This window comes from Micromonospora sp. WMMD1219 (assembly GCF_049315215.1).
GTDB classification, from domain to species: domain Bacteria; phylum Actinomycetota; class Actinomycetes; order Mycobacteriales; family Micromonosporaceae; genus Micromonospora; species Micromonospora tulbaghiae.
In genome coordinates this window covers 4,381,243-4,438,913 of sequence record NZ_CP186057.1, presented here as the reverse complement: position 1 = coordinate 4,438,913, position 57,671 = coordinate 4,381,243, and the positions used below count along the sequence as shown (strand labels likewise).

31 protein-coding genes (2 of these 31 only partly in view) are annotated in these 57,671 nt (G+C 74.6%); 14 read left to right on the top strand and 17 right to left on the bottom strand.

The window, feature by feature from the left end; genetic code table 11:
* Nucleotides 1-1,309, bottom strand: the 5' portion of a protein-coding gene (bioA, locus tag ACN27C_RS20890; protein WP_120569405.1) for an adenosylmethionine--8-amino-7-oxononanoate transaminase. Its footprint begins 53 nt before the window's first position; the window shows 1,309 of its 1,362 coding nt (coding positions 1-1,309); it begins with the start codon at nucleotides 1,307-1,309; the stop codon falls past the left edge of the window.
* Between the two features lie 195 nt (nucleotides 1,310-1,504).
* On the opposite strand from bioA, the gene ACN27C_RS20885 reads away from it, so the two are divergent.
* The 3 genes from ACN27C_RS20885 (at nucleotide 1,505) to ACN27C_RS20875 (ending at nucleotide 4,608) form a co-directional block, all read left to right on the top strand.
* Nucleotides 1,505-2,743, top strand: coding sequence for a cytochrome P450 family protein (locus ACN27C_RS20885; protein WP_013476305.1), 1,239 nt, complete (start codon nucleotides 1,505-1,507; stop codon nucleotides 2,741-2,743).
* An 84-nt stretch (nucleotides 2,744-2,827) separates the two neighbouring features.
* A complete protein-coding gene (locus ACN27C_RS20880; RefSeq protein ID WP_121684466.1) occupies nucleotides 2,828-3,811 on the top strand; it encodes an ATP-binding cassette domain-containing protein in 984 nt (327 codons plus the stop codon).
* Nucleotides 3,808-4,608, top strand: a complete 801-nt coding sequence (locus ACN27C_RS20875; protein WP_013476303.1) for an ABC transporter permease — start codon at nucleotides 3,808-3,810, stop codon at nucleotides 4,606-4,608. The genes ACN27C_RS20880 and ACN27C_RS20875 overlap by 4 nt, the downstream gene beginning before the upstream one ends.
* A 68-nt stretch (nucleotides 4,609-4,676) precedes the next feature.
* Here the strand turns inward: ACN27C_RS20875 and ACN27C_RS20870 are convergent, their stop codons facing one another.
* The 7 genes from ACN27C_RS20870 to ACN27C_RS20840 form a co-directional block, all read right to left on the bottom strand.
* Nucleotides 4,677-5,933 (bottom strand): hypothetical protein, encoded by a 1,257-nt coding sequence (locus ACN27C_RS20870; protein ID WP_422747529.1) that lies wholly within the window; start codon nucleotides 5,931-5,933, stop codon nucleotides 4,677-4,679.
* Between the two features lie 179 nt (nucleotides 5,934-6,112).
* On the bottom strand, nucleotides 6,113-7,306 hold the full coding sequence (locus tag ACN27C_RS20865) for an alpha/beta fold hydrolase (protein WP_422747527.1): 1,194 nt from the start codon (nucleotides 7,304-7,306) through the stop codon (nucleotides 6,113-6,115).
* Nucleotides 7,303-8,538, bottom strand: a complete 1,236-nt coding sequence (locus tag ACN27C_RS20860) for a hydroxymethylglutaryl-CoA synthase family protein (RefSeq protein ID WP_358171500.1) — start codon at nucleotides 8,536-8,538, stop codon at nucleotides 7,303-7,305. The genes ACN27C_RS20865 and ACN27C_RS20860 overlap by 4 nt, the downstream gene beginning before the upstream one ends.
* Nucleotides 8,535-8,783 (bottom strand): acyl carrier protein, encoded by a 249-nt coding sequence (locus ACN27C_RS20855; protein WP_013476299.1) that lies wholly within the window; start codon nucleotides 8,781-8,783, stop codon nucleotides 8,535-8,537. Before ACN27C_RS20855 ends, ACN27C_RS20860 begins: the two co-directional genes overlap by 4 nt.
* Nucleotides 8,780-9,715 (bottom strand): LnmK family bifunctional acyltransferase/decarboxylase, encoded by a 936-nt coding sequence (locus ACN27C_RS20850; RefSeq protein ID WP_422747523.1) that lies wholly within the window; start codon nucleotides 9,713-9,715, stop codon nucleotides 8,780-8,782. The genes ACN27C_RS20855 and ACN27C_RS20850 overlap by 4 nt, the downstream gene beginning before the upstream one ends.
* Nucleotides 9,712-30,057: an SDR family NAD(P)-dependent oxidoreductase gene (locus ACN27C_RS20845; RefSeq protein ID WP_422747521.1), complete on the bottom strand. Its 20,346-nt coding sequence runs from the start codon at nucleotides 30,055-30,057 to the stop codon at nucleotides 9,712-9,714. Before ACN27C_RS20845 ends, ACN27C_RS20850 begins: the two co-directional genes overlap by 4 nt.
* 25 nt (nucleotides 30,058-30,082) lie before the next feature.
* Nucleotides 30,083-36,235 (bottom strand): SDR family NAD(P)-dependent oxidoreductase, encoded by a 6,153-nt coding sequence (locus tag ACN27C_RS20840; protein ID WP_422747519.1) that lies wholly within the window; start codon nucleotides 36,233-36,235, stop codon nucleotides 30,083-30,085.
* 198 nt (nucleotides 36,236-36,433) lie between these two features.
* Here ACN27C_RS20840 and ACN27C_RS20835 point away from each other — a divergent pair, with 198 nt between their 5' ends.
* From ACN27C_RS20835 to ACN27C_RS20815, 5 genes are all read left to right on the top strand, one after another.
* Nucleotides 36,434-37,312, top strand: coding sequence for a DUF6039 family protein (locus ACN27C_RS20835; protein WP_120569398.1), 879 nt, complete (start codon nucleotides 36,434-36,436; stop codon nucleotides 37,310-37,312).
* Between the two features lie 6 nt (nucleotides 37,313-37,318).
* Complete coding sequence (locus ACN27C_RS20830; protein WP_422747516.1) at nucleotides 37,319-38,077, top strand: enoyl-CoA hydratase-related protein; 759 nt, start codon at nucleotides 37,319-37,321, stop codon at nucleotides 38,075-38,077.
* A gap of 5 nt (nucleotides 38,078-38,082) precedes the next feature.
* The gene (locus ACN27C_RS20825; RefSeq protein ID WP_422747514.1) at nucleotides 38,083-40,305 is read left to right on the top strand and encodes an acyltransferase domain-containing protein; all 2,223 of its coding nucleotides are present in this window, start codon (nucleotides 38,083-38,085) and stop codon (nucleotides 40,303-40,305) included.
* 500 nt (nucleotides 40,306-40,805) lie between these two features.
* Nucleotides 40,806-41,624 carry a Crp/Fnr family transcriptional regulator gene (locus ACN27C_RS20820; RefSeq protein ID WP_255499003.1) on the top strand — a complete coding sequence of 273 codons (819 nt, stop codon included), beginning with the start codon at nucleotides 40,806-40,808 and terminating at the stop codon, nucleotides 41,622-41,624.
* Nucleotides 41,621-42,901 carry a cation:proton antiporter gene (locus ACN27C_RS20815; RefSeq protein WP_422747512.1) on the top strand — a complete coding sequence of 427 codons (1,281 nt, stop codon included), beginning with the start codon at nucleotides 41,621-41,623 and terminating at the stop codon, nucleotides 42,899-42,901. The genes ACN27C_RS20820 and ACN27C_RS20815 overlap by 4 nt, the downstream gene beginning before the upstream one ends.
* A gap of 11 nt (nucleotides 42,902-42,912) precedes the next feature.
* Here the strand turns inward: ACN27C_RS20815 and ACN27C_RS20810 are convergent, their stop codons facing one another.
* Nucleotides 42,913-43,452: a DUF1697 domain-containing protein gene (locus ACN27C_RS20810; protein ID WP_120569394.1), complete on the bottom strand. Its 540-nt coding sequence runs from the start codon at nucleotides 43,450-43,452 to the stop codon at nucleotides 42,913-42,915.
* A 126-nt stretch (nucleotides 43,453-43,578) separates the two neighbouring features.
* Between ACN27C_RS20810 and ACN27C_RS20805 the strand changes: the two genes are divergently transcribed.
* The 3 genes from ACN27C_RS20805 (at nucleotide 43,579) to ACN27C_RS20795 (ending at nucleotide 46,886) form a co-directional block, all read left to right on the top strand.
* Nucleotides 43,579-44,820 (top strand): hydroxymethylglutaryl-CoA synthase family protein, encoded by a 1,242-nt coding sequence (locus ACN27C_RS20805; protein WP_422747509.1) that lies wholly within the window; start codon nucleotides 43,579-43,581, stop codon nucleotides 44,818-44,820.
* Between the two features lie 23 nt (nucleotides 44,821-44,843).
* Nucleotides 44,844-46,328 carry a class I adenylate-forming enzyme family protein gene (locus tag ACN27C_RS20800; RefSeq protein WP_350814796.1) on the top strand — a complete coding sequence of 495 codons (1,485 nt, stop codon included), beginning with the start codon at nucleotides 44,844-44,846 and terminating at the stop codon, nucleotides 46,326-46,328.
* Between the two features lie 144 nt (nucleotides 46,329-46,472).
* Entirely contained in the window at nucleotides 46,473-46,886 is a 414-nt protein-coding gene (locus ACN27C_RS20795; protein WP_422747507.1) for a DUF4260 domain-containing protein, read from the top strand.
* 9 nt (nucleotides 46,887-46,895) lie between these two features.
* Here the strand turns inward: ACN27C_RS20795 and ACN27C_RS20790 are convergent, their stop codons facing one another.
* The 3 genes from ACN27C_RS20790 to ACN27C_RS20780 all read right to left on the bottom strand — a co-directional run bounded on the left by ACN27C_RS20790 (nucleotide 46,896) and on the right by ACN27C_RS20780 (nucleotide 49,500).
* On the bottom strand, nucleotides 46,896-47,537 hold the full coding sequence (locus tag ACN27C_RS20790) for a M23 family metallopeptidase (RefSeq protein ID WP_358171493.1): 642 nt from the start codon (nucleotides 47,535-47,537) through the stop codon (nucleotides 46,896-46,898).
* 69 nt (nucleotides 47,538-47,606) lie between these two features.
* Nucleotides 47,607-48,554, bottom strand: coding sequence for a hypothetical protein (locus tag ACN27C_RS20785; RefSeq protein ID WP_422747504.1), 948 nt, complete (start codon nucleotides 48,552-48,554; stop codon nucleotides 47,607-47,609).
* A gap of 88 nt (nucleotides 48,555-48,642) precedes the next feature.
* Nucleotides 48,643-49,500 (bottom strand): SDR family NAD(P)-dependent oxidoreductase, encoded by an 858-nt coding sequence (locus tag ACN27C_RS20780; RefSeq protein ID WP_422747502.1) that lies wholly within the window; start codon nucleotides 49,498-49,500, stop codon nucleotides 48,643-48,645.
* Nucleotides 49,501-49,666: 166 nt separating this feature from the next.
* Between ACN27C_RS20780 and ACN27C_RS20775 the strand changes: the two genes are divergently transcribed.
* Nucleotides 49,667-50,575, top strand: a complete 909-nt coding sequence (locus tag ACN27C_RS20775) for a helix-turn-helix transcriptional regulator (RefSeq protein ID WP_422747500.1) — start codon at nucleotides 49,667-49,669, stop codon at nucleotides 50,573-50,575.
* A 306-nt stretch (nucleotides 50,576-50,881) separates the two neighbouring features.
* Here ACN27C_RS20775 and ACN27C_RS20770 read toward each other — a convergent pair whose 3' ends face one another.
* Nucleotides 50,882-51,076 carry a nuclear transport factor 2 family protein gene (locus ACN27C_RS20770; RefSeq protein WP_358171486.1) on the bottom strand — a complete coding sequence of 65 codons (195 nt, stop codon included), beginning with the start codon at nucleotides 51,074-51,076 and terminating at the stop codon, nucleotides 50,882-50,884.
* Between the two features lie 650 nt (nucleotides 51,077-51,726).
* Nucleotides 51,727-52,767 carry a DUF4034 domain-containing protein gene (locus tag ACN27C_RS20765; RefSeq protein ID WP_422747498.1) on the bottom strand — a complete coding sequence of 347 codons (1,041 nt, stop codon included), beginning with the start codon at nucleotides 52,765-52,767 and terminating at the stop codon, nucleotides 51,727-51,729.
* On the opposite strand from ACN27C_RS20765, the gene ACN27C_RS20760 reads away from it, so the two are divergent.
* Complete coding sequence (locus ACN27C_RS20760; RefSeq protein WP_422747496.1) at nucleotides 52,754-53,230, top strand: nuclear transport factor 2 family protein; 477 nt, start codon at nucleotides 52,754-52,756, stop codon at nucleotides 53,228-53,230. The genes ACN27C_RS20765 and ACN27C_RS20760 overlap by 14 nt on opposite strands.
* A gap of 27 nt (nucleotides 53,231-53,257) precedes the next feature.
* Here the strand turns inward: ACN27C_RS20760 and ACN27C_RS20755 are convergent, their stop codons facing one another.
* Nucleotides 53,258-53,629, bottom strand: coding sequence for a nuclear transport factor 2 family protein (locus tag ACN27C_RS20755; protein ID WP_364806732.1), 372 nt, complete (start codon nucleotides 53,627-53,629; stop codon nucleotides 53,258-53,260).
* Between the two features lie 202 nt (nucleotides 53,630-53,831).
* Nucleotides 53,832-55,424 (bottom strand): glycoside hydrolase family 64 protein, encoded by a 1,593-nt coding sequence (locus ACN27C_RS20750; protein WP_350814807.1) that lies wholly within the window; start codon nucleotides 55,422-55,424, stop codon nucleotides 53,832-53,834.
* Between the two features lie 172 nt (nucleotides 55,425-55,596).
* On the opposite strand from ACN27C_RS20750, the gene ACN27C_RS20745 reads away from it, so the two are divergent.
* Nucleotides 55,597-56,037: a hypothetical protein gene (locus tag ACN27C_RS20745; protein WP_120569386.1), complete on the top strand. Its 441-nt coding sequence runs from the start codon at nucleotides 55,597-55,599 to the stop codon at nucleotides 56,035-56,037.
* A 34-nt stretch (nucleotides 56,038-56,071) separates the two neighbouring features.
* On the opposite strand, the gene ACN27C_RS20740 is transcribed toward ACN27C_RS20745, so the two are convergent.
* Nucleotides 56,072-57,671, bottom strand: partial view of a tetratricopeptide repeat protein gene (locus ACN27C_RS20740; protein ID WP_422747493.1) — the 3' portion only. 104 nt of this gene lie beyond the right edge of the window; only the last 1,600 of its 1,704 coding nucleotides appear in the window; the start codon falls outside the window, past its right edge; its stop codon occupies nucleotides 56,072-56,074.

The window sequence follows — 57,671 nt, the reverse complement described above, 5'->3', positions numbered from 1 at the left end:
ACATCGTGCGCAGCTCCTCCTCGGTCATCACCAGCGGCGGCACGATGACGATGGTGTCGCTCGGCGCCGAGTGGATGATCATGCCGAGCTCGCGGCACCGCTCGGTGATGCGGGTCGCGACGCCCAGCTCCATCGGGAACGGCTCGCGCGTCTCCACGTCGGCCACCAGCTCGACGGCGGCCAGCAGGCCGCACTGCCGGACGTCGCCGACGTGCGGGACGCTGCGGAACTTGTCCAGCTCCTCGGCCAGGACCACGGCCTGCGCCTGGCCGTGCCGGATCAGGTCGTCCTTCTCGAACAGGTCCAGGCTCGCCAGCGCCACGGCGACGGCGAGCGGGTTGCCGGAGAACGTGTGCCCGGACAGCAGCATCTTGCCGTCACCGCGGAACGCGTCGAACACCTCCGCCGACGCCATGGTCGCCGTCAACGGCATGTACCCGCCGGTCAGGCCCTTGCCGACACAGAGGATGTCGGGCGACACGCCGTCGGCCTGGCAGGCGAACATCGGGCCGGTACGGCCGAAGCCCACACCCAGCTCGTCGGCGATGAGCAGGACGCCGTAGCGGCGGGCGATCTCGGCGACCCGGGCCAGGTGACCGTCGCGCGCCACGATCATGCCGCTGACGTTCTGCACGCGCGGCTCCACGAGCACGGCGGCGACCTCGTCGCCCTCGCGCTCCAGCACCTCCTCCAGCGTATCCGCGCAGGCCAGGTTGCAGTTGTTGTTGCACAACCCGCAGCGGTACGCGTACGGCTGGGCGAACGAGCTGGTCTCGCGCAGCAGCGGCTGGTAGAAGTTCTTCAGGATCGTCATCTGGCCCACCGACAGCGCGCCGATGGTGTCACCGTGGAAGGCCCCGCCCATGGACACGAACTTGTTGCGCTGCGGCGATCCCTTGAAGACCCAGTAGGAGTACGCCATCTTCATCGCCGTCTCCACGGCGCTGGAGCCGGACTCCAGGAACAGCACCTTGTCGATGCCCTCCGGGGCGAGCCGGACCAGCCGGTCGGCGAGTTCCGCGGCGCCCGGGTGGGTCATGCCGTAGAGCGTGGTGTGCGCGATCTTCGCCGCCTGCGCGGCCAGCGCCTCGTTCAGTTCCCGACGTTGGTGGCCGTGGATGTTCACGCCCAGCGAGGAGCCCGCGTCGAGATAGCGGTTGCCGTCGCTGTCCACCAGGTAGACACCCTCGCCGTGGGTGATCACCAGGGGCTTGGCGTTGAGGTAGGCGTCGGTGGGGGTGTACGGGTGCCACACGCGCTGCTGGTCCAGCGTGCGCAGGCGTTCGGTCTCCGTGGTTTCGAGGTCCATGCGTCGGCGCTCCGTCATCGAAGGGAACCAGGACAACAGCACGCAGTCCATCGGAAGAGGGCCGGTGACGTCTGCGCAGTAGTGCGCAGGGTGGCCGGTGCTCAACTCTGAGCAGAGGTGTCGCCAAGGCCCGGAAATGCTCATCCGGAGCCGGCGCCGACCGGTGCGGCCGAACGCTGGAGAGGGGACGCCGACGTGACGACCTCCGAACAACCGGACCTGATGTCGCCCGCCGCACGGGAGACGGCCTACGACACCTACGCCGCCCTCCGCGACGCCAACCCGGTCTCCCGGGTCCGGATGCCCACCGGCCAGGACGTCTGGCTGGTCACCGGCTACGACGAGTGCACCAGCTTCCTCACCGACTACCACCGGTTCAAGACCAGCCCGACAGTGATGCCCGAGGGCATGGAGGCGCCGGCGCTGCCCGAGGCGGTGGTACGGCTGCTCGGCGGCAGCATGGGCAGCGTCGACCCGCCCGAGCACACCCGCCAGCGCCGGCTGGTGCAGCAGGCGTTCACGCCGCAGTACGTCGAACGGCTGCGCCCCGGCGTCCAGCAGATCACCGACCAGCTCGTCGACGGGCTGCTCGAACGCGAGGGGCGGACCTTCGACCTGGTCGAGGACTTCGCGGTGCCGCTGCCGCTCACCGTCATGTCCGACATGCTGGGCATCCCCCGCGCCGACCGGGACCGGTTCCGGCTCTGGTCCGAGCTGCTGCTGTCGCTGGACCCGACCTCCGCGCAGTCCGCGCCGCAGGGCATGGACCCGGCCCAGGTGATGGCGGAGATCGAGGAGTTCGTGCGCTACCTGGACGCGCTGATCCAGCGCAAGCGCGCCGAGCCCGGCGACGACCTGATCTCCGGGATGGCCCTGGCCGAGGCCGACGGCGAGCGGATGAGCGACGACGAGTTGCTGAAGATGGTGGCGCTGCTCGTGGTCGGCGGCCTCGGCACCACGCAGCACCTGATCGGCAACATGGTCCTGGCGCTGTTCCGCAACCCCGACCAGTTGCGGCTGCTGCGCGACAAGCCCGAGCTGGCGCCGGGCGCCGTCGAGGAGATGCTGCGCTACCACGGCCCGATCGAGATCAGCTTCCCGCGGTTCGCCGCCGAGGACACCGAGATCGGCGGCGTGCCGATCAGCCGCGGCGAGATGGTGATCGGCGTCCTCGCGGCCGCCGACCGCGATCCGGGCCGCTACTCGGAGCCGGACCGGCTCGACATCGAGCGGACCGCGAACCGGCACCTCGCCTTCGGCCGGGGCGCCCACATGTGCCTGGGCGCGCCGCTGGCCCGCGTCGAGGGGCAGGTCGCCATCACCACGCTGCTCGCCCGGATGCCCGACCTGCGCCCGGCGGAGCGCCTCGACGAGACGCCCTGGCGGCCCGGGCTCACGCTGCGCGGGCTGACCGCGCTCACGGTCGAGTTCTGACCGGGCCGGCGCGACCGGCTCCCACTGCGGTTCGGCCGGCCGGCCGGTGAGCATCCCGACCGAACCGCAGAGGGAGGAGACGACGTGGCGAACGCCATCGTCGCTGACGGGCTACGCAGACAGTTCGACAAGGTGACCGCGCTGGACGGCCTGGACCTGGTGGTGCCGGAGGGCACCATCACCGGGATCCTCGGGCCGAACGGCGCGGGCAAGAGCACCGCCGTCCGGCTGCTCACCACACTGCTCGCCCCGACCGGCGGCCGGGCCGAGGTGGCCGGGTTCGACGTGGTCACCCAGGCCGCCGAGGTACGCCGGGTGATCAGCCTGTCCGGGCAGCACGCCGCCGTCGACGAGAACCTCTCCGGGTTCGAGAACCTGGAGATGCTGGGCCGGCTGCTGCACCTGGGCTCCCGGCAGAGCCGGCAGCGTGCCGACGAGCTGCTGCAACGCTTCGACCTCGTGGACGCCGCGGGCCGCCGGGCGAAGGAGTACTCCGGCGGCATGCGGCGGCGCCTCGACCTGGCCGCCGCGCTGATCCGTACGCCGCGGGTGCTGTTCCTGGACGAGCCGACCACCGGCCTGGACACCCGGAGCCGGACGGCGCTCTGGGACACCATCGGTGAGCTGGTCTCCGGCGGCATGACGCTGCTGCTGACCACCCAGTACCTCGAGGAGGCCGACCGGCTGGCCGACCAGATCGTGGTGATCGACCACGGCCGGGTGGTCGCCGGCGGCACGCCGGACGAGCTGAAGCGGCGGGTCTCCGGCACCAGCCTGGAGATCACCCTCGGGCCGGACGCCGACCTGACCGCCGCACAGGCGGTGCTCACCTCGCTCGGCACCGGACCGGCCAGCGTGGACGAGGCCGCCGGCCGGATCTCCGTGCCGGCCGGCGACGGCGTGGACACGCTCCTGGCCGGCGCGCGGCTGCTGCGCCAGGCCGGCATCCCGGTCCGGGACGCCGCGCTGCGCACGGCGACGCTGGACGACGTCTTCCTCGCCCTCACCGGCCCCGGCCGGCGGACCGGCGACGAGCCCGCCAAGGAGACCGTGGAGGAGAAGCAGTGAACGCCGTCGTACTGGCCTTCGGTGAGGGCGTCGTCGTCGCGAAGCGCAACCTGCGGATGATCCTGCGCGTACCGGAGATGCTGCTCAACGCGGCCATCGCGCCGGCGATGATGACGTTGCTGTTCGGCTTCATCGTCGGCGGCGCGATCGACGCGCAGGGGGTGCCGTACCGCGAGTACCTGCTCGGCGGCATCTTCGTGCAGGCGGTCCTCTTCGGCGCCGTCAACACCGGCACCGCGATCGCCGCCGACCTGCGCAACGGCATCGTCGACCGGCTGATGTCGATGCCCATCTCCCGGTCCGCGGTGCTCGTCGGCCGCACCACGAGCGACCTGGTGAACAGCGGTGTGGTCATCACCGTCACCGCGCTGCTCGGCCTGGTCGTCGGGTGGCGCAGCCGCACGTCGGTGCCCGAGGCGGCGCTGGGGTTCCTGATCCTGCTGGCGTTCGCGTACGCGCTGTCGTGGCTGATGGCCGTGGTGGGGCTGGCGTCCCGGGCGCCGGAGGCGGTCAGCAGCACCGGCTTCACCATCGCCATCCCGCTGGGCTTCCTCTCCAACGCCTACGTGCCGATCGACTCCATGCCGGGCGTCCTGCAACCGGTCGCCGAGTGGAACCCGGTCTCGGCGATCGTCCAGGCGGTCCGGGTCCAGTTCGGCAACGTCGACCCGTCCACCGCGCCGGACGTCTGGCCACTGCAGCACCCGGTCGCCGCCTCCGCGCTGTGGATCGGTGCTCTGCTGGCCCTGTCGATCCCCCTGGCGATCGCCCAGTTCCGCAGGTCCGCCGGGCGCTGAGACGCCCGCTTCCCGCCGGACGACGACTCCGCCCGTGCAACCGGGCGGAGTCGTCGTCCGTGGGGGGCCTACTCCACCAGGACGCGGTCCGGCGCGCGGCGGCGCAGCCGGCTGGAGCGTCGCAGCGACCGCAGCCACATCAGGGTGCCGCCGCCGTCGAGCAGGAACGACAGCATCGCCAGCGCGAGCACGTCGGCCCAGGTGAACTGGCCGGTCATCTCGTCGCCGCGGAAGAAGGCGACGACCCGGACCAGGTAGAACCACAGCAGCGGGATGGTCGCGGTGAACAGGACGGCCAGGGCCACGACGCGGCCCAGGACCCAGACGACCGCGTAGATCCGGATGGTGCGCATCTCGCCGCGCCCGACCCCGGACTGGTCGATGAGCCGGCGGCGCAGCACCCGCCGGACGAGGTTGCGCAGGTAGGCGCCGGTGTCGGCCATCAGGCTCCGGGTGTCCAGCGCGGTCGTGATCAGGTAGTAGAAGTCGGTACGCAGGAACAGGAACGTCTGCCAGAGCAGCCGGATGAACGACGTGAACAGCACGCCGGCCACCACCAGCCGCACCGGCTCCGGCAGCCCGAGGACGCCGACGTCGTTCAGCCACAGCGTGATGAACAGCAGCGCCGCGCCGATCACGTCGACGAGCGGCCCGACCAGCACCGCGACGAAGCGCTCCCGCTTGGACGCCATCCACATGCCGGACAGGTCGGTCTGCGCGACGATGGCGTACATCTGGTTGCCGACAGTCATGCGGGCCGACGTGCCGGCGGCGCGCGCCCCCACGACGTGGGCCAGCTCGTGCAGCCACACGCCGATCACCGCGATGCCGAGGACGACCAGCAGGTAGGCCCAGAAGTGGGAGTGGAACATGAGGCTGGACGGCCCGGGCACCAGCCCCGGCCGGTCGACGGCCATCGCGACCGCGACTCCGACGACCACGCCGCAGACGGCGAGCACGGGCCGGCTCAGCAGGCGCCGTGCGGCGTGCGGGGACAGCCACTCCAGATGCCCGGCGCGTCGCGCCCGGGCCGGTTCGGCGTCCGGCGGCGGGTCGTGCGCGCCGGCCGGGGCGAGGAACCCCTCGTCGGCCAGCGCCTGGAGGAACGCGTCGGCGTCCGGTGACGCCGCGTGCGTCGCCTCGAAGCGGCGTACGGCCTCACCGACTGTGGCGCCGTCGCGCAGCCACTCCAGCAGGTCGAGGCCCTCGGCCGGGATGGACAGGTAGACCTGACGACTGTCGTCACCGATCACGGCGAAGTCACCGTCTCTGCGGGCGGTGTACGGCCGGACCAGGACCGGTGCGTCGAGGGCGAACTCGGTCACTGTGGGACCTCTCCTCTGACGGTGCGGGACTGGGCGCAGGGGCGGGGGTCCGGCAGCCGGACCCCCGCCCCCGTGTCACCGGGTTCAGTTCAGCGCGGGCGCGCACGGGGCGACGGTGCTGGCCTTGATGGACTCCAGCTTGCGCACCGGGAGCGACTTCTTGGGCGCGGTCTCCTTGGTCATGGGAACACCTCCTCTCCACCTCTCGTCGGGACGGGGGGCACCCGCCGGCCGGCTTCGGCGGGAGATCGTGTGCCGAGGGCGTCGTCGCCGGCGACGAACCGCGCGGCGAGGTCGACGAGGCTGTCCTCGGCGTGGAACAGCGACAGGTGGTCGCCGTGCGGGGCGACGTGCAGGACGGACCCGGCGATCCGGGCGGCCACGGCCCGCGAACCGGCGGGATGTGCCGTGTGGTCGTCCTCGCTCGTGACGACGAGCGTGCGCGTGGTCAGCCCGGCTAGGTACGGACGCAGGTCCGTGCCCATGATGGCGCCGTTGAGCCGGCAGTAGCGGCGCAGCAACTCGGGCGTCGCGTACGGGTACGTGACCAGGTGCGCCAGCCGTGGCGGGGCGACGCCGAGCATGGTGTTGGTGAGCACCGCGTGCACCGCCGCGGCCTGCTGCGGGCCGCGGGCTGCCATCGCCATCAGAGCCTGCAGGTTCTGCTGGTGGTCGGTCTTCGGGCTCTCGCCGCCGAGGTCGAAGTCGCCGTGCCAGAGGCTCAGCGACGACACCCGCTCCGGCGCCCGCGCGGCCGCCACTACCGCGAGCACCGCGCCGCCGCACAGGCCGATCAGGTGCGCGCGGCGCAGCCCGAACCGGTCCAGCACCGCGAGGAGGTCGTCGGCCTGGGCCACCACGCCGGTGTCGCCGGTGAACCCGTCCACGTCGGCGAACAGGCCCCGGGTCTCGGGGACGAGCACGTGGAAGTCGCGGGACAGCCGGTCGGCCCAGCCCTCCGCGAGCCGGGCGGGCATCCCGCACGCGGACACCAGCAGCACCGGCGGCCGGTCCGGGTCGCCGCCGGCGTACGTCGGCAGCACCGCCCCGTCGCCGGTACGCACGTCGGTGCGCCGGAAGCGGCAGGTGAAGTCCCGCTCGCGCGCCTCGGCGGCCACCCGTGGCTCGTCCGCCGCCCGCGGTGCCGGGTTCGCGTCGAGGTCCAGCAGGTCGCTCAGCACCCGCTCGAACGGGCCGAGATCGGCGGCGTCGGCCACCGGCGCCGGCGCCGGCACGTCCAGCCGTTCGCACAGCCGGACCAGCGCGGCGGCGGTGGCCGGGTCGGCGCACCGCACCCGAACCGGTGGCGGCAGCACCCGCAGCAGCGGGCCCGCCGCCAGCAGCGCGGCGGCCGTGTCCAGCCCCGGCGTCACGCGCCCGCCCCGATCCACTCGTAGGTGCGGTGGTGGGCGCGGGCGCCGGTGCAGGCGAGCAGCGTGCGCGGGCCGGCCACCCGGTCCAGCACCTCGGCGTACCGCCCCGGGTCGATCCGCTTGTCCGCCACCGGCACGAGGCAGTCGGCGTTGTCGGCGAGGATCCGCTTGTACTCGTCGAACGTCAGCTCGCACCGGCCGGCGAGGTGCTCGCCGATGCGCATCCGGCCCACCTCGGCGGTGGACCGCGCGTCGACCAGGCCGGAGTAGAACTCGGCGGCGCAGCCGGAGCCGTACGAGTACATCCCGACCCGCACCGGTTCGTCGGGCCGCAGGTGGTCGATCAGGCTGGCCAGGGCCAGGTAGACCGAGCCGGAGCAGAGGTTGCCGACCAGCCGCGGGTACTCCAGCCCGGGCGCGACGCGGCGGGCGAAGTCCGCGTCGGCGTCCGGCATCCGGTGCTCGCGGGCGAGCTTGCGGTGCGCCGCGCGGACGATGCCGGCGAACGGCGTGTGCATGGCCAGCCCACCGAAGGTGGTGGCGAAGTCGACGTCCGCCACCTTCTCCGCGTAGTGGGCGTAGGCGTTCGTCAGGCAGTCCAGGTAGGCGAACAGCGAGCGGTCCGCGTCGGCGACGTCGAACGTCGGGCCCGGCCGGGCCGAGTCGAACGTCTCGTAGCTGTGCGTCCCGAACGCCCCGAGGTCCACGTCCAGCACCCGCGGGTCGTCGCCGAGCAGCACCGCCGCGGCGCCGGTGCCCATGGCCGGCTCGGTGTACGAGGCGTTCTCGTTCACCAGTGACACGTCGGTGGCGATCACCAGCGCCTTGGCGCCCGGCGACAGGCCGGCGGCGAGGTAGCCGCAGGCGAGCTGGAGCGCCCCGGTCGCGGCGTAGCAGGCCTGCTTCACCTCCAGCATCCGGCAGCGGCGGCTCAGCCCGAGGTGCCGGTGCACGTACGAGGCGATCGACTTGCTGAGGTCCAGGCCGGACTCGCTGGAGGTCACCAGCAGTTCGATCCGGTCGCGGTCGGCCTCGTCCATCGCGTCGAGGATCGGCTTGGCGGCGTTCACCGCGTGCGTGACCGGATCCTCGAACGGCAGCGCGACCGACTTCGCGGTCATCATCAGGTTGCCCAGGCGGGTCGCGTCCAGACCGCGCCCCTCGAACAGGACCGGCACCGCGACGGAGGCCACCCCGCAGTACACGTTCAGGGCCTCGATGCCCACGTTCATGCCGTCACCTCGCAGAGGTACGCGACCAGGTGGTCGATGTCGGGCAGGTCACTGAAGCTGCCGAGCGGCTCGTCGACGCCGAGCCGCTCCCGGAGGGCCAGGATGATCTCGACCCGGTCGATCGAGTCGGCGCCCAGGTCGCGCAGGTGCGCGCCGCCCGGGATCCGGTCGCCGGGGACCGCCGGCAGGATCTCGGTGATCACCTCGTGGACCACCCGCCGGACCGCCTCGTCGTTCGCGCTCACGTCGTCGCCTCCGTCCGGGTCTGCGCAAGGGCCACCGCGAGCGGCCGTCCGGTGTCGCGGTCGGCGAGCACCACCCGGACCGTCTCGTCGGCGCCGGTCACGTCGCCGCCCGGCCGCCGGGACACCCGCACCCGCAGCACGGCGCCCACGTCGGCGTTGCCGAGGTAGCTCATCCGCTGGTCCAGCACGATCCGCCGCAGGAAACCGGCGTCGGTGCCGCCGCGGTGCCGCCACAGCCGCAGCGACGCCCAGTCCACGATGGAGAAGTAGGACGCGAAGTAGAGCAGGCCCACGCCGTTGAGGTCGCGGCTCGGGTCGACCGGGTAGTCCAGCGCCAGCCGGTCCAGCGGGTCGGGCGGGTCGGGCTCGGCGCCGAGGGCGCGCAGTTCGGCGTACGCGCGCCGGGGCGAGTGCCGCGCGGGCAGCACGGGCAGGTGCCCGTGGCGGAACCCCGGTGGGGACGCGCTGCGCAGGTCGCCGTTGCCGCCCGACGGGCCGCGCACCACCCAGCGGTTGAAGTTCTGCGCGTACAGGCATGCCGGGTCGGGGTGGGCGTAGAACTCGTCCGGGTCGACGACGCGTCCCGGCCGGTCGCCGCGCCGGATCTCGTGCAGCGTCAGCACCGACTCGCTGCCGGAGGCGAAGGACCGCGAGTCCACCCGCAGCACGTCGCCGAAGGTCATGCCGCGCACGTGCAGGTCGGCGCCGCCGCGCAGGTGGATGTAGTGGAACGCCAGGTAGGTCGGCATCCCGTCGGCGTCGCGGGCGGTGTAGACGTTGGTGTCGCAGAGCGCGCTGACGGTGTCCCAGGTCCAGTCGCCGACCTGGCCGACGAACAGCGACCCCGGCCCGCACATGCCGGGCCGCACCACTGTCGTCCGCGTCGTCGCGTCGGGACCGAGCAGTTCCAGCTCGGGAGTCAGGACGGTCACGACCCCTCCCCTCCGGCGCCGCGCAGGAAGTCGGTCAGGATCCGGTTGCACTCCTGCGGGCTGGTCAGATACGGGAAGTGGCCGGCGTCGGCGATCTCCTCGTAGCGGGCGCCCCGGATGCCCTGGTGCAGCAGCCGGGCCGTCTCCGACGGGATGACCGTGTCGTGCCGGCCCTGCACGACGAGCGCCGGCAGGTCCAGCTCGCCGAGCCGGTCGCGGAGGTCCGGCCGGGCCGCGAACACGTCGAGGTAGCGCAGCCCTGTCTGGGGGTCCATGCTCTCGCAGCGCAGCAGCAGCGCCTCCACGGCGGCCCGCTCATGCCGCAGCCGGTCGGCGCCGGACCCCTCGATCGTGCGGTCGAGGTCCTGGGCCGCCACCACGGCCAGCCGGTTGATCTCACCGACCCGGTTGCCGATCTTGTAGGAGCTGCCGAGCAGGATCAGCGAGGCGGTGTCCTCCGGGTGGTTGAGGGCGAACGTGAGCGCGACCAGCCCGCCGAACGACGCGCCGGCGACGTGGACCGGCCCGTCGACCCCGATCTCCCGCAGCACCCGCAGTTGGAGGGCGGCGATCCCGTCGAGGGTGAGGTCGGCCGAGGCGGTGCTCGCCCCGACGCCGGGGTGGTGGACGCTGATCACCCGGTACCGCCCGGCCAGCGCCTCGAACTGCCGCGCGAAGACGCCGGCGCCGATGTTGAACGGGTGGGCGAGCAGCAGCGGCGGGCCGTCGCCGGCGGTGAAGACCTCCACCTGGGCGCCGGCCACCGGCACCACCCGCCGGCGTACGGCCGGCTGGTGTTCCCGCAGCACGGTGCCGTTGTCGTCGGCCGGGGCCTGGTCGCGCAGCGCCTGCCGGACGTCCTCGGGCACCCGGTCGGCGGGCTGGTAGACCGCCCGGGCCGCCTCCCCCGCCGTGCGGATCCCGCCGGTGACCAGTTCGGGAACCTCGCCCGGTGCGGCGGTGAGCGCGGCGACGGCGGCCACCACCGCCTCGGCGTCGCCGGGCCCGAAGCCGACCGGCACGGCGAGCCGGACGGTGCCGGCGAGCGGCCCGCCGACGGCCAGGTGCGGGCCGCCCCGGACGCCGGCGCCGGTGTAGAGCCAGGCCAGCCCGGACATCGTGGGGTGTTCCTGACCGGCCAGTCCGGGCATCCGGGCGAGGTCGAGCAGGACACAGTGGGCGCCGTCGACGTCCACGACCGGCAGGCCGGCCGCCCGCAGGCCGTCGCGGAGCACCGCGACGGCGGCGACGCGCCGCCGGACCAGTTCCGTGACGCCGTCGCGGTCCGCGAGCGCGGCCCGCAGCGTCATCCGGGTGGCCCGGTCCACCTCGGCGCCGCGCCGCGCCACGTGCTCGCGCAGCCGCGCCGCCAGCTCCGGGTCGCGGGTGGCGACCAGCCCGCCGGCGGTGACGCCGAAGTCCTTGGACAGGCTGAGCGTCGCCGTGTCGGCGACGGCGAGCATGTCCCGCACCACGGTCCAGGGATCCCCGCCGGGGCCGGCGAGCTGGACGGCGTTGTCGACGACGCGGCTGGCGTCCAGGACGAGCGGCACCCCGTGTGCGGCGGTGACGCGGCGCAGCTCCCGGAGGGCGGCGGGTTCGACGGGTACGCCACCGGCGGCGTTGCTGGCCGCCTCCACCACCACGAACGACACCGATCCGGGGGCCCGGCGGGTCAGCTCCGCGGCGAACGCCTCGATCGTCTCCGGGTCGAGCCGGCCGATTCCGACGGCCACCGGTTCGTAGCCGAGGTCGGCGAGCGTGGACAGCCAGGTCGGGAAGGCCGCGGCGTGCAGCACGACGCCGCGCGGGCCGGGGTGGCAGCGGCAGAGCAGTTCCTCGGCCGCCCGCCCCGACCGGGTCGGCACCACCTCGGGCATGGGCAGCCAGTCGTGCGCGGTGAGCTCGGGCGGGGCGGGCCGCTCGGCGAGCAGCCGCGTCCGGGCCGCGACGAACCCGTCCGCCCGCTCCGCCCAGGAGTCGGTGAGCAGGTCGAACGGGACCAGCTCGGTCGGCAGGGCCAGCGCGTTGTACCCGTGCCCGGCCAGCAGGTCGGCACGTCCCGGCCGCAGCGCCGGGTCCGGCGGCGGTCCCGCGTCCGCCGGCGGCGCGGCGGCGCCCGACGGCACGGCGCTCTCCGGCGGCGCGGTGGCGCGCGGCGGCGTCGCGGCGGCGTCCGACGACGGCGCGGGACCGGCGGGGGCGCCGTCCACGAGGTCCGGGTTGGCGATCATCAGGATGATGTCGGTGACCGACGTACGGTCACCAGTCGCCGGCTGGCACAGGTAGATCGGCGCGTTCTCGGGCCGGAACTTGTTCTTGAACTGGAAGTTGCCGGGCCCGAACACGCCCACCGAGTGCAGCTCCGCCAGCGCGTCCGCCACCGCCGGGTCGGCGTTCGGCGACTCGGTGATGGCGACGCCGAAGCTCGCCCCGAAACTGAACGACGTGCATCCCTCGGCGGCGGTCAGCTCGATGATCCGGACGATCGCCCACTCCAGACCGCCGGCGGGCATCTCGTCGGCGTAGAACTCCAGGTCGAGCAGGTATCCCCGCTCGGACGGGATCCGGGTCACGATGACCGCGTTGACGAGGACGTCGTCCACCCGGGTGAGGAAGACCCGGTGCCGGGGGTCGAGCGTGCCGCCGCCGATCTCCTCGCGGACCACGCCGACGTACGGGTTCACCATCTGCTTGCGGCGGCCCCAGGAGTCGATCAGACCGACGATCTGCCGGTCGGTCTCCGGCGACGCGCCGGCCCGGTACTCCTCGATCCGGCAGTCACCGGCGCGCTCGAACCGGTGCAGGAGGCTGCGCAGCCGCTGCATCCGGCCACCCCGTACGGTGAACGAGGCCAGGTCCGTCAGGCGCTGCACCGCCCCGAACGGGGTCGCGGTGACCGGTTCCCCGGCGACCTCGGTCAGGTGGGCCAGGGACAGGAAGTTGGGCCGCAGGCCGTGGCGCCGCGCCCAGGCCATCCACTCCGCGACGAGGTCGTGGAAGTGGTCGTGGTGCCCGACGAAGCTCCAGGCGAACACGTCGTCGCCGCGGACCGAGAAGTTGACGTAGCCGGCCCGCGCCGAGTCGACGAACGCGTACGGGGCGATGTCCCGGCCGGCCAGCCCGCCCTCCTTGGCGTGGCGGCGGTCGAGGTCGGCCAGGAGGTCACGCAGCGCCGGGCGGCCGGGCAGGGTCCGCTTGCGGACGACGACGGGCTCGCCGTCGACCTCGGCGCCGCTCTCGATCGTCCGGCCGGTGGCCCGCGGACCGGTCCCCGGCTCGGTCCGGACGCCGATCCCGGCGGACCGCCCGGCCAGGAACGCGGTGAGGTCGGCCATCGTCGGGTGGTCGAACAGCAGCGTCTTGGGCAGCGCGCCGTAACGCTGTTCCAGGGCGCCGACGACCCGCAGCATGTCGAACGAGGTGAGGCCGCTGTCGGCGAACGTCCGCCCGGGCTCGACGGGATGCTCCAGCACCCCGGCCACGATCTCCTCGACGCCGTCGCCGGGTGTGGCCGGTCGTGGTGCCCGCGTGCCGGCGGCCACGAGCGCCGCCACCGCCTCGACCGTGTCGTGCTCGTACAGGTCGGCCGCGGTGATCTCGACGTCGAACGTGGCCACCACCAGCCGGGCCAGTTCCATCCGGAAGATCGAGTCGAGGCCGAGGTCGGCGAACGCCCGGTCGGCCGTGATCTCCGTACGGTCGGCGCCGAGCACCCGCGCCACGCAGTCCCGTACCGCCTCGGCCACCTCCGCGGGCGCGGCCGGGACCGTACCGGCGGGCTCCTGGGCGACGGCGACGGCGGCGGCCGGCCGTCCGGCGCGGCGCGGCTGCTCGGCGGGGCCGTGCGGTTCGACGAGGCCCCGCAGGTCGGCGGGGTCCGGCCGGTCGACGGGGTCCGGCCGGTCGACGTGCTCGTGCGGTTGCGCGGGGCTGGTCCGCGCGGGTGCGGCCGGTGGCGCAGCGGCGGCGGGTGGCGCCGTAGCGGCGGGACCGGCTCCGGCCGGGCGGGTGGCCGGGCGGGCGAGGACGCCCACCGGGGCCGCGCCGTTCGGCGTGTGTCCGCCGTTCACCGCTCCCGCGCCGGCGGTCGCGCTCCGGCCCGCGCCGTTGCGGCGCAAGGCCGACGGATCCCGCAGCACGATCCGGTCCGCGGCGGTGCGCCGGACCGGGGCGGGCCGCTCGGCCGGAACGCGCGGGGCGGGCGGCTCGGCCGGGGCGGGCCGGGACGGCGCGGCGGCGCGGGCCGGGCCCTCGTCGAACCAGAACGGCCGGGCCGCCAGCGGCGGCGCGGGCACGGAGATCCGGGCCGGCCGGTGCTCCCACGTCGTCGCCCAGTCGACGTCACCGCCGGCCAGCCAGGTCTCGGTCTCGGCGTCGAGGCGGGCCGGGGCGTCGCCGCGCAGCACCGCCACCGCCTCGGCGGCGTCGGCGACCACAGCGGCGAACCGATGGGCCAGGGCGTCGCGTCCCACCTGGAGCGTGTACGTGGCACGGGCCAGGTCGGCGCCCTCCGCGAGGTGGTCCGCGACCCGGCGCCGGCACTCGGCCAGAGCCGCGGGACCGGACGCGGACAGCACCAGGCGCCAGGGGCCCGGCGCCGGGGACGCCGGCAACGGCGGCGGCGACTGCACGACCACGTGGGCGTTGGTGCCGCCGAACCCGAACGAGCTGACCCCGGCGACCCGGTCGCCGGTCCAGGGCACGTCGCGGTCCAGCACTGTGAACGGGGTGCCGTCCAGCCGCAGGTACGGGTTGCGCCGGTGCTGGTGCAGCGTGCGCGGCAGCCGTTCGTGGCGCAGGCTCAGCAGCACCTTGAGCAGCCCGGCGATGCCGGCCGCGGCCTCCAGGTGGCCGATGTTCGTCTTCACCGTCCCGACCGCGATCGTGGCGTCCACGCCCTCGAACGCCTTCTTCAGCCCTTCGATCTCGATCGGGTCGCCGAGCCGGGTGCCGGTGCCGTGGGCCTCGATGTAGCTGACGTCCGCCGGGTCGACGCCGCCGGCCCGGTACGCCCGGCTGACGACCTGCGCCTGCGCCTGCGGGTTCGGCGCGGTCAGCGACGGTCCGCGGCCGGCGTGGTTGACCGCGCTGCCCCGGATGACGGCGATCACCTGGTCCCCGTCGGCGACCGCCGCGCGCAGCGGCTTGAGCAGCACGACGCCGCAGCCCTCGCCGCGGCCGTACCCGTCGGCGGACGCGTCGAACGTCTTGCACCGGCCGTCGGCGCTGAGCATGCCCGAGGACTGGAACGCCACGAACAGGCCGGGGCTCAGCAGCACGTTCACCCCACCGGCGAGCGCCGTCGAGCACTCGCCGGCCAGCAGCGCCCGTACCGCGCGGTGCACCGCGACGAGGGAGCTGGAGCAGGCGGTGTCGACGGCCTCGCTGGGGCCGCGCAGGTCCAGCAGGTAGGAGACCCGGTTGGCCAGGATGCAGTCGGCGAGGCCGCTCGCGGTGTGGGCCTCGACCGGCACGTCGTGCGCGCGGAGCAGGTCGTCGTAGTCGCAGGCGGACACGCCGACGAAGATCCCGGTGTCGGTGCCGGCGAGGTCGGCCGGCCGGTAGCCCGCGTCGGCGACGGCCTGCCAGGCGGTCTGGAGGAACAACCGCTGCTGGGGGTCCATCAGCGCGGCCTCGCGCGGCGCGATGCCGAACAGGTCGGCGTCGAACGAGCGTACGTCGTCGAGGAAACCGGCGCGGACGCCCGCGGTGGCGGGGTCGGCGAGCAGGTCGGTGCGGTCGGCCGGGACCGGGCGGACGAGGTCGTCACCGGCGGCGAGGTGCCGCCAGAAGGCGTCGAGGTCCGGCGAGCCGGGCAGCACACCGGCCATTCCCACCACGGCGACCGCGTCGGCCGGCAGGTCCGCGGCGGGCTCGGCGGCGTCCGCCCCGGGCCGGTCCGCCGCGCGCCCGGCGTCCACTGTGGCCGGTGCCGGCCGGGCCGGGAGTACGGTCCGCAGGTACGCGCCGAAGGCCGCGAGCGTGGGGTGCTCGTAGAGGACTGTGGGCAGCAGGTCGACGCCGAAGCGCTCGTTCGTCTCGTTCACCAGGCCGGTCAGCGAGATGGAGTCGAAGCCCAGGTCGAGCAGTTGGATGTCCGGGTCGACCTCGTCCGGTTCGACGAGCAGGAACCCGGCGGCGAGCGCGCGCAGCTCCGCGTCCAGGTCCAGCTCCGGGTCCGGGCCGCTCTGCGGCACCTCCGGCGCGACGTCGGCGGGGCGCTGCACCGCCACCACCGGTTCGGTGCCCGACACGACGCGGTCGAACGCCCGTACCGCCTCGGCGGTCGGCAGCGGGGCACTCCCCCAGCGCCGCGCGAACAACCGCCGGGTGGCGTCGTCCACGGCCATGCCACCGTCGGCCCAGAGCGGCCAGCAGACGGACACCGTGCCGGGCCGCCCGGCGGCGAACTCGTCCAGGAACGCGTTGGCGTAGGCGTAGTCGACCTGCCCGAGGTTGCCGGTCCGCCCGGCGATCGACGAGCACAGCGCGAGGAACTCCAGCGGTTCCGGGCCGAGCGCGTCCACCAGGTGCCGCAGGCCGAACACCTTCGGGGCCAGCACCGCGTCGACGGCGGCGGCCGGCTTCGTCAGGGCGCGGGCGTCGTCGTGCACGCCCGCGGCGTGGACCACCCCGTCGATGCGCCCGTAGCGCCGGCGGATCTCGGCCACGGCACCGCGCACGTCGGACTCGACAGTCACGTCCGCGCGGACGAACGCGAAGGTGTCGTCGGCCGGCGCGGTCCGGCCGACCAGCACCACCGCCGACGGCGCACGGGTCGCGGCGAGGTGCACGGCGAGGTGCCGGCCGACCGCGCCGGTGCCGCCGACCACGACGTACACGCCGCCGGTGCGCCGGACGGCCGGGCCGGGCCGGAACGGCACCATCCGCCGCACCTCACGGACGCCGCCGCTCCAGCGGACGTCGTCCACCCGCTGCTCCGGCGGCCCGGAGACGTGCCACAGGTCCGCCTCGGCGGTCACGCCACCCCGGACCACCGCACCGGAGAAGCCGCTGTGCTCCAGGGCGAGCGTGCGCAGCGCCGCCGTCACGGCGGTGTACGCGGGCCGCTCGTCCGGGCAGCCGACGACGATCCGCAGCGGCGCGGCCGGATCCGGGGTGAGTACCTCGACGGCGGTCCGCAGGACCGTGTGCAGGCTCTCGCGCACCTCGTCGGCGAGCCCGCCGGCACGAGCGGGCAGGTGCACCACGACCACGTCCGGGTCGGCCTGGTCGTGGCGGCCGCCGAACGTCGGGCCCTCGCCGACGACCCGGATGCGGGCCGGCGGTCGCCCGCCCTGCGGCGGTGGCTCGGCCCGCCACTGCGGCCGCAGGTACACGCACGGGTCGCTCTCGGGTGCACCGGTCCCGGGCACGCCGGTCTCGGACACGCCGGTCCAGGGCACGCCGGTCTCCCGCGCCGCCGTCTCCGGCGCGACGCTCCCCGGCACGACGCTCCCCGGCACGGTCTTCACGGGCACGGCGTTCTCCGGCACCGCCGCCTCGGGCACGGCGTTCGCCCGCGCCACCGCCTCGGTGACCGCCGGGTTCGGCGACACGACTCGGCGGTCGGCGGTCCGGTCACCGTCCGGTACGGACGGTGGCGCCGGCGGCCGTGCGGTACCGGCGGGCTCGGGCAGCCACAGCCGCTGCCTGTCGAACGGGTACGGCGGAAGCGACACCCGTCCCGGCCGGACCGGCCAGCGGCCCGCCCAGTCGACCGGGACACCGCGTACCCACAGCTTCGCCGACTGGTCGAGTCGACCGCGGCGCAGCAGGTCGGCGGCGATCTCGGCGCCGCCGTCGTCGTCGAACAGCGGATCGGTGCCGGCGGTGCCGGTGGTCACCTCGCCGGCTCGCAGGCGGCGGACCAGCTCGTCGATGTCGGACACGACGACGGCGAGCCGGTGGTCGAACTCCGCCCGCCCGACCTGGGTGCTGTACGCGAGCTGGTCGAGGCGCGGGCGCGTCCGCTCGGCCAGGTCCGCCACAGCGGCCGTGAGCGTCCGCAGCTGCTCCGGCGTCCGCGCCGACAGCACCACGACGTGCGGCCCCGGCCGGACGGGTGCGGGCGGCGGCGCGGGATGCTCCCGGACCACGAGGTGCGCGTTCGCGCCGCCCGCCCCGAACGAGCTGACCCCGGCGCGGCGCGGCGCGGTCCACGGCTGCGCGCTCGTCGGCAGCAGGAACGACCCGGACAGGTCGATGCGGGAGTTGACAGTGGACAGGTTCGCGCAGGGGGCGATCGTGCCGTGCGCGAGTTGCAGCAGCACCTTCGTCAGGCCGGCGATGCCGGCGGCGCCTTCGAGGTGACCGATGTTGGCCTTGACCGAGCCGACCGGGATGCGCCGGCCGTCCGGCAGCGCGGCGCCGAGCGCCCGGCCGAGGCCGGCGATCTCGATCGGGTCGCCGAGGGCCGTGCCGGTGCCGTGCGCCTCCAGATATCCGACGTCGCCGGGTGTCGCACCGGCCGCGGCGAGCGCCCGGACCACCAGGTCGGCCTGGGCGGTGGGGTTGGGCACGGTGTAGCCGGCGGTCCGGCCGCCCGCGTTGACGAAGCCGCCCTCGATGACGCCCCAGATCCGGTCGCCGTCGCGCAGGGCCGCGGACAGCGGTTTGAGCAGCACCGCGCCGACGCCCTCGCCGGGCACGAACCCGTCCGCGCGCTCGTCGAACACCTTGCAGGCGCCGTCGGCCGACAACATGGTCATCGACGACAGCGCGATCAGGTGCGCCGGGTGCAGGACCAGGTTGACGCCACCGGCGACGGCCGCCGAGCACTCCCCGCGGCGCAGGCTCTCGCAGGCCAGGTGGACCGCGGTCAGCGACGAGGAGCAGGCCGAGTCGACGGCGAAGCTCGGCCCGGTCAGGTCGAGCGTGTACGACACCCGGTTGGCGATCGACCAGTACGCCGAGTGCCCGTCGGTGTAGCGGCCCTCCGGCCAGCCCTGCGCGGCGGCGATGCGGCCGTACGAGCCGTACATGGTGCCGACGAAGACACCGGTGTCGCGCGGCAGCACTCCCCCGAGCGCGCCCGCGTCCTCCAGCATCAGCCAGACGGTCTCCAGGAACAGCCGCTCCTGCGGGTCCATCGCGGCCGCGTCCTTCGGCAGGATGCCGAAGAAGCCGGGGTCGAACCGGTCGACGTCGGTGAGGAACCCGGCCCACCGGCTGTACGTGTGCCCCGGCCGGCCGCGGCGCGGGTCGAAGTGTTCGCGCCAGTCCCACCGCTCCGGCGGCACCTCGGTGATCGAGGTGGTGCCGGTGACCAGGTTCTGCCAGAACCGTTCCAGGTCCGGCGCGCCCGGGTAGCGGCCGGACAGTCCGATGACCGCGATCGCGTCCGCGTCGCCCCGGGCGGCGAGGGCCGGGGCGGCCGAGACGGCAGGGGCGACCGGGGCTGCCGGTCGCTCCGGTTCCGCCGCGTGGACGGGCGCCGGCACGGCGTCCACCGCTGCGGCGCCGAGCGTGGCGGCGAGCGGGCCGGGCCGTTCCCGGGCCAGGTGGTCGGCGAGCTGCTCGATCGTCAGGTGCTCGAACAGCAGGGTGGCCGGCAGGTCGCCGAGGTCGGCCGAGAACCGGCGTACGAGGTGCTGGCCGACCAGCGAGTCGACGCCGAAGTTGTCGAACGTGACGTCGTCGTCGAGCTGGTCGGGACGGTACTTGAGGACTTCCGCGAAGACCGCGCGGACGTAGTCCCGGGCGGCGCGGGCCGGCACCCGGTCCACCGGCGGCGCGCCGGCCGTCGCCACGAGCACGCACTGCTCCTGCTCCTCGCCGGGGACACCGGGCATGCCGAGGATCCGGCCGGTCAGGCCCGCCTCGGCGAGCGCCGCGCGCCATCCGGCCGGTGACAGCAGCGGGGAGTGCGGCAGCCGCCGGTGGGCGTCGGTGAACCGCCACCAGCCCGGCAGCAGGCCGAACGTCGCGGTGAGGAAGTCGGAGGCGCGGGTGACCTCGTTGAGCAGCAGCACACCGCCGGGACGCAGCAGGGATCGGGCGTGGCGCAGGCTGCGGACCACGTCCTCGGTGGCGTGCAGCACGTTCGTGGCGAGCACGACGTCGTACGAGCCGGCCGCGAAGCCCTGCCCGGCCGGTTCCCGTTCGATGTCGAGGACACCGAACCGCAGGCCCGGGTGGCGTCCGCCGAAGCGGTCCTCGGCCTCGCGGAGGAACGCGGTCGAGAGGTCGGTGAAGTCGTACCGTACGCCCGGGCAGGCGTCGAGGACGAAGGCCGAGCCTGCGCCGGTGCCGGCGCCGATCTCCAGCACGCGGCCCGGCCCGTCCGTCCGGTCCAGTACGGCGGCGGCCTCGGCCGCCACCAGCCGGTGGTAGAAGTCCGCGGCCCGCTGTCCCCGGTAGACGGCGGCGACCAGGTCGGTGCTGCCGCCGGGAAAGAGCACCTCGGTCGGTGAGGTCCGGCCGTCCAGGACGCCGGGCAGCGCGTCGACGCAGCGGGCCAGCAACGCCACGTGCGGGGCGAGGTCGGGATGCCGGGCGAGCACGCCGGCGGTGGACAGGCCGGCCGGGGGCGCGGACACGGCGGCGGCGACGGCGGCCGCCAGCGGCCCGGAGGCCGGCGCGGGACGGTCCCGGAGCCGGTCGCGCAGCAGGTCGCGGGCCAGCCCGTCGAGGGTACGGAAGGCAGCGCTGGACCGGTCCAGCGACGGGTCCGTGTCCCCGGCGGCGCCACCCGGTGCGGGCGGGCCCGACACTGCGGTGACGGCGGCGTCGTCGGCGGGCGCGGACGGGTGGACGCCGAGTGCGGCGAGCCCGTCCCTCGTGCCCTTGAGGACTGCCACCTGCGGGTGCGGGCCGGCGAGGATCCGTTCCAGCGCGGCGACGCCCTCGGCCGGCTCGATGGAACCGATGCCCAGCGCCGCGAACCGGGCCGCGTATCCGGGGTCGGCGACCACGCCGACGCTGCCCCACCAGCCCCAGTTGACCACGCGTACCGGTTGTCCACGGCGGTGCAGCGCCAGCCCGTACGCGTCCTCGAACGTGCTCGCCGCCGCGTAGTTGGCCTGCCCCGGGGCCGGGGCGAACGACAGCGCCGAGGAGAACAGCGCGAGGAAGTCCAGCGGTTCGCCGGCCAGCGCGTCGGCGAGCACGCCGACGCCGGCGACCTTCGGTCGCAGCACCTCGGTGAACGCCGCCTCGTCCATCGCGGACAGCGCACGGTCACGGAGCACGAGCGCGGCGTGGAACGCGCCGTCGACCGGCCCGAACCGCTGCCGCGCCTCGGCCACCGCGCGGCGGACCGCGACCGCGTCGGTGACATCGGCGCGCAGGTAGACGGCCTGCCCGCCGAGCGCCTCGATCTGCGTCACCAGGGACCGGATGCGCTCGTCCTGCGGGGACCGGCCGAGCCACACGAGCCGGGCACGCCGGGTCCGGGCGAGGTGACGGCTGACCTCGAACCCGATGCCGCCGGTGCCGCCGACGACGAGGTAGACACCGCCGTCGCGCAGCGGCGCCGCGCCCGCGGGCCCGGCCACCGGCTCCAGGCGCCGGACCAGGCGACGGTCACCGCGCAGCGCGACGAACCGGTCGGTGCCGTGTTCGCGGCGGATCGCGTCGGCCGGGGTGGTGTCGCCGGGACCGGCGTCGACACAGGCGACCCGCCACTGCGGGTACTCGGCGGCGATCGCGCTGGCCAGGCCGGCGAGGCCGGCGGCGTGCGGGTGGACCGGTTCGCCGGGCAGACCGGCCACCCCGGACACGACGAAGGTGAGCGTCAGCGATCCCCGGTCCGCGCCCAGGTCGAGCAGGCGGCGCAGCAGGCGGAACGCGTCGAGCGTCGCGGTGTCGTCGTGCGGCGGGGCGGCCGGATCGGCCGTGCGGGCGAGCACGTACACCGTGTCGTACCGGCCGGTGGGCAGCTCGCCGAACGGCAGCGCGTCGTCGGCGCCGAGGGCGGCGGCCAGCGCGGCGTCGCCGGGGGTGTGCACGGCGAGGACCCGCCCGGCGGGCGGTTCTGCGAAGGGTGCACCCACCGGCCGCCAGGCCGGCACGTACAGCAGGTCCGGTTCCGCGGCGGCCGGTGGCGCCGGCACGGCCGGCCGGCTCTCGGCGGCGGAGGGCGTGGCGCCGGACGGGTCGTAGGGACGCAGCGCCACACCGTCGAGCCGGGCCCGGACGTCGCCGGTCAGGTCGGTGACCACCACGTCGAACCGTCCGCCGTCCCGGCGGACCACGTGGACGCGGGCGGTCGTGGGCAGCCGGTCCGCCACGAAGGCCGACTCGACGGCGAACGGGACGAGCATCCGGTCCGCGGGATCGACCAGCCCGGCGATCGCCTGCAACGCCCCGTCGAGCAGCTGGACGTCGCCGTCCGCGGTGAGCGTGCCGAGCGCCTCACCGGCGCCCAGCCGCAGCTCCGTCAGCACCCGGAAGGACGGCCCGTAGCGCAGACCGGCCCGGGCGAATCCCGCGTACAGGTCGTCGACCGGACGGCGGCCGGGGCAGCGGGCCTCGACGGACGGCAGGTCCACCCGGCCCGGCGGGGCCGGGTCGGCGGCGCGGCGGGTGGCGACGGCGTGCGGCGTCCCGCCGACGGTGAGGGTGGTCCGGTCGTCCCGGGTGACGACCGCCGTCACCGGCCCGGTGACCACGACGGGCCGCAGCCAGGTCACGTCGGCGGCGCGGGCCGACCCACCGGCGGTGGCCTGGCGCAGGAACGCCGCGCCGGGCAGGACCGGGACGCCGTGCAGCGTGTGGTCGGCCACGAGCGGGTCGGCCGGCGTGAGGGCCGTCTCCCGCCGGTCGCGGCCGGTCCAGAAGCGGTCGCGGGCGAACGGGTACGTGGGCAGCGGGACGCGACGGCCGGCCGGCATCGCCGTCCAGTCCACGTCCGCGCCGGCCACCCAGCGCTCGGCGAGCGCGACCAGGTCGGCCGGCGCGTCGGGCGCGGGCGGCCCGCCGGCCAGCTGCCGGACCAGGTCGGCGGTGTCGGAGGCGACGAACGCGGCCCGGACCGCCAGGTGCGCCCGGCCCCGCGCGAGGGTGGCGGCGACGTCGTGGACGTCGACCGGTTCGGTACGCAGGCGCTCGGCCAGCCGGTCCGTCAGGTCCCGCAGCGCGGACGCGGTCCGGGCCGAGACCGGCACCACCACCGGCCCGGTGCCGGTGCTCGCCGACGGGGCCGGCGCCTCGGCGACCACGAGGTGGCAGTTGGTGCCGCTGAAGCCGAACGAGCTGACGCCGGCGACCAGCCGGTCGTCGTGCCAGCCGGTCAGTTCCCGCACCACCGGCAGCCCGGGGATCGGCTCGGTGGCGTGCGGGGTCGGTGGCAACTGCCGGTGCCGCAGGCTGAGCAGCACCTTGATCAGGCCGGCCACGCCGGCGGCCATCGTGGTGTGGCCGATGTTCGCCTTGACCGAGCCGATCCGGCAGTGCGGGCCGACGACCTGGGCCAGCGCCTTGACCTCGATCGGGTCACCGAGCGCGGTGCCGGTGCCGTGCGTCTCGACGTACCCGACCTCGACGCCCGCCCGGGCGTGGACCTCGCGCAGCAGACGGGCCTGGGAGACCGCGCTCGGCGCGGTGATGCCGTTGGTACGGCCGTCGCCGTTCACGCCGCCGGCGAGGATGACGCCGTGGACGTGGTCGCCGTCGGCGAGCGCCCGGTCCAGCCGCTTGAGGACGACCACGCCGACGCCCTCGCCGAGCACGATGCCGTCGGCGGCGGCGTCGAACGGCAGGCACCGGCCGGTCGGCGACAGCATCCCCGTCTGGCTGGTCCAGACCTGCATCTGCGGCGTGCACATGACGGCGACGCCGCCGGCCAGCGCCGTGTCGCAGTCGCCCGAGCGCAGGCTCTCGCAGGCCAGGTGCACCGCCGTCAGCGACGACGAGCACGCGGTGTCGATCGCCATCGTGGGCCCGGTCAGGTCGAGCAGGTACGCGATCCGGGCGGGCAGGATCGAGCTGGCCCCACCGAGGAAGGCCTCGCTGGTGTCGCTGCGGCCGTGCCGCTCCAGCAGCCGGGGGTAGTCGCCCGCGCCGCAGCCGACGAAGACGCCGCACCGCATCGGCCGCCCGGCGTACCCGGCGTCCTCCAGCGCGGCCCACGCCTGTTCCAGGAAGATCCGCTGCTGCGGGTCCATCGCCTCGGCCTCGAGCGGCGAGACGCGGAACAGCCCGGCGTCGAACGCGTCCACGTCGTCCAGCAGCGCCGCCCACCGGCTGCGGGTGCGGCCGGGTACGGCGGGGTCCGGGTCGTACAGTTCCGTCAGGTCCCAGCGGTCGGGCGGAACCTCCCGGATGGCGGACCGGCCGGCGGCGAGGTTGTCCCAGAACGTGTCGAGGTCCGGGGCGTCCGGGAACCGCCCGGCCATGCCGATCACCGCGATCGCGGTGGGCGCGTCCGGCGACGTGTCTGGTGCCGGTGCCGCGGCCGCAGCCGGTGCCGGTCCTGCGGTCGATGCCGGTAGCGGCGTCGCCGCAGATGCCGGCATCCCGGTCGGCGCCGGCTCCGCGTGGGAAGGCGACACCGACGGCGGGCGGACGGCGAACGTCAGCGGCGGCGGCTCCGACGCCGTGGCGGGGGCGTTCCCGGGCGTCGGGGCACTCCCGGGCGCCGCGGCGGGTGCGGTCAGGACGAGTGGCGGCGGGCCCGCGGCGGGCGGGACCGGTTCGTCCACGACGGACGGTGCCGGGGGCGCGGTGGCCTGGGCGCGCAGCGAGGCGGACTCGGCCAGGTTGCGCCGCACCGCCCGGGCGAGGTCGGGCACCGTCGGGTGGTCGTACACGGCGGCCGAGTCCAGGTCGGTGCCGAACCGGCGGTTGAGGTCCCGCACCAGCTCGACGGCGCCGATGGAGTCCAGTCCGAGGTCGGCGAAGGTACGCGACGGCAGCACCTCGTCCGGGCGCAGGTACAGCAGGGCGCCCACGATCTCCGTCACCGCGTCGCTCACCGTCCCGTCGTCCGGGCCGGGCTCCGGCTGCGCGGCCGGCGTCGCCCGGCTACGGAAGTCGTCGACCTTGGTGAAGTGCTCCCGCACCAGGGCGGCGGACTCCGCGCCGAGGACGTTGCCGTGCATGCGGACCTCGCTGGCGATGACGTCGGGGAGCCGGTCGAGGATCCGGCCGGCGAGTTCGTTCTTGAGCGACCGGATCACCGCCGGTGGCTTGTCCGCCATGGACCGGGCCAGGTCCAGCGCGGCCGGAACGACCTCGTGCGGCGGCAGCACGGTCACGCCGGCTCCGCGCCGGCTCAGCTCGGCGCCGGTCATCGACCGTCCGGTCAGCATCATCTCGGCGGCCAGGGCCGGGCCGAGGCGTTGCTCCAGGATGTAGGTGGCGCCCATACCCGGGGTGAAGCCGTAGCGGGTGAAGTTCGCGCTGTACACCGACGTGTCGCCGAGGACGACCACGTCGCCGTAGCAGGCGAACGCCAGTCCCCCGCCGGAGGCGTGCCCGGCGGCGGCGGTGACGACCGGCCGGGTGCACCGCAGGATCCCCTCGTACACGAGCGCGGCGTCGGTGAACGTGCCCTCGCCCTCGGCCAGCGCCCGCAGGGCCTCGGGCGTGCCGCCCATGCTGAAGACCGAGCCGTGGCCGGTGATCACCACGGCGCGTACGTCGTCGCGCCGCTCGATCTCCGCGAACGTGTCCCCCAGTGCCGCGAGCAGCCCGTCGGTGAACATCGGCGCGCGCATCGACACCAGCGCGACGCCCTGGTCCAGGACACGGAACTCCAGTTCCGGCCCGTCCGGGACGACCACGTCGCCGTCGGCGGCCGGTGGCGGGCTCGCCGCCGACCTGACCTCGCCGCCGGTCCCGGCTCGGACCGCGTCGACCGAGCCGGTGCGAGCCGCCTGCGTACCGGCCGCGCCGGCGTCGGCCACGTGCGCGTCGGCACGGGTCACCTGCGTACCGGCCGTGCCGGCGCGGGCGGCGTCCCAGCCGCCGAGCCAGCACGGTTCCTCCGGCAGCGGGCAGGTCGGCAGCGGGACGCGGCGGGGATGCCCGTCCGGGTAGCAGGCGGACCAGTCGACAGCGCCGCCGCCGACCCAGTGCCGGGCCACCTCGTGCAGGTCACCGGCCCGGAACGCCGCCACCGGATCGCCGGTGGCGGGCGCGCCGGCGGTCACCACGTCCGCGGTGTCCGCACCCCGGGCGAAGCGTTCCAGCGCGGTGCGCAGCGCGTCGGTGCCGGACGTCACGACGGCGACGCGGACCGCCTGCGGCGCCCGTCCCACCTGCGTCGTGTAGGCGATGTCGCGGACGCCGCGGTCCCCGGCGAGCTCGTCGAGGCGCGTCGCCACGCTCAGCCGGCCGATCGCCTCCACCCCGACCAGGTCCGCCAGCCGCGCCGGGTCGAGCCCGAGGTCGCCGAGCGTCGCCGAGGGTTCCAGCGCCTCCTCGGGTACGCCGAGAAGGTCGGCCACCGCCGCGGTCGGGCCGGTCGACGCCGGCAGGCCGGCCGCCATCGCGCCCGCGTACGCCCGCAGTGTCCCGGCGGTCGGCGCGGAGAGCACCACCAGCGCCGGCCCGTCCGGCGCGGGTGCGGCGGCGGGGGCGAACTCCTCGACCAGCACGTGCGCGTTGGTGCCCCCGGCGCCGAACGCGCTGACACCGGCCCGCCGCGGGACGCCGGGCGGCGGGGTCCACGGCTCCAGCGTGCGCTGGACCCGCAGCGGCACGGCGGCGAAGTCGATGTGCGGGTTGAGTTCCCCGGCGTGCAGCGACGGCACGAGCGCGCGGTGCCGCAGTTGCAGCAGCACCTTCGTGAGCCCGGCTATGCCGGCGGCGCCCTCCAGGTGCCCGATGTTCGACTTGACCGACCCGATCGCGCACGCCCCGGCCGGCAGGTCCGCACCGTCGAACGCCTGCCGGAGGCCCTCGACCTCGATCGGGTCGCCGAGCGCGGTGCCGGTGCCGTGCGCCTCGACATAGCCCACTGTGGCGGGGGTCCAGCCGGCCGATTCGAGGGCGGCGCGGACGAGCGCGGCCTGCGACCCGGGGCTCGGCACCGTCGCCCCGGCGGTACGTCCGGTGTGGTTCACCGACGTCGCGCGGATGACGCCGTACACGTGGTCGCCGTCGGCGAGCGCCCGCGACAACGGTTTGAGCAGCACCGCGCCGACCCCCTCGCCGGGCACGTAGCCGGTGCCGTCGGCGCCGAACGCCCGGCACCGGCCGTCGGTGGACAGCCACTGGCCCTGCGCGAGCTGGAGGTACTTCTGCGGGTGCACTGTCACGTTCACCCCGCCGGCCAGCGCGAGCGTGCACTCGCCGCGCCGGATGCTCTCGACCGCGAGGTGCACGGCCGTCAGCGACGACGAGCAGGCGGTGTCGACGGCCAGGCTCGGCCCGGTCAGGTCGAAGGTGTGCGAGACCCGGTTGGCGATCGCGCAGTGCATGGCGGTCGGGGCGACGCCGTCGGTGGCCCCGCCGACGAGCTGGTAGTGGTTCCACATGACGCCCGCGTAGACGCCGACGACCTCGCCCCGCAGGCTCTCGGGCGGATGCCCGGCGTTCTCCAGCGCGTGCCAGCAGGTGGTGAGGAACAGCCGTTCCTGGGGGTCCATCCGCTCGGCGTCGCGCCGGGACACCCCGAAGAAGGCCGGCGCGAAGCGGTCGACGCCGTCGAGGAAGCCACCCCACCGGCCGTACGTGCGTCCCGGGGTGCCCTTCTCGGGGTCGAACAGCGCCGCGTGGTCCCAGCGGCCGGCGGGCACCTCGGTGATCGCGTCGACCCCGCCGGCCAGGTTGCGCCAGAACGCGTCCAGGTCGTCCGCGCCGGGGTAGCGCCCGGCCACGCCGACCACCGCGACCGGGTCGTCGGTCGGATCGCCCATGGCCGGTACGCCCACGGCCGAGGCACCGACGGCCGGTCCGCGGTCGGACAGGACGGCCGGGCCCGGGACGGTGGCGGATTCGCCGGCAGCCTCACCCGGGGCCGGCACGAGTTCCCGCAACCGGTCCGCCTGCCCGTGCAGGACCAGGACCGCGTCGTACGGACCGCGCAGCACGTCGCGCAGGACGCCGAGCGCGGTCCCCGTCGGCATCGGCTCCTGGCCGGTGCGCTCGGTCGAGCGGCGCAGGGCGTCGGCGGGCGCACGCATGCCGCCCTCGGCCCAGTACGGCCAGCCGATGACGACGGTCCGGCCGCGGCCGCGGCGTCGGACGTGCCGCAGGCCGGCGTTGGCGTACGCGTAGGCGGCCTGGCCGGGGTTGGCCACGTCGGCCGACGCGGAGGAGAAGGCGACCAGGAAGTCGAGCGCGTCACCGGCGGTGGCGGCGTCGACGTGACGGAGGCCGTCGAGTTTGGGCGCGGCGACGGCGGCGAGGTCACCCGGGTCGCCGCGGAAGAACAGCCCGTCCCGGGTGACGCCGGCGCAGTGCAGAACCCCGTCGATCCGGCCGAACCGCTCGCGTACGCCGGCCACCGCCGCGTCCACGGCGGCGGCGTCGGTGACGTCGGCGATCGCGACGTGCACCTCGGCGCCCGCGGCGCGGCACCGGTCGACGAGCGCCGCCGCGGGCGCGGTGCGCGACAGCAGGGCGATCCGGGCCCGGTGCCGGCGCGCGAGGTGCGTCGCGAGGACGGCGGCGAGACCGCCGGATCCCCCGGTGACGAGGTAGACGCCGCCGTCGCGGAACGGCTCCCCGCCGGTGGCCTCGACGGCCAGGTCCACCTCGTGCCAGCGCCGCACGAGACGCCGGCCGCCGACGTAGCGGACCTCCGGCTCGGCGTCGGCCGCGCGCAGCTCCGCGCGTACCGCGGCGGCGAGGTCGCGGGCGTGCTCGACCTGGACGAACCGGCAGCGCAGGCCGGGGACCTCGGCGGTCACGGTACGGGCCAGCGCCGCGGTCGCCGCCTGCTCGGCTGTGGTTTCGCCGGCGTGCACGACGAGCAGGTCGCGCGGTCCGGCGTCGACGAGGGCGGTGGCGGCGCGCCACAGGTCGGCGGCCGGGTCGCCGGACAGCAGGACGACGGCGGGTGGCAGGTCAGGGACGTCGCGGAGCCGGTCGACGGAGTCGACGTGGGCGGCGGCGAGCCCGGCGGGGAGCACGCCGCCCACGACCAGGGCCTCCGGGGTACGGGCGGCCGGCGGCGCCGGGTCCGCGGGCACCCAGGCGTCGACGAAGGACAGCACCACCGGCTCGGGGGCGGCCGGAGCCGGGGCCGCGTCGGCCACCGGCGCGTCGGGCGACAAAGGGACGGCCGGGGCGGGCCCGGTGGACAGGTGCGCGGCGAGCGCGTCGATGGTGGTGTGCTCGAACAGCAGCGTCGGGTAGAGCTTGCGGCCCACGAGGTGCTCGACCCGCTCGGTGAGCCGGAGCAGCGCGACCGAGTCGAAGCCGAGGTCGTAGAACCCGGCCCCGGTCGCCACCTCGGCGGGCGGGCGGCCGAGCATGTCCGCGACGGCCGCGCGCAGCGTGTCGGTGAAGCCGTTCGCGGCACCGGGCGGGGACGCCGCCGGCCGTCCGGGCGCCAGGGCCGACGCCCCGGTGGCGGGCCGGGCGGCGTCGGCCGACACGTCGGCGAGCAGCCGGCGCACCAGCCCGGATTCGCGGATGCGCTTGCAGGTGAGGCCGGTGAATCCGGCCAGGAACCGGCCGTGCTCGTCGCGGATCGTGTAGTCGGTGGTGATCACGTCGCCGGACGGCGCGAGCCGTTCCGGGCGCGGTACGTGGACGTGACACGTCGGCGGTAGCGCCTCGGGTGCCCGGAACTCCCGGACGAACATCGGCACGAACGGGTCGTCGGTCGGCATCTCGACCTGCCCGAACCCGGCCAGCGTCGAGGCGTCCAGCGAGGCCGGGTGCAGGTGGAACCCGGCGGCTGTGGCCCCCGGGTGCTGCTCGCGGGTCAGGTCGGCCAGGAGCGCGCCGCCGCCGATGTGCAGGGTGCCGCGGCAGCGCATCGCCGGGCCGTGGCGGATGTTCTCCCGTACCGCCCGCTGGTAGAGCACGTCCACGTCGTCGTGCCGGTCCGCGGCGGCCCGCAGCGCGGCCAGGTCGAGCGGCGCCGGGACCGGCTCGTCGGTGAAGCAGACCAGCCCGTGCGCGTTGTCGTGCCAGCCGGACACCGGGTCGTCACCGCGCACCCAGCGGCTGCGTACGGTGAACGGGCGCCCGGCGTCCCGTGGTTCGCCGATGGTGAGCACGACCTCGCGGTCGAAGCCGTCGGTGGTGACGATCGCCTCGGCGAGCACGGTGTCCCGGACGCAGAGCCGCCGGTGGTCCCAGCCGGCCGCGACGGCGGTGCGGTAGACGAGGTCGAAGAAGACGACGCCGGGAAGCACCGACACCTCGTGCAGCCGGTGGTTCCGCATGACGAAGTCGTCGTGGGTGAGCCGGAACCGGCTCTGGACGTCGGCCATCGGGAACCTGCCTCCGGTTCGCTGGTCAGTCGGTGGTGACGAGTTGCAGTCGCAGCAGGGACGCCGTGAGTGGCTCGCCCGCGTCCGGCCGGGCCGGGGGTGGCGCCCCGGCCGGCGCCTCGCCGTCGAGCCACAGCCGCCGGCGGCGGAACACCGGCCGGGGCAGCGGCGCCCGGCGGACCGGCCCCGGTGGCGCGCCACTGAGCACGAGGTGGGCGTTGGTGCCGCCGAGACCGAACGAGCTGACGCCGGCCACGCGTTCGGATCCGGCGGGCCAGCCGACCGGTTCCGTGGTGGGGTGCAGCGGCGAGCGGTCGAAGTCGAACCGCGGGTTCGGGGTGTCGCAGAACAGCGTCGGCGGGATCGTGCCGTGTTCCAGGGCGAGCGCCACCTTGAACAGCCCGGCCATGCCGGCGGCGCTGAGCAGGTGGCCCAGGTTCGACTTCACGCTGCCGATCTCGATCCGGCCGCCGGGCCGGTCGCCGAAGACGTCGTTGAGGGCGCGCAGCTCGATCGGGTCGCCGATGAGCGTGCCGGTGCCGTGGGCCTCCAGCATCGCGATGTCGGCGGGACGGCGGCCGGCGGCGGCCAGCGCCTGCCGGACCACGTCGGCCTGGGCGGCGGGACTGGGGGTGGTGACGCCCATGGTGTGCCCGTCGTTGTTCACCGCGACGCCGTCGATCACGGCGTGGACGCGGTCGCCGTCGGCGAGCGCGGCCGCCAGCGGTTTGAGCAGCACCACGCCGCAGCCCTCGCCGGGTACGAAGCCGTCGGCGCGTTCGTCGAACGTCCAGCACCGGCCGGTCGGGGACAGCGCCCGGGCGGCGCTCAGATCGAGGTACGTCTCCGGGTCGAGCAGCACCTCGACGCCGCCGACGACCGCCAGCTCCGACTCCCCCGCGAGCAGGCTGCGGCAGGCGACCTGCACCGCGACGAGCGACGACGAGCAGGCGCTGTCGACGACCAGGTTCGGGCCACGCAGGTCGAAGTGGTGCGCGACGCGGGCGGCGATGAAGTTCTGGTCGGAGCGCAGGACGTCGGTGCGGATCGGGACGCGCCGGCCGTAGTCGGACAGCCGCGCTCCGGCCACGACGGCGACGCGCCGGCCGCGCAGTTCGTCCGGGGCGTACCCGGCCTCCGCGAGGCACTCCGCGGTGCCCTCCAGGAACATCCGGATCGCCGGGTCCAGACAGCGGGCCTCGTCGTCGCCCATGTCGAAGTAGCCGGGGTCGAACCACTCGATGCCCTCGACGAAGCCGCCCCACTTGCTGATCGACCGCCCGAGGCCGGGCTCTGGCGAGTACCAGCGGCGGTGGTCCCAGCGCTCGGCCGGCACCTCGGTGACCGCGCAGCGCCCGTGCAGCAGGTTGTCCCACAGCGTCGCGACGTCGGTCGCCCCCGGGAACCGGCAGGCCATGCCGATCACGGCCACCCGTCCGTCCAGGTCCGCCCGCGTCCGGCCGCCGGCCGCCTGCGCCGCCGTCGGCACAGGCTCATCGACGGGTACGGGCGCAGTCACGGGTACGGGCGCCGTCACCGCTTCGGGTGAGGTCACCGCCTCGGGCGGAGTCACGGGTACGGGCGCGGTCACCGGTTCGGGCTCGGGGGGCGCGGCCTGCACGCCGAGGTGGGCGGTGAGCCGCTCCAGCGTGGGGTGCAGCAGCAGCGTCGCCGGGTCGAGGTGGGTGCCGAGCCGCTCCTCGATGCGCACCAGCAGCTCGCCGAGCAGCACCGAGTCCACGCCCAGGTCGCCGAACTCGACGGTCGGGTCGAGGTCGCGCTCCGGGATGCCCAGCGCCGCCGAGAAGATGCCCACGAGCCACCCCGGCGGAGCCGCCGGCCCGCCCGACGCCACCTCGGCCGAAACCGTGCCCGTAGTCAGGGCCGGCGCAGTTCCCGTGACCGGGGCCGGAGCCGAACCTGGTGCCGCGCCCGTAGCCACGGCCGACGGCGAGGCCGAGGCCGAGGACGGGGCCGGCGCCGAGGACGAGGCTGGGATCGAGGACAAGGCCGGGGCTGAGCCCGGGGCGGGCGTACCGGCGGGCGGAGCGCCGGTCGTGGCGGTGGGTGCCGCCGGCGCCGGACGGCGCGGGCGCAGCCGCAGCAGGGCGTCCGGGTCGGGGGCGTCGCCGAGCGGCGGGCACGGCAGCACCACCGCACCGGCCGGCAGGGCGAGCACGCGGTCGACGACGCGTAGTCCGGCGGCGTCGTCCAGCGGGGCGAGCCCGGCCGGCGCGCACGGGTTGGGGCGGCCGCTCGTGGACCCGGTCTGTGCCCACTGCGGCCAGTCGACCGAACGGAACTCGGTACGGCCGGCGGCGATCCGCGCGCGGACCAGCTCGTCGACGGCGATGTTCGCGGCGGCGTAGTCGGAGACCCCGGCGGCCAGCCCGGTCACCGTGGCGCACACCGAGGAGAACACCAGGAAGAAGTCGAGCGGGTCGGCGGCGCACAGCGGCGCCAGGGTCTCGAAGCCGTCCAGTTTGGGCGCCATCACCGCACGTACGTCCGCCAGGTCCTTGTGCAGGAACGCCGGGTTGCCGCGGCTCTCCACACCGGCGCAGTGCACGACGCCCCGCAGCGGGCCGAGTTCGGCGCGGACCTGCCGCAGGAACTCCTCGACACCGGGGAACCCGCCGGCGTGCTGGAGCACGCGCACGCCGCGGGCGCGCAGGTCGTCCGCGACCCCGGTGTCCGCGTGGACGCCGACGAGGGCGATCGACCGGGCGCCGTGCGCGGCCAGGTGCCGGGCGACGAGCGCGCCGACGCCCCGGGTGCCGCCGGTCACCAGGTACGCCCCGGCCGGGTCGCACCGCAGCGGCGCATGGGGCGCCGGTACGAGGTCCAGGCGCGGCCGGAAGCGCCGGCCGCCGGCGTACCGGACCTCGCCGTAGGCGTCGGCCCGTACCCATTCGGCCAGGATCCGGGCGGCGAGGTCGGTGTCGTCGCCGGGACGGTCGGTGTGCAGCACGGTGGCGGTGACGCGGGCGTACTCGGCGCCGAGAATCTTGACGAAGCCGGCCGTGCGGACGTCGTCGACGGCCGTCTCCAGGATCCGCAACGGCGTGGTGGGACGCTCGGCCAGCAGCCGCTGCACCATCCGTACCCGGGTCTCCCAGCCGGGTCCGCCGGGCAGGCCGACCAGTCCGCCGACGCCGGGCACGCGGGACAGCACGGCGGCGAGGTCCGCCACGTCGTGCACGGCCAGGCCGCCGAGGCGGGCGACGAGATCGGGACTGCCGCCGACGCACAGCATCACCCCGGCCACCGGCGACACGGCCGGTCCGGGATCGGGGTCCGGTTCCCACCCCTTGGCGTAGAGCGGCACGTCCGCGGCCGGCGCGGGCTCGACGACCGGCGTCGGCGTCGCCGCGACGTCCGGCGACGCCCCGACTGCCGGCGACGCCCCGACTGCCGGCGACGCCCCGACTGCCGGTGACGCCCCGACTGCCGGCGTCGGCACGGCGGCCGGCGACGGCACGGCGATCGGCGTCTGCGTGCCGGAGGGCCCGGCACCGGCCGGTACGTCCTCGGGCACCCAGCACCGCATGCGAGCGAACGGATACGCCGGCAGGTCCACGACGATGCGGCCCGGCTCGTGGAGCGCGGCCCAGTCGACGGCTCCGCCGTTCACCCAGTGCCGGGCGAGGTCGGTCAGGCTCGCCCCGGCCGGCGGCGCGGCGTCCGGGTCCGGTGCCGCGGGGGCGCGCCCGCGCAGCACGGCGGGGTCGGTGCGGTAGGCGGCGAGGCGTTCGCACAGCGTCGCGACGTCCTCGACCACGACCGCCAGCCGCTGCCGCAGCGGCTCCCGGCCGATCTGGAGCGTGTAGGCGATGTCGGCGAGGGCCGGCCCGTCGTGCGCCAGCAGCGCTGCGGCGTGGTCGGCGGCCGAGCCGGCATGCTCCCCGGCGGCGATCCGCCGGACCGCCGCGACGAGGTCCGCCGTGCTCGGTCCGCGGTCCCGGCGCAGGTACGCCACGAGCCGTCGCACCACCTCGTCGAGGCGGTCCTCGTCGTAGGCGGACAGGACGACGAGCTGCGGTCCGGGCGGCGCGACCGGCCGGGTACGGGCGGGTGGCGCGGCGACGATCGCGTGGGCGATGGTGCCCCCGGCGCCGAACGAGCTGACGCCCGCGACCCGGGGACCGGTCCACTCGGCCCGCTGCCGCTGCACCCGGAACGGCACGGCGTCCCAGGGGATGTTCGGATTGAGTTCGTCGGCGTGCAGCGACGGCGCGAGCACGCCGTGCCGCAGTTGCAGGATGACCTTGGTGAGACCGGCGAGCCCGGCGGCGGCCTCGGTGTGCCCGATCGTCGACTTCACCGAGCCGATCGGGATGCCGCCCGGCGGCAGGTCGGTCCCGGCCGCGTCCCGGTACGCCCGGGTCAGGCCGTCGATCTCGACCGGGTCACCGAGTGCCGTGCCGGCGCCGTGCGCCTCCACGTAGCCGATCTCGGCGGGTCCGGTGCGGGCGTCGCGCAGCGCCCGCCGTACCACGTCGGCCTGCGCGACCGGGCTGGGCACGATGTAGCCGTTCGTCCGTCCGGCGTGGACGACCGCGGTGCCGCGGATCACGGCGTGCACCGGGTCGCCGTCGTCGAGCGCCCGCCGCAGCGGCTTGAGGATCAGCGCGCCGACCCCCTCGGCCGGTACGAACCCGTCGCCGCCGGCGCCGAAGGTCCGGCTGCGCCTGTCGCTCGCGGTGAGCTTCATCCGGTGCTGCTGGATGAACTTGTTCGGGTGCAGCGACAGGCTCACGGCGCCGGCCACCGCCAGTTCGGCGTCGCCGCGCCGCAGGCTCTGCACGGCGAGGTCGAGCGCGACGAGCGCGGAGGAGCACATCGTGTCCACGGTCAGGCTGGGGCCGTGCAGGTCGAAGCAGTACGACACCCGGTTGGCGATGCCGCCGAGCGTCGCGCCGGAGTCCTGCGGGACGCCGCGCAGGGTCCGCTCCGCCCCGAACAGCGGGTACTCGTTCCACATCGCGCCGGCGTACACGGCGACCGAGGAGTGGTGCCGCTCCCGGAGCCGGGCGCGGGTGTACCCGGCGCTCTCCAGCGCGGCCCAGGTCACTTCGAGGAACAGCCGCTCCTGCGGGTCCATCAGGGCGGCGTCGCGGGGGGTGATGCCGAACAGCAGCGGGTCGAACCGGTCGACGTCGTCGAGGTACCCGCCGTCCATGAGGTGGGTCGGCCATCCCGGTCGCGCGCGCTCCGGCGGGTGCGGGGTGACGCAGTCGCGGCCGCCGGCGAGGTTGTCCCAGAACGCGTCGAGGTCGGGCGAGCGCGGGTAGCGTCCCGCGACGCCGATCACCGCGATCTCCGTGTCGCGCTCCTCCCCCGGCTCCCGCTCCGCGGCGACCGCCGGGGCCGGCACGACGGCCGTGGCCGGCACGACGGCCGGGGCGGGCGGTGTGTCGGGTGCGGCGGAACCGGTGGGCACCGCGGGTGCGGCGGCGGGTTCGGCGGACTCGGCGGGAACCGCCCCGGCGGGCGCGGTGCGGCCGGCGGCCGCCAGCGCCGCGGCGACCTCGGCGAGCGTGGCGTGCTCGAAGAACAGCGTCCGCGACCGTTCCCCCAGGTCGCTCTCCAGCCGGGCGGTCAGCCGCGTGACGAGGAACGACGACAGGCCCAGCTCGGCCAGCGGCAGGAGCGGGTCGACGGACTCGGCGGGCAGGCCGGACACCTCGGCGTACACCTCGACCAGGTAGGCCCGCAGCGACCCGGCCGGGTCGCGCGGAGGTGCGGCGGGCGGGGCCGGCGGCGCCGCACCGAAGGGGTAGCCGGGCAGCGGCACCCGCGGGCGTGGTCCCGGCCAGTACCGCCGCCAGTCGACCAGGCCGCCGCCGACCCAGTCCGCGGCGGCGTCGGCGTCGGTCGGCGCGGCGGCCGGCGCGAACGGCGCCCCGGCGACGCCGTGCAGCACCCCGTCGCGGGCCTCGCCCCGCAGGTAGGCGTCGAGTCCGCCGACCAGCTCCGCGACGCTCGCGCACCGCACGGCGAGCCGGTGCGGCAACGGCATCCGGCCGACCTGCGTGGTGTACGCCACGTCGGCGAGGTCGAGCGCCGGCTCCGTGGCGGAGACGTGCTCGCGCAGCCGGTGCGCGGACCGGCGTAGCCGCTCCGGATCGGCGGCGGAGAGGACAACGGCGTGGGCTGGATCGGTCTGTTGCTTCACGGCACCTGCCCGCCTGGGAAGGGTCGACGGCCGTGGATCCCGGCCGAGACATCACGCTAGGCAGTCGTACCGGCTTCGCCTGCTCAACGTTGAGCAGGCCGGTTGCTTGCGGCGCCCGCTCAACCGTGAGCAGACACGCCGTCGGCCGTCCCCGTAGAAACGGGCCGGAACCGGCGATCTCACCTGAGGAGCGAACCGATGACCACGACGGTCGAGCCGTACCGCGCGCTGAACCAATCGTCGCTGCCGTTGGAGCGGGTGCTGCACACGCTCAACTCCGGCTTCATCCTGCACCGGGTCGGCCAGATGGCCTACGGGTTCGCCGCCGAGGGGCGCCAGTTCAGCGTGGACCTGCTGCAGTACATCAACACCTCGCAGGAGGGCGTGGCGACCTCGTTCGCCTTCGAGGAGGTGTTCGGCGGCCGGGACCGGATGCACTGGTTCATCCACCTGAAGTCCCCGCAGGACTACCGGATCCTGCTCAACATGGTCGACCACGACCTGGAGTTCCGCCGGATCTCCGACGAGGACCGGCTGCCGCACAAGGGCGGCGGCAACTGGGACCGCATCTTCGTCCACCGCAGCCTGCACGAGGACGTGCTCGTACCGCAGCACGGGATGGACCACGACGGCGACGACGCGGAGCCGGCGACCTTCGTACCGCCCGCGTCGTCCCAGCTCAACCAGCCGCCGGAGCAGCAGATCAACTCCGCGACCGCGGGCGCGATCGTCATGCGGACCTCGGACGTCAAGTACGAGTTCCGCGAGGAGGGCCGGATGTACGCGGCCCACTGGCAGCACTTCGTCAACGAGCGGCTCGCCGGCCGGGTCACCGCGACGCTGTACGAGCAGACCTGGGGCCAGCAGGACCACCTGTTCCAGCTGATCCATCTGCGCAGCGTCGACGACTACCACGAGCTGGCCGAGCTGGAGCGGAGCAAGGAGATGGCCACCGAGGTGTTCGGCCGGCGCCGGCTGCACGAGTCCAAGGGCGGCGGCACCTGGGACCGGCTGTTCATCGAGGGCAGCATCCGCGACACGCTGCTGCTGCCGCAGGTGCCGAGCGGCGCGGCCTGAGCACCGATGGCGTACCGCACGATCGAGCTCCGGCGCGAGCCCGGGCTGTTGCGCGTCACGCTGGCCCGGCCGGAGCGGCGCAACGGCATCGACGACGAGACACTGCGCGAGTTGCACGCGGCGCTCGACGAGGCCGAGGGCGACGCCGCCTGCCGGGCGGTGGTCCTGGCCGGGCGGGACGGCGTGTTCAGCACCGGGATGGACTTCCAGAGCGCCGCCGGCGACGGTGGCGCCTCCGACGGCGGTGCGGCGTTCTTCGCCCTGCTGGAACGCTTCACCACCGTGCCACGGGTGGTGATCGCCCAAGTGGACGGGCAGGTCGCCGGTGGTGGTGTCGGGCTGGCCGCCGCGAGCGACTTCGTGCACGCCACCGCCCGCAGCACGTTCGCGCTGCCGGAGGCGCTGTGGGGGTTGCTGCCCTGCTGCGTGCTGCCGTTCCTGGTGCGGCGGGTCGGGTTCCAGAAGGCGTACGCCGCGACGTTGAGCACGCAGACGATCTCCGCGGCCGAGGCGTACCGGATCCAACTCGTCGACGAGGTGGCCGAGCGTCCCGAGACGGTGCTGCGGCAGCTGCTGTTCCGGCTCAACCGCCTCGACCCGGTGGTCGTCGGCGACGCCAAGCGGTACTTCCGGGCGTTCTCCGGCGTCGACGACCGGCTGCGCGAGCACGCGGTGACCGAGTTCGGCCGGCTGATGTCGGCGCCCGCGGTCCGGCAGCGGATCACGGAGTTCGTCGCGCACGGCCGCTACCCCTGGGAACGGTGATCGCCGTGCGCGCGTGGGTCTTCCCGGGGCAGGGCTCGCAGCACCCCGGCATGGGCGAGGGTCTCCTGGACCGGTTCCCCGCCGAGTGCGCCACCGCCGAGCGGATCATCGGCGTGCCACCGGCACAGCTGTGCCGGGACGCCCGGGGCGAGTACCTCGGCCGCACCCGTTACGTGCAGCCCGCCGTGTTCCTGGTCAGCGTGCTGGCCGCCCGGGCCGCGCTGGCGGACGGCCGGCCGCCGCCGGAGGTGGTGGCCGGGCACAGCCTCGGCGAGTACGCCGCCCTGCACCTCGCCGGCTGTCTGGACTTCGACAGCGCGCTGAGTCTGGTCGTCCGCCGTGGACGGTTGATGGAGAGCGTGACCGGCGGCGGCATGGTGGCGGTGCTCGGCCTGCCGCTGTCGCGGGTGACGGAACTGCTGGCCGACATCCCGGACGTCGACCTCGCCAACCACAACCTGCCCGACCAGTTCGTGCTGGCCGGCAGCACGGCGGGCATCCGTGCGGTCGTCGACGCCGTGCGGCGGCACGGCACCGGCCGGTGCGTGCCGCTGGCGGTCAGCGTGCCGGCGCACTCCCGGTTCATGGCCGGCGCCGCGGAGGCGTTCGCGGTGGCCCTGCGCGACGTCGCGCCGGCGCCGCCGTCGATCCCGGTGGTGAGCAACGTGACCGGGGCGCCGCACGTGCCGGGCGAGATCCCGGGCACGCTGCTACGGCACTTCGTCGAGCCGGTCCGGTGGTGGGACACGATGTGCCTGCTGGCCCGGTCGGGGGTGACCGAGCCGGTCGAGGTCGGTCCCGGTGAGGTGCTGACCAAGATGTGGCGCCGGGCCGCCGGGAGCCTGCCGGCGCCCGCCCCCGGCGGGCCGCTCGCCCGGGCCGCGCCCGTCCCGCCGCCCACGCCAGCCTCGCCGCCCACGTCGGCCACGCCGGTCGCTCCTCCGGTGCCCTCGCCGGTGGCGCCTCCCGTGCCGCATCCGCCGGCCGCGCCGCCGCGGTCCGAGCCGGCCGCGCGTGGTCCCGCCCCCGGGCCGCCGCCGGCCGCGGCGTCGCGTCCGCGCCCGGCGGGCTCGTCCGGGCTGCGGAACGACTACGGCATCCGGTACGCCTGCCTGGCCGGGTCGTCACCGTTCGGCGTCACGTCACCGGCGTTCCTGCGACGGCTGTCCGGGGCCGGGCTGCTCGGCTTCTTCGGCGCCCAGGGCCTGACCCTGCCGGAGATCCGGGCCGCGCTCGCCGAGCTGCGCGACGTGCGCCGGTACGGCGTGGCCTGGCCGTCCGGTGGCGACGAGCGGGCGCTGTGCGACCTGTACCTCGCCCACGACGTGCGCCATGTGGAGGTCACCGGCCCGCTCGCCGTGGTGTCGCCGCAGCTCGTACGGTTCCGGCACGGCGACGGTCCCCGGCAGGTCATGGTCCGCGCCCCGGATCTGGCCACCGCGGTCCGGTTCCTGCGCCCCGCCGACCCGGCGACGGTACGGGCGCTGACCGCCGCCGGGCACCTGGACGGCGCGTCCGCGGGCGCGGCGGCACGGGAGGCGGTCGCCACCGACGTGGCCGTCGAACGGGACGCGCACGCGCTGGTGCCGGCCCTGGTGGCCCTGCGCGACCGGGAGGCGCCGGGGGCGCGGATCGGGGTGGCCGGGGTGGGCACCCCGGCGGCCGTCGCCGCCGCCTTCGCGCTCGGTGCCGACTTCGTGGTCACGACGACGGTGAACCAGTGCACCGCCGAGGCCGCCACCTCGGACGCGGCGAAGGACCTGCTCGCCGCGCTCGACGTCACCGACGTCCGCGAGGCGCCCGATCCGGACCTGTTCGAGCTCGGCGCGCGGTCTCCGGTGGCGCACCGGGGCACGCTGTTCGCCGCTCGTGCCGAGGAGCTGTACCGGATGTTCCTGCGTTACGACCGGCTGGCCGACGTCGGTCCCCGGCGGCTGGCCGAGCTGGAGCGGACGCACTTCGGCCGCCCGCTGGACGAGGTGCGCGCCGATCTCGGCGTCGCGGGGCGGGACGACCGGGGTGTGCTCGCGTCGGTCTGCGCCGCCTACTGCCGGGAGGCCACCGCCGCGGCCCTGCGCGGCACCCCGGGTCAGCGGCTGAACTACCGGGTGCCGGCCTCCACCGACGTCGGGGCGTTCAACCGGCTCGTCGCGGCGGAGCCGCTGGCCGACTGGCGGGCCCGGCACGCCGAGCTGGTCACCGAGCGTCTGCTCAGCGAGGCAAATTGACCTAAATCCTTAAAAAGACCAGCCGGTTCCCATTCCGCTGACAATCACCCCCTACGAACCGACCCGAGGTCACAAAATGCCTGGTCATTGCTCTGCGTAGACACCCGTCACCCAATTAGTTACGATGGCGGCGGGCATTAATACTGCTCGATCGAGCAGTATGTGCAACCGTCGCCCCACACCCTCCGGAAGGCCCCTTGCATGCATTTGCTTCACTGGATGAACGCGTCCCGAACGTGGAAGGAATCAGACACCACGGATCGATGGACATCGCAGGTCGCACCATGCCTCCACCCGGCCTGACGCCCCTCACCTGCGGATATGTGGCGAACCCGCCCCGACGCCGGGCACGCGGCGCACCGAGGGCGGCCAACGGGACGAACGGCCGGCACGGGCCGTAATGCAATTCCGACAGTATGCCGACAGCACGCTGACAAATTACTTGCCGGCGTTGCGGCTGCACTGTCAACGATTGATAGCGTCACGCATTTAACCAGCGAATGTTCAGGAACCTGACAACACGCCCGAGCACCGACATCGGGCGCCAGGAGGCCTCCTTGCGAATCGCCGGCGCCACCACCAGTTTGCGTAACGAGCTGAATCGGCTGATCCGGGACGACCCGACTTTCGCCGTCCGCACACATGTCCCCCGAGGCGGGGCCGCGTACAACTCCGGCGACCACGATCTGCGGATGTACCTCGTGGAGGTCGGACAGTTCAAGACCATCGCGTCCTCCGCCGACGGCAAGCAGTGCCTGCTGTCGATCCACACCCGGGGCGACATGTTCGGCGAGCTCGGTCTGCTCGGCGGACCACGCCACGACACCGCCCGGGCCATGCGCGACAGTGTGATCAGGAGAGTCAACTCGGCGAAGCTGTTCGACGTCCTGAGCAGCGACGAGCAGCTCAACTGGCACTTCACCCGGTTCCTCATGGCCAAGCTGCTCGACCAGCAGCAGGCCATCACCCAACTGGTCACCATGGACAGCGAACACCGGCTGGCCGCGACCCTGCTGCGACTGGCCCGCAAGGTGGGCCGCCGGCTCAACCTCGGCATGCAGATCGACGCGAAGATCACCCAGGAGGAGCTGGCCAGCATGGTCGGCACCACCCGGTCCCGCGTCGGGCTGTTCCTCAAGCACTTCCGCGCCGCGAAGCTGGTGGATCAGCTGCCCGGCGGCTATCTCCTGATCAACGAGCCGGCGCTGACCCGGTACGTGGAGTGCGGGCAGTACGAGCCCGCCCGGTGGGGCGCCGACCCGATCCGGCCGGTGAACGGCGCGCGCCTGCTGCGCGGCGAACGGGAGCTGTCCGCGTGAGCGCCGTCCTGGTCTCCCTGCACGGAGCCGCGCTGCTCGTGGCGCTCCTGCTCGTCGGCGGGGCCGGACGAGCCGCGGCGCGGCTGTTGCGGCAGCCGCCGGTGATCGGCGAGATCGTCGCCGGCCTCCTCGTCGGCCCGGCCCTCGTCCTGTTCGCCGGTCACGACGGGCTGGCGGCGGTGCTGCCGGAGGACGTACGCGCGCTCCTGCGCCTGGTCGCCGAGGGCGCGCTGGTGCTCTTCCTGGTCGGCCTCGCGCGTGAGCTACGGGTCGGGCCGGCGCGCGACGACCGCAGGCTGGCCTGGGTGACCGCCGGGGCGCTCGTCCCGGCGCTGGTCTGCGGGGTGCTGGTCGCGCTGTGGGTGCAGTTCGTCGCCGGCCCGGCCGTACGCGGCGACGCGCCGATGCCGGCCTTCGTGCTGGGCGTCGCGGTGACGCTGTCCATCACCGCCGTACCGGTGCTGGCGCGGCTGCTGACCGAGCGGGGCCTGACGGAGACGGCGGCCGGGGCCCTCGCGCTGGCCGCCGCCGTGGTCGTCGACGTCATCGGCTGGCTGCTGCTGTCCCTGGCCGTCGGGCTGGGCGCCGGGGACCCGGCGACCTTCGGCCGTGCGATGGCGGTCCTCGCCGGAGCGTTGCTGCTGGCCGGCGGGATCCGATGGGTGCTGCGCCGCGGCCGGGCGGCACTGTGGTGCGGCCGGTGGCCGGCCGCCAGTGCCGTCGTTCTCGGCGTGGTGGCTCTCGTGGTCGGCTTCGGCGTCCACCTCCTCGGGCTGACCGCGGTGTTCGGCGTGATCCTGGTCGGCCTGGCGGTGCCGCCCGGCGAGCCCTGGGACGCGCCGACCGCCGCCGTGTCGCGGCTCGGGCGGTCGCTGCTGCCGATCTTCTTCGTGAGCGCCGGGCTCACCGCGCTGACCGGCGCGGTCGGCAGCACGCCGTGGTCGCTGGTGGTCGTCGTCCTCGCCCTCGGCCTGGTCGGGAAGATCGGCGGAGGCTATCTCGGCGGCCGGCTCGGGGGCTGCGCGCCAGCGGAGGCCGCGCGGATCGGCATCCTGCTCAACACGCGCGGGCTGACCGAGCTCATCGTGCTCCAGGTCGCGTTCCAGGCCGGCATCCTCAGCCCGCCGCTGTTCCTCGCCCTGCTCGTCATGGCGCTGGTCACGACGCTTCTCACCGGCCCGCTGCTGTCGCTGGCGGACCGGTTCGGTCAGGGCGCCGACGCCGGCGACAGCGCCTCGGGCGCCGTGTCCGGCCCGTCAGTGGCGAGCCCTCGATGACGGGTACGCGGTCAGGCCGCCGCCATGTCGCGCAGCTTCAGCACCGAGCGCCAGTTGCGGGTCGTCCCAACCACGCCGGTCTTCTTCTCCACGAAGGCGTTGCTGAGCTTGCTGCGCCCGTACCCGTCGGGAACGTGCACGAACACGTCCCGGCCGAGCAGCGTCAGCGTGCCGGTCTCGCCGGGCGGGGCGGCGAGCGCCGCCTGCTTGTCCGCGCCGGGATCGCTGCTGAGCATCGTGACGAGCAGCTTCGTGTGATCGGTCTGCACGTCGAGGTACGGGTTGGCGGCGATCATCGCGTCGAGTTCGGCCAGGCTGCGCAGCAGCACCGGCACGTCGCGGCCCCACCGCTGCTTGATGCCCCGGTCGATCTCGGCCAGGATCGCGACCTCGTCGGTCTCGGGGCAGCCGAACACGACGTTGCCGCTCTGGATGTACGTCGCCACGCCGTCGAAGCCGCAGGAGACGAAGACCTCTTTCAGCTCCGTCATCACCATCGAGCTACCGCCACCGATGTTCACCGCGCGCAACAGAGCGACGTATCTCGTCATGACCCGGGATGGTAACCGGCCGGGCCGGTCGCGGGCGCTCAACTCTGAGCAGACACGCCCGGCCCGGGGCCGTACAACGTCAGGGACCGCGACGGTGAGGAATCCACGAAGAGGAGAGGCCCGAGGATGATCACCACGGCGGTCGGCATCGAGGATCTCCACGTCTACCCCGGGCGGGCGTACGTCGACGTGCCGGGCCTGTTCGAGGCGCGCGGCCTGGACCCGTCGCGGCTGCCGAACCTGATGATGCGCCGCCGGTCGGTGAGCCTGCCCTGCGAGGACCAGGTGACCCACGCCGTCAACGCCGCCCGGCCGCTGGTCGACGCGCTGTCGCCGGAGCAGCGGGAGGCGATCGAACTGGTGGTGGTGGCCACCGAGTCGGGGCTGGACTTCGGCAAGCCGATCAGCACCTACGTCCACGACCTCCTCGGCCTGCCGCCGCGCTGCCGGTCGTTCGAGGTCAAACACGCCTGCTACGGCGGCACCGCGGCCCTGCAGAGCGCGGCGGCGATCATCGCCGCGAGCCCGGCGCCGGACGCGCGGGCGCTCGTGGTCGCCACCGACATCGCGGGCGTCGCGGCGGCCGGCAGCTACTTCGAGCCGTCGGAGGGCGCCGGCGCGGTCGCGATGCTGGTCAGCCGGACGCCCGACGTGCTGCGGCTCGACCTGGGCGCCAGCGGGTGCCACACCCAGGAGGTGATGGACACGCTACGGCCCCGGCCGGACGTCGACGTGGTGAACTCCGACCTGTCCCTGCTCGCCTATCTCACCTGCCTGGAACGGTGCTTCGCCGCCTACCGGGACCGCGTCGAGGGCGCCGACATCGTCACCACGTTCGACCACCTCGTCTTCCACATCCCCTTCGCCGGGATGGTCAAGGGCGCCCACCGCACGCTGCTGCGCAAGACCAAGGGCATGGCACCGGCCGACATCGACCGGGACTTCGCGGCGCGGGTCGCCCCGTCGCTGTCGTACACCAGCGAGATCGGCAACCTCTACTCCGGTTCGCTCTACCTCGCCCTGTGCTCGCTGATCGACCACGCCGACTTCACGGTGGCCCGCCGCATCGGCCTGTTCTCCTACGGCTCCGGCTGCGGGTCCGAATTCTTCAGCGGGGTCGTCACGGAGCGCGCCGCCGGCCGGCTCGCGGCCCGCCCGCTCGCCCGCGCCGTCGAGGAGCGCCGCCGGCTCACCGTCGCCGAGTTCGACGAGTGGAGCCGGCACACCGCCGACCGTGCCTTCGGTGTCCGCGACGCCGTCCTGGACACCGGCCCCTACCGGTCCGTGCTGGACAGCCACGTGGCCGGCCGGGGCCTGCTGCTGCTCGACCGGATCGAAGACTTCCACCGCGTGTACCGGTGGAGTTGAGCGCGCCATCCGAGGGAGGACCCATGAGTGTGCCCACGTCCGCGGTCGTCGTGCCCGACCTGCTCCGGCACCGCACCGGCCTGATGCCCGAGCAGGAGGCGATAAACGTCCGCGGCAAGACGGCGATCACCTACGGCGACTGGGACCGGCGCTCGAACGCCGTCGCCCGCGCGGTGCTCGACCGGCTCGGCGGCACCGGCCGGGGCGCCCGGGTGGCGCTGCTGTTCGGCGGCGACGACTGGATCGACTACGCGGTCGCCTACCTCGGCGTGCTCAAGGCCGGCGCCACCGCCGTACACGTGAACGACACGATGCCGGCGGTGGAGCTGCGCCGCCGGTTCGACCAGTGCGCGGTGGCCGGCGTGATCCGCGGCGCGGCGCTGCCGCCGTGGCGGGACGACGCCGGACGCTGGTCGGTGGTCGTCGCGGACCTCGACCAGGGCGACAGCGGCGCCGTCGACACCGGCGTCACCCCCGAGGACATCTCCGACATCCTCTACACCTCCGGCACCACCGGCCCGGCGAAGCCGTTCACCAACCCGCACGGCAACCTGACGTACGGGCGCGGATCCGCCGCCCTCGGGCAGCTGGTCGACCCCGCGCCGCTGCTCGCGCCGATGCCGCTGGGCACCACGTCGAGCGCGACGACCGTCGCGGTGCTGGCCACCACGACGCCGTCACCGCTGATCGTGTGCTCGCCGGACGACCCGGAGGAGATCGCCCGCCTGCTCGCCACGCACGGCTGCGCGACGCTCATCCTGACCCCGTGGACCGCGATCCGGCTCGCCGCCATCCGCCCGCAGGACCGCTACGACCTCGGCTCGGTCAAGACCATCGGCAACGCGTCGGCGATCATGCCGCCGCGCATCGCCCGCGACCTGCTCGCCGCCATGCCCAACGCCACCATCGCCAACGCCTACGCGCAGTCCGAGGCGGTGCCGGCGATCATCCTGGGCAACGTCGACCCGGACCGGCCGATGTGGCTGGGACGCCCCGGACGCGGCACCGAGATGCGCGTCGTCGACCCGCAGGGCGAGCCGCTGCCGCCGGGCGAGCTCGGCGAGGTGTGGCTGCGCTGCGAGGCGCCCAAGCGGCTGTACCTCGACCAGGCGCTCAACGCCCGCGTCCACGCCGGCGGATGGACCCGCACCCGCGACCTCGGACGCGCCACCGCCGACGGCGAGCTGTTCCTGTTCGACCGGATGACCGACGTGATCACCACGGACGGGAAGCTCGTGTCGTCGCTGGAGGTCGAGGCCGCGCTCTACGACCACCCCTCGGTACGCGAGGCCACGGTCATCGCGCTGCCCGACCCGGAGCACGGCGAGATCGTCGCCGCCGTCGTGGCCGCCGATCCGGCCCTGGACGACGCGACGCTCGCCGCGTTCCTCGCCGAGCGGCTGGAGCCGCACCAGGTTCCCGCCCGCATCCACCGCCTCGACGCGCTGCCCCGCGGCGGCACCGGCAAGGTGCTCAAGTTCCAGTTGCGGCAACGCTTCGCCGGCTGACCGTCGCGATCGTCGCCGGCGCGCGGCCTCCGCCGCGTACCCTGTCGGGGCCGGTGACGGCGCGAGCCGGCTGCCGCCGGCCACCTCGGCCACCGGGGTGATCGGGCCCTGAGCGGTGGCCACGGACAGACATCGAGGTTGGAGATGCCGCAGCTGAACCCGGTCGCGGCGCAGCGCGCGGAGGCCGTCGCCGTCGCGGCCCTCGCCGTCGTCGTGACCGTCGCGGCCGGGTACCCGTGGTGGTCGCTGCTCGCCCTGTTCCTCGTCTTCGACCTGTCCATGCTCGGCTACCTGCGCGGGCCGCGCGTCGGCGCCACCTGCTACAACGTGGCGCACTCGTACACGTTGCCGGCGGTGCTCGGAGCGGTGGCCGTGGCGGCGGCCGCGTCCGGCGACCGGATCGACTGGCTCGGCGTCCTGGCCGTCGCGTGGGTGTTCCACATCGCCGTCGACCGCGCCCTGGGCTACGGCCTCAAGACGACCGAGGGGTTCGAGCACACCCACCTCGGCCGGATCGGGAAGGCCCGCCGTGCCGGACCGTCCACCGGCGAACGCTGACGGCCCAGGTCACGGGCGCGTCGGCGGGCAGTTCGCGCTCGTCAGCCGCACCGAGTACTCGCGGTCGTCGGACGTGATCCCGGAAGGTACGCCGTCGAAGTACGCCTCCACCTTCTCCCAGCCCCGGCGCTGCTCGTAGTGCAGGTGCGGGGCGCCGGAGTTCCCGGTGCTGCCCACACGCCCGAGCTGGTCGCCCCGGGCCACCCGCTGCCCGGCCTTCACCGACGGCGGTTCGAGCAGGTGCAGGTACTGCGTCTCCCACTTCCCACCGTGGTCGATCTTGACCCAGTAACCGCCGCCGCGTCCCCGCGGCCCGTCCGGATCCTCAGGGGTACGACCGCCCAGCGAGCCGTTGATCCCCGCCACCGTGACGGTGCCGGCGGCGGAGGCGAGCACCGGCCGTCCCCACGCCTCCCCGGAGGTCGGGAAGAGGTCGACGTCGTAGTCGTCGTGCCCCGGATAGGTGGACAGGCGCCACGTCTCGCCGCAGGCCACCGGAAGCTGGAAGTCCGGTCGCGGGCCGGGTGGCCGCACCAGCGGCACCACGACCGCCGCGGCGGCGGCGAGCACCGCGAGGACGCCGACGACCAGCAGGACGCGCGGGGCGCGGCGGCGCGGGCGGCCGGAACCGTGGGGACGCTCGGTGGTCATCGTTTCGAGCATGACAGGCGGCGCTGTGCACAGCCTGACCGGCTCGGCTTCCGGGCATCCGTCCGGGCCTCAGCCCAGCTCGACGACGGGCCGGGTCAGGATCTCGTCGGCGTACCCGTCCTCGGAGGCGAACCACCGGCCGAAATCCTCGTCGCGGTACGCGGTCGCGCTGGTGAGCCAGCCCAGGAAGAAGCCGCTGCCGCCGCAGGTGGCACCGCCGCCGTCGCCACCACAGACGACGGTGCGCTCGGTCGTCACCTCGTGCCGGTAGGGATCCTGCCCGATCGCCAGACCCCAGAGGTTCTCCTGCCGGTGCGGGCCGGTCCTGTGGTCGTACGGATAGCCGTCGTCGGGGCAGTCGTCGCCCCAGCGGAACAGGGTCGTCGCACCGGCGCCACACGCCCACTCCCACTCGTCCGGGGTGGCCGTGCGCAGGCCGAGGCTCGCGAGCCCGGCCATCGCCTCGTCGTAGGAGACCTCGCGAATCGCCCGGGCCCGCACCACCTGTCCGGTCCGGTCGAACTCGACGGTCAGCCCGTCACCGCCCGATCCGACGGTGCGCACCCCGCCGACCCGCCCACCGGCCGACGCGACCAGTTCCCGCACCCGGGGGTCGTCCGGCGCCAGCGGAATCTCGCACGGGTCGAACGCGTCCACCGCGACCAGCATGGCCGGCATGTCGACGTCGCGTACCGGCGAGGTCATGGCCTCGACGTACTCGGTCAGGGACGGAAGCCCGAACTCGGCGGCGCTGTCGGCGTAGTCGGCGGTCTGGCGCGGGCCGGGCCGGAACCGGCCCGCGTCGTAGCCGAGCGCCGGCCGGCCGCCGGGTACGAGCGCGAACCGCATCCCGCCGCGGTCGAACAGCGCCGTCCGGTGCGACCGCCCCGCGTACGACGTATTCCGCACGGCGGCCACCGTCAGCTCGTGCCGCGCGGCGATGTCCTGGGCCAGCCGGCCGGCAGCGCCGTCGGAAAGAGCGTTCCACTGCGAGAAACTCAGATCGGCGTACGACACCGCGACAGAATAGCCACGGACTCCGACAACACCGGATCACGCCGACATGAGCTGCCGCGCGGCGCGCCACGAACCCTCGACGGCGCGGTCAGGCTCCGTCGACGTCCGTGCTGAACGCGAGGTCACGGCCGGCCTCGACATCGGCGAGCAGCGCCGCCACCCGGGCCTTGGCCAGGTCGTAGGAGTCGGAGCCGAGCACCTGGTGCAGCGGCGCGTCGCCGCCGACGGCCACCTGGATGACGGCGGCCGCGGCCTTGACCGGGTCACCGAGCTGGGTGCCGGGCATGGCCAGGCGCGCCTCGGTCATCTCGCGGATCGCCTCGTACCCGTCGGTGGTGCGCGCCGGCAGGCCGAGCGACGACGGGCGCAGGAAGTCGGTACGCATGTACCCGGGCTCCACCACGTTGACCTTGATGCCGAGGTGTGCGACCTCGGCCGCGAGCGAGTCCGACAGGCCCTCCAGGGCGTACTTGGCCGAGCAGTAGAGGCCCCAGCCGGGGAAGGCGGTCAGCCCCAGGATCGAGGAGACGTTGATGATGTGGCCGCTGCGGGCGGCGCGCATGCCGGGCAGGGCCGCGCGGAGCACGTTCCAGACGCCGAAGACCTGCACCTCGAACATCGTCCGGACCTCGGCGTCTCCTGCCTCCTCGACCGCGCCGAGGAAGCCGTAGCCGGCGTTGTTGACCACGACGTCGATCTTGCCGAACCGGTCGGTGGCGGCCCGGACGGCCGCCGTCACCGCCGCCGCGTCGGTCAGGTCGAGTTCGAGGGCGAGCAGCCGCTCGCGGTCGACCGGTCCGAGGGCCGCGCCGAGGCGCTCGGCCGACCGGGTCGTCGCCGCGACGTCGTCACCCCGCTCCAGCAACTGCCGGACCAGTTCGAGGCCGATGCCGCGGGACGTGCCGGTGACGAACCACGTGGCCGGACCTGCGGTGGGGTAGGGCATGGAGACTCCCGGATCTCGATGTCGTCGCGTCCCCGGCCGGGGACGCCTCTCCATCGTGGGTACGAGGGAGGGCCGGGAACACGGCCGGGCAGGCCCAGCGCTGCCGGGGAACGGCGTACCCACCCAGGCGGTGTCGCGGACGGCGGTCGCGGCGGATCATCGAGTCATGACGGGACAATCGGACCTCGGCCGGTTCCTTCGTCGGTGCCGGAGCGACCTGACTCCGGAAGCGGCCGGCATCGCCGCGGAGGCGCAGGGACGCCGCGTCCGCGGACTGCGCCGTGAGGAGGTGGCGATGCTCGCCGGCGTGAGCGTCGACTACTACACCCGGCTCGAACAGGGCCGGCACACCAGCCCGTCGGCCGCTGTGGTCGACGCCCTGGCGCGGGTCTTCCGGCTCGACGCCGCCGCCCGCACCCACCTCGCCGACCTCGCCCGGCCGGCCAGGCGCGGCAGCAGGCAGACGCCGGCCCAACGGGTCCGCCCGGCGATGCACCAGCTCCTCGCCTCGATGACCGAACATCCCGCGCTCATCCTCGGGCGCCGCACGGACGTGCTCGCCTCCAACGCGCTCGCGCGTGCGCTCCTCACCGACTGGACACTGCTGCCGCCGCGGCACCGCAACTACATCCGGTGGATCTTCCTCGACCCGGGTGCCCGCGACGCCTTCCTCGACTGGTCGACCGTGGCCGCCGACGTGGTCGGCACCCTGCGCCTCGACGCCGGGCGCCATCCCGACGATCCGCGGCTGAGCGAACTCGTCGGCGAGCTGACCATCGGGAGCCCGGAGTTCCGGACCTGGTGGAACGGCCGTCACGTGCACGAACGCACGCACGGCACCAAACGGATGAACCACCCGGCGGTCGGGCCGATCACCCTCCGCCACGAGGCCCTCGCCCTGCCCGGTGACCCGGACCAGACGCTGTTCGTCTACACGACCGATCCGGGCAGCCCGTCGCACGACAACCTGCGCCTGCTGGGGTCGCTGGCCGCCCGGACCGGGCCGGTGCCGGGCCGTACGCCGCCGCGCGAGGCGCCCGACGCGAGCAGGACGGAACCCGCAAGCCCTGCTTGACGCCGATCTCAGGCGTCCGCGGCGCGGGGCGCCCCGGCCAGCCGGTCGCGGCAGAAGTCCCGGAACGTCCGGCGGGCCGGCCGGTCACGTCCGCGACGGTCGTCGTGACACGGTCCTCCGAGCCCGCGGCGACGGCCGTGTCCAGGCCCGCGAGGAAGCGGGCGTAGTCGGGCGCGAGGCCGTGAGCCTCGTGGTACGCGGTGAGCGCGTCCTCGTCGACGGCGCGGTGCCGGACCGGGCGGCCGGCGGCGGCGAGTTTCGCGGCGACGAGCCGGCCGGTCGTTCCCGTGCCTCCGATGACGAGGATCATGCGCGCACCCCCTCGCCGAACAGTTCCTGCACGGCCAGCGGGTTCCAGTAGTCGCGGTAGCGCACGATGCGCCCGGCCCGGACGGTGAGGACGGCGATGTACCGCAGCCGGTACGGCTCTCCCGTGGCGACGACGACGCCGGTGGCGGTGAACTCGGCGACGATCACCTCCGGGTCCGCTGTCTCGTGCACCGTGACGTCGGCGATGCGCAGCGACCTGGTGGAGCACCTGCGCGACTGGTCCGACGAACGCTGGGAGGCCGGGCTGACGGCACTGACCCGTTCGGTCCTGGCGACCGGGCGGTAGTCCGGTCGACGACTGCCCTCAGCTGGTCCGCTCGATCACGGCGGTGAGGCGGAGCCCGGCGGTCGACACGGTTCCGCTCCCCAGAACGACGAGGTCCCCGGGATGTTGTGAGCCGGGCGCTCGGGATCGACGGCAGCGGCGCCACCCGCCACACCCCGCCGACGCGCTGCGCGATCATCGGCTCCGGGTAGGGCGCGTCGGCGGCGAACACACCACCGTCGGGAGTGCGGGAGACCGCCCCGCAGGACGCCGTTGAGACCTTCCGTCCCCGGTACCGCGACCCGGCCGAACTGACCGCTGCCGCCTGCCACGACCAGCGGCCGGCCGCCGTCGTGACCGACGAACACGGCCCGTCCGCCGCCCGTGGCGGCCACGTCCAGCAGGCCCGAGGTCCCGGCCGGGGCGGCCCACGGCGCGTGCGCCGTATCCCGTTCCGGGAAGGTCCGTGTGCGCCCGAGCGCGGTCCCGTAAGAGAGTGGTAAGAACGGCTCCTCCGAGGGGGAATCGGCTGTGGCCGTGGCGGCCTCGCCTGCGGTCAGGCGGCGCGGCGGGCGCGGCGACGGGCTCGGAGGAAGACGGCGTCGTGCCGCTCGTCGCCCCACCAGGCCCACGGAACGTCGGTCATGTATCGGCCGATCGACGCGAAGACCGGCACGGCCTCGGCGTCGCGGCCGGTGCGCACCAGCCCGTACGCCAGGAAGTTCGCGTCGTCGAGCCAGTCGGCGTGCCGGGCCGCCGGCTGGTGGAACCACCGGTTCAGCGCGTTGTCGAGATCCGACTGCATGACCGGATCCTGTCGCCACCGCTCGGCGATCTCGTCGCCGGTACCACCGTGGGGTTCGCGATCCTGCTCCCACAGCGCCCACTCCGCGGCGGCCCGAACCGGCAGCACGAGTAGGGGCGAGCCGGTGGGCGCCGTGGCGGCGACCGAGCGGGCGAAGCCGAACATCGCCTCGTGCGAGCCGCTCCACTTCCGGCAGTGGTAGGTCAGCCGCAGCACGTGGCCCTGATGGTGCCGGGGATCCCGCTTGGTCAGCTCACGCCACGTCTCCTCGACGTCCTCCAGTGGGGCACTCTCGTCGATCATGAGAGTCAGCCGGTGCGCCCACGGCGTGGGGTCGTCCGGCGCGAGCCGCATCGCGACATCGTTCACCTGCCGGGCCATGTCCAGCAGGCGGTGGAACTCGGCCCACTGCTCCCGGCGTACGTTGGAGGCCCAGTCGCCGCCGCGCACCTCCCACGCCCGTGCAATCAGGGAACGGGCACGGACGAGCTGGGCGTCCGGATCGGCGGGCGCGCGAGAGGCCCAGCGGTCGGTCCACGCGTCTGTGGTGTCGACGCGACCGGTCGTGCGGTCGACCCGCGATCCCAGCCCGCGAGCGGTCGATTCGGCCAGCACACGGACGTACCGTGCCCGGCGGTCGTAGTCGTCCCGGGTGGCGGCCAGAGCCTTCCGGGCCGGTCCGATGTCGGAGCCGTACCGCGCCTGCGTGCACGCCTCGCGCAGCACGGCGTCGTCCTGCGCCGGGTTGGGGTCGATCTGGCGGGTGAGTATCCGCCACATGGTCGAGATCATGATCAGGGATGGTAGATGTCAGCGACCGGCATTAGGGCGCAGCGTCGCCGTTCTGCCGCGAGCTAACCCGCTTGTCGTGGTGCGGGGCGCCGGAGAGGATCGGTGGATGGATCTTCGTGCTGCGGAACGGCGGCTCCAGGCCGCTCAGCGTGCCGCCGATGTCGAGTCTCTCGACGCGCTTCTGCACCCCCGGGTCGTGGGTGCCGGACCGGACGGCACGGTCTTCACCAAGGAGGATGATCTGGAGAGCTACCGCTCGGGGGCCCTGCGGATCACCGGCCTGGTGGAGGAGTCGCTCGACGTCCAGGACGACGGTGAGACCGGGGTGACCCGCACGGTCGCTGCGGTGGAAGCGGTTCAGGGCGGGGCCGTCGTGTCCGCGCGGTTGCGCTACACCCGGCTGTGGGCGCGGGAGGACGGCAACTGGCGGGTGTTGGCCGCCACCTTCGTCCCGGTCCAGTGAGCGCTCCGCCCGCGGCCGGTCCGACGCTCAGGCTTCGGCGGTCGATTCCACCGTGTAGTGGATGGTCTGCGCGACGATCCAGCCGTCCTCGATGACGTACGAGTCGGCGCCGTCGCGGACCCGCGCGCCCGGTGCGTCAGCGGTCCACTCCAGGAACCCGATCCGATCCTCGGTCAGCACTGTCGTGTAGGTGAAGTGGGCGCCCGGAAGCTCCGCGCTCAGCCACTGCGCCAGTTTCCGCACCCCGTCGTGCCCCCGGAACACTCCCCTGCGATCGAGGACGACGCAGTCCGGCGACACGTTGCGCTCGATGTCCTCGGCGAACCGGCCCTCGTTCGACAGGCGCAGATGCTCGTCGAGCACCTCGCGCGCAGGGCGCGCCCGCAATTGCTCGGTCATTCACCGAAGCCTCTCGTGCATGGACGACTCACGCCATCATCCAACGCCGGGCGGGCACCGCGTCGCCGATCGCGGATCCTCGCCGCGCGGTCGCAGGGAGCAGGCGGCGCCCGCGCCGGCTCGCCGGGTGGTCGACGCAATCGTCACCCTGCCGGCGGCGGGGACGACTCGCGGTCGGCCCCCGCCGCCGTCGCACGGCCGGTCAGCCCTTGCGCCATTTCTGGTTTGCAGTGCCCCCACAGTCCCAGAGCTGGAGCCTCGCGCCGTCGCCACTGTTCCAGTCCTTGATGTCGACGCACTTGCCGGCCTGCAGGTTGACCAGGTCTCCGGCCGCGTTCAGGGTGAACTGCTGGGCCCCGGTGCCGTTACAGGTGTAGAGCTGCACCACCGCCCCGTTCGCGGTGGACCCGGCGTCGATGTCCATGCACTTGTTGTTCTGGCTCTTCAGCGCCGTGCCGCTGAACGTCCACTTCTGCGCGCCGGTGTTGTTGCAGTTCCACATCTGCAGCGGCGCACGGTCGGCGAAGTTGGAGCTCGGTACGTCGATGCACTTGTTGTTCCAGGTGCTGACCACGGGCACCCCGGTGGTCGGGGTGCCGCCGCCACCGCCGGTGAACGGGCTGAGGATCAGTCCGGCCGCACGGGGGTCGCCGTCGTGCACCAGCGACTCGAATCCGCCGACGTCGTCGAAGGCGAACGCGTACGCCCGGCCGTCGGTCATGTTGGCGTGGATCAGGCGGGCGTACTGGTTGGTGGGGTTGTTGCGGTAGAAGCCGGCGGCGTCGGTGCTGGGCTGGGTGTCGACGGTGCCGAGCGTGCCCCGGTTGAGGGCGGCGCAGAGCGTACGCGAGATCGGGCCGACCACCTGGTCGTTCGGCGCGGGCAGGTCGCCGTCGCAGCCCCAGACGCTGGCCGAGGAGGGCCGGTTGAAGGAGGCGACCACCTGGCCGCTGCCGTTGGTGAAGGTCATGGTGTTGCCCGAGGTCCGGCCGTAGTACCGGATGGCCGGCTGGTCGGCGAACGGCGCGACGGTCAGCGTCTTCGTGGTGTACGCGTTCCACGCGGAGGCGATGTAGGAGTCCAGGTAGGTGGCGCTCAGCAGGCCGGCCCCGGCCGCCTTGCCCGGAGCCAGGACGCGCAGCACGGTTCCGTCCGAGCGGGTGTGGACGGTGCCGGCCCAGCCCGGCTGTGCGCGGATGCCGTCGATGACCGCGTTGCGCCCGTTGGCCACCACGTCGCCGGTGCGCTTGGTGACGCCGTTGGCGCCGGTCACGGTGACCGCGTGCGGGATCGCGAACATGTCGACCTGGGAGCTGTTGAGCCACAGCCCGGAGTCGTTGTAGGTGAACTCGCTCCAGTCGAAGAGGATGTCGCGGTTCGCGTCACCGGCCGCCCAGGGCGCGGGCTGCACCAGCCCGTCCGGGGTGAGGAAGAACTTCAGTTTCTGCCCGAGCGCGAAGTAGGCCCGGCCGGAGAAGCCGCGGGGGAACTGGATCGTGGTGCTGCCGCCGTTGCCGGGGCCCGGTATGGAGACGTCCGGCGCGGGCGACGGCGGGATCTGCCCGCCGGTCCACGGCACGAAGGCGCCGCCGGAGGTGACGTAGCCGAGCCGGCCGGAGGACAGTTGGACGCCGATGACATACAGGTAGACCGGGTCGCTGCGGCCGGTGGTGTTGGTGACGGTGACCGGCAGCAACGCCGGTCCGGCCGCGTGGGCGGGCGTGGCGACGACGGCGCCCGCGAGCCCGGCGAGCAGGGCGGACGCGGCGGCGAGCAGCCTTCTTCGGAGACGCATGGCGACACCTCGCTGGAGACAGGGGGGACGGGAGAGCGCTCTCTCAGCAGGGTCCAATTGTTAATATTGTTTGTCAATAGGCGGTCGCCTATTGATCAGGGCCACGGCGAAGGTCACCGGTTGATTAAGATCCACTCCGGAACAGTCGACTGTGGATTGGGTGGGTAGGTTCATGAAGCGCGTACTCTCGATGCTGACGGCGCTGGTGACAGTCGGGGCGGGCCTGACGGTCGGCGCCCCCGCCGCCCAGGCGGCCGGCTCCTGCTCGGGGACCATCACCTACAGCCAGGTGCAGTCGTCCGGGCTCGGTGAACTGGTGATCTACTACAACAGCAGCAACGGCGGCACCAACAGCGCCTGCTTCTACCACCGCGGCGCGGCGTACGGGAAGTCGGCGCCCACCTTCGTGCAGATCTACCGCTGCGCGGAGCGGTCGGGCGAGGGCGCGCACTGCACCCGTTCGGGCGGCACGGACACCAATTCCGGTGACTTCAGCTACTACGCCGGCCCGGTCGCCGTCACCGGTACGGCGAACTACTGCGTCGAGGCGGTCGGCTACATCGGATGGGCCGGTCAGCGCCACCAGATCTACAGCCGCCGCCAGGGCTGCTGACTCCGCTCCCACCCGCACCCGGCCCGCGGCCGGGTCAGTCGGCCGGCGCTCGGCGGCAACGGGCGAGTTCCGCGCGCAGGTCGCGGCGCAGGGCACGGTCCAGCCCGGGCTGGGCGAGCGCCTCGGTGAAGTCGCGGGCCGCCTCGTCCCACCGGCCCAGCCGGGCCAGGGCCGTGCCCCGGTTGTATCGCGGCACGGGGGCGGCCGACAGCGCCACCGCCCGGTCCAGGTCGGCGAGCGCGGCGGCCACGTCGCCGCGCTCGAACCGGACGGCGGCCCGGTTCGTCCACGCCTCCACCAGTTCCGGGTCCCCACTCAGAGCACTGGTGAACAGCTCGTCGGCCTCGGCGGGCCGGCCGCGCTCGGCGCGGACCAGGCCCAGGGTGCACAGCAGCGCGGGCTCCTGCGGCACGTCGGCCAGCCCGGCCCGCGCGGCGGCCTCGGCGGCGTCGAGCGCGCCGCGCTCCACGTGCAGGTTGACCAGGGTGATCCGGGCGTCGAGGTGGCCGGGCTCGATGGCGAGCACCCGCTCCAGGTCGGCGCGCGCCCGCTCGGGGCGGCCCCGCTCCTGGTGGAGCACGGCCCGGTTGTAGTACGCCTCGGGCAGGTGCGGTCCCAGCCGGATGGCGGCGTCGTAGTCCCTGATCGCGGCCCGGGTCCGGCCCGCCGCCCGGTACAGGGCGGCGCGGTCCACGTAGTACTCACAGTTGCCGGGGTCCTGGGCGATCACGGTGTCCAGATCGGCCAGCGCCCGCGCCGGGTCGCCCAGCGCGAGGTGAACCTGCGCCCGGTTGTGGCGCAGCCGGGCCAGGTCCTGCGGGCGCTCGCCGGGGCCGAGCGCGGCCGTCAGCCGGGCCAGCCCGTCGTCGACCAGCCGTAGCGCCCGGTCGGGCCGGCCTGCCCGGCTGTCCAGCAGCGCCAGGCCCTGCTCGTAGAAGACCGTCGACAGCAGCCGCCGGCGGGGGTCGGCCAGCCCGGCGGCCAGGCGCAGCGCCCGTTCCAGCCAGAGCCGGGCCTGTGCCGGGTCCTGGTCAGCCGCCGGCAGGTGCCGGGCGTACAGCATGGCTGTGGCGTACGCCGCCGACATGGTGATCTTCGGGTCGTCGGTGGCGGTCCGCGCCTCGTCATAGAGGTCGAGCGCCTCGGTGGCCCGGTTCAGGGCAGCCAGTGCGGTGGCCAGGCCGGTGGTGAACGCCCACCAGTGCCTCAGGTCGCGGTCGGGGGTGACCGCCGCCCGCCCGCGCCGGGCGACCCGGGCCGCGTGGTGGTAGTAGCCGGCGGCCAGGCTGTCGCCCAGGGTCCGCCGCAACGCCTGCGGGGTGCGCTCGTCGGGCGCCGGGTCGGGGGCCCCGTCATCGCGGAGGTCGAGGCGAACCGGGGTCGGCCCGAGCCGGCGGGCCAGCGCGTCCAGCAACTCGGCGGTCGTCTCGTCGGCGGAGGCGACATGATCGAACCGGACGGTCACGGGCCGCCGGAGTGTGCCGGCCCAGGCCGCCACCAGCTCCGCCGCGCCGTAGGCCAGGCAGGCGGTCCGGCGTGCGGGGTGGAAGCGGATCGGCTCCTCCTCGGCGGCCGACCGGGCCGCCGGATCGAGTCGGGGAGCGATCGCCCGCAGCTCGACCGCGTGCCGCGCC

What these genes read in the sequence shown, in the direction of transcription:
- ACN27C_RS20860 (WP_358171500.1), bottom strand. Translation starts at nt 8,538, where the DNA reads ATGAACGTGGGCATCGAGGCCCTGAACGTGTACTGCGGGGTGGCCTCC.
- ACN27C_RS20845 (WP_422747521.1), bottom strand. Translation starts at nt 30,057, where the DNA reads ATGGCCGACGTCCAGAGCCGGTTCCGGCTCACCCACGACGACTTCGTC.
- ACN27C_RS20835 (WP_120569398.1), top strand. Translation starts at nt 36,434, where the DNA reads ATGACCACGACGGTCGAGCCGTACCGCGCGCTGAACCAATCGTCGCTG.
- ACN27C_RS20830 (WP_422747516.1), top strand. Translation starts at nt 37,319, where the DNA reads ATGGCGTACCGCACGATCGAGCTCCGGCGCGAGCCCGGGCTGTTGCGC.
- ACN27C_RS20820 (WP_255499003.1), top strand. Translation starts at nt 40,806, where the DNA reads ATGTTCAGGAACCTGACAACACGCCCGAGCACCGACATCGGGCGCCAG.
- ACN27C_RS20810 (WP_120569394.1), bottom strand. Translation starts at nt 43,452, where the DNA reads ATGACGAGATACGTCGCTCTGTTGCGCGCGGTGAACATCGGTGGCGGT.
- ACN27C_RS20805 (WP_422747509.1), top strand. Translation starts at nt 43,579, where the DNA reads ATGATCACCACGGCGGTCGGCATCGAGGATCTCCACGTCTACCCCGGG.
- ACN27C_RS20800 (WP_350814796.1), top strand. Translation starts at nt 44,844, where the DNA reads ATGAGTGTGCCCACGTCCGCGGTCGTCGTGCCCGACCTGCTCCGGCAC.
- ACN27C_RS20795 (WP_422747507.1), top strand. Translation starts at nt 46,473, where the DNA reads ATGCCGCAGCTGAACCCGGTCGCGGCGCAGCGCGCGGAGGCCGTCGCC.
- ACN27C_RS20790 (WP_358171493.1), bottom strand. Translation starts at nt 47,537, where the DNA reads ATGACCACCGAGCGTCCCCACGGTTCCGGCCGCCCGCGCCGCCGCGCC.
- ACN27C_RS20780 (WP_422747502.1), bottom strand. Translation starts at nt 49,500, where the DNA reads ATGCCCTACCCCACCGCAGGTCCGGCCACGTGGTTCGTCACCGGCACG.
- ACN27C_RS20775 (WP_422747500.1), top strand. Translation starts at nt 49,667, where the DNA reads ATGACGGGACAATCGGACCTCGGCCGGTTCCTTCGTCGGTGCCGGAGC.
- ACN27C_RS20760 (WP_422747496.1), top strand. Translation starts at nt 52,754, where the DNA reads ATGGTCGAGATCATGATCAGGGATGGTAGATGTCAGCGACCGGCATTA.
- ACN27C_RS20765 (WP_422747498.1), bottom strand. Translation starts at nt 52,767, where the DNA reads ATGATCTCGACCATGTGGCGGATACTCACCCGCCAGATCGACCCCAAC.
- ACN27C_RS20755 (WP_364806732.1), bottom strand. Translation starts at nt 53,629, where the DNA reads ATGACCGAGCAATTGCGGGCGCGCCCTGCGCGCGAGGTGCTCGACGAG.
- ACN27C_RS20750 (WP_350814807.1), bottom strand. Translation starts at nt 55,424, where the DNA reads ATGCGTCTCCGAAGAAGGCTGCTCGCCGCCGCGTCCGCCCTGCTCGCC.
- ACN27C_RS20745 (WP_120569386.1), top strand. Translation starts at nt 55,597, where the DNA reads ATGAAGCGCGTACTCTCGATGCTGACGGCGCTGGTGACAGTCGGGGCG.